This is a genomic window from Pseudomonas sp. SG20052, assembly GCF_031766055.1.
In the GTDB taxonomy this organism is placed as follows: Bacteria; Pseudomonadota; Gammaproteobacteria; order Pseudomonadales; family Pseudomonadaceae; genus Aquipseudomonas; species Aquipseudomonas mandelii.
Map to the genome: position 1 here is coordinate 5,439,599 of NZ_CP134498.1, position 57,671 is coordinate 5,497,269.

Here is a 57,671-nt window from a genome sequence, read left to right on the forward strand (position 1 = left end):
AACCGGATCAAGGCCATGGGGGTGCGGCTGGCCATCGACGACTTCGGCACCGGTTATTCCAGCCTGAGTTACCTGCGGCGTTTTCCCATCGACGTGCTGAAAATCGATCAGTCGTTCATTCGTGGCCTGAGCCGTGACATCAACGACGCAGCGCTGGTCAGCGCCATCATCAGCCTGGGCAAGAGCCTGAAACTGACCATCATCGCCGAAGGGGTGGAAACCCTCGAACAACTGGATTTCCTCAAGGCCCATCAGTGCGAGGAAGGCCAGGGCTACTACTTCAGCAAAGCCGTGGCGCCGGATGACTTCGTGCACTACCTGACGTCGGTGAAATCCCCTCCCCCTGCCGCCACATGACCGATAAGCAGCGACACACGGGCTATCCGCCAAGGAATTACAGGATGTCGCCATTTCTCTACCGCTTGCTCTTGATGCCTCTGCTCGGAGTCTGTCTGACGGCCAGCGGCGCGCCACTGGACGAACCACTCAAACCGCTGCCGGCCGTGCCGCAGCAAAACCCTCTGCGTGTCGAACTCGGTCGCCAGTTGTTCAACGAGCCACGTTTATCGGTCAACGGCAGCCTCTCGTGTGCCAGTTGCCATCGCCTGGAAAGCGGTGGCGCCGATAACAAGGCGTTTTCCATCGGTTTCAACGGCCAGCCAGTGGCGGTCAATACTCCGAGCGTGTTTAACGCCAGCCTGAACTTCCGGCAATTCTGGAACGGCCGCGCCGACACCCTGGAAACCCAGGTCCACGCCGTGGTGCAAAGCCCCAGTGAGATGGGCAGCAACTGGGAATACGTGGTGCAGACGCTGTCCGCCGACGCCGCTTATCGAACCGCGTTCGGCAACGCCTACCCGGACGGCGTGACCATGATCAATGTGCAAAACGCCCTGGCGACCTACGAGCGCACGTTGATCAGTGCCAACTCGCGTTTCGACCAATACCTGCTGGGCGACACCGACATTCTCACCCGCGAGGAGAAATACGGTTACCAACGCTTCAAGGATTACGGCTGTATCGCCTGCCATCAGGGAATCAATATCGGCGGCAACATGTTCCAGAAATTCGGGGTGATGGGCGATTACTTCAAGACACGAGGCAACCCGACCGACACCGACCTGGGCCGCTACCTGCTGACCAAGGACGAAGAGGACCGCTACGTGTTCAAGGTGCCGAGCCTGAGGAACGTCGCCGTGACCGCGCCGTACTTTCACGACGGCTCGGCCAAAACCCTCGAAGACGCCGTAGAGGTGATGTTCTCATTTCAACTGGGACGCATCCCCTCTGTCGAGGACAAGGTGCTGATCATCAAATTCCTCAAGACCCTGACCGGTGAATGGGAGGGCAAACCATTATGAAAATATCCCGCCGACGCAGTGTGGCACTCCTCGGTATCATGGCCCTGATACTGGCCTCGACACTGCTGTTTCTGTACCTCAAATCCAACTCCAATCAGACGTCGACCTACACCGAATCCCGGGATCTGATTTCCCGGATGAAACAGCTGAATGCGCAGTGGGAAACGGAAATCCTCAAGGCCAGGATTGCGATCAACCACAACTACGATCCGCTGGTCACACCGCTGACCGAGATGACGCTCCTGTGGGAACGGTTCGACACAATGTCGTCGAATCACAGCCGCAACACCTCGCCCGTCTGGTTGACCAGCCATGATGCGTACCTGAGCGCCTTCGAGGAAAAGATCCGGCTGGTTGAGCAGTTCAAGTCTCACAATGCTGTGTTGCGCAACTCACTGGCGTTTCTGCCGACCGCCGAAGACGACATTCAGGAACCCCTCGCCCAGTTGCAGGACGGCGACAAACTGCAACTGCAGAACATCGCCAACGACACCTATGACCTGGTACTCAGCACCATGGAGTTCGCCATGGTCACCTCTGACGACAAGGCCGCCGAAATCCTGGTGGGATTGAGCAAACTGAAAGTGAACAAACTGCGACTGCCGGAGGAGTTCCACAGTCCGCTGGATGTGCTCAGTAACCATATTGAGCTGATTCTGCGTGAGCAACCGGTGGTCAACCGCTTGCTGGAAAACATCGAGGCGATTCCCGTGGCCGAGCGGCTCGACGGCATCACCGATCTGCTGAACAACGATCAGCAGCGCACCGATGCGGTCGACCAGCGTTATCACTTTTACATGCTGGTGTTTTCGGTGCTGCTGGTGCTGTTGCTGGTGTACCTGGCGATTCACTTGATGCGCAGTTTCACCGTGATCAATCGCGTCAACAAGGCCCTGAAAACCGCCAATGATGACCTCGAAAAACGGGTCGAAGAACGCACCCGCGAACTCAAGGATACCCAGAGCGAACTGCTGGACACCGCGCGCCAGGCCGGCATGGCGGAAATCGCCACCAATGTGTTGCACAACGTCGGCAACGTACTCAACAGCGTGAACATCTCCGCCGACCTGGTCAGCCGCAAACTGCGCAGCAGCAAGGCCCAGGGGCTGGGCAAGGCGATGCAGCTGATTAACGAGCATCAAGGCGACCTCGGGGCCTTTCTGACCCAGGACGCGAAAGGCAAATTGCTGCCCGGCTATCTGAATCAACTGGTCGACGCCATCGCGCTCGAACAACAAAGCATGACCGACGAACTCGCCCAACTGACCAAAAGCGTCGACCACATCAAGGACATCGTCGCCACCCAGCAGTCCTACGCCGGCGCCAACAGCCTGATGGAACCGCTGCACATCAGTGAACTGCTGGAAGACGCCCTGCGCATGAACTCCGGTGCCCTGACCCGGCACCACGTCACCGTGGTCAAGGAGTACAACGAGGTGCCGCAGGTCATGGGCGACAAACACCGGTTGCTGCTGATCCTGATCAACCTCATCAGCAATGCCAAATACGCCATGTCCGACCTCAGCAATCGTCCGCGACAAATGACCCTGGGGGTGAAAATCGTCGAAGACTCCACCCTGCAAATCAGCGTCAAGGATGATGGCGAAGGCATCGCGCCGGAGAACATGACGCGCATCTTTGCCCACGGTTTTACCACCCGCAAGGAAGGCCACGGTTTTGGTCTGCACAGCTGCGCACTCGCGGCGATAGAGATGAACGGCCATCTCAGCGCCCACAGTGACGGGCCCGGCAAGGGCGCGCAGTTCACCTTGCAGATTCCGCTGAAAACCGTCCCGGAGGAGGCATGAGTGAGCATTCGAACCGACGCATTCTGTTGATCGACGACACACCGTCGATTCATGACGACTTTCGCAAGATCCTCACCCCGGTTCCGGTGGAGCACCTGGAACTGGACGAGATGGAAGCCACGCTGTTTGGCCGTGAAATCAAAACCACCACGGCCCTGTTCGAACTGGATTCGGCGTATGGCGGCCAGGAAGGCCTGGGCAAACTCACTCAGGCCTTGCAGGAAAGCCGGCCCTACGCCCTCGCGTTCGTCGACATGCGCATGCCTGAAGGCTGGGACGGCGCGCAAACCATCGAACATCTGTGGCAGGAAGATCCGCACCTGCAAGTGGTGGTGTGTACCGCGTATTCCGACTATTCCTGGGATGAGCTGTTGGACCGACTGCAAGCCCATGATCGGTTGCTGATCCTGAAAAAACCGTTCGACAACATCGAAGTCCAGCAGATGGCCAACACCCTGCTGACCAAATGGGAGATGACCGAACGCGCCTCCGTGCAGATGAGCCATCTGGAGCATCTGGTGGACCAGCGCACCACGCAGTTCAAACAGGCCAGCGAGGCGTTGCAGCGGGAAATCGACGAGCGCAAACAGCTTGAATCGCAACTGGTGCAATCGGAAAAACTCGCGTCCCTGGGGCAATTGGCGGCCGGCGTTGCCCATGAAATCAACAACCCCATCGGCTTCATTTCTTCCAACCTTGGCAGTCTTGATGGCTACTTCAAGCAACTGCAAGACATGCTCGATGCCTATCGCGAGGCCGAAGAGGCGATTGCTTCAAATGAGGTGATCGAACGGCTTGGGCAGTTACGGGAACGCATCGAGCTGGAATTTCTGCGCGAGGACATTCCATTGCTGATCAAGGAATCCAAGGAGGGCATCAACCGGGTGGGGCAGATCGTCAAGGACCTGAAGGACTTCTCCCGGGTGGATTCCAACCAGGAATGGCAGTGGACCAATCTGCAACAGGGCATCGAGTCGACCTTGAACATCGTCGCCAATGAACTCAAGTACAAGGCCGATGTGCTGAAGGAGTATCAGCCATTGCCCGACATCGAGTGCCTGCCATCGCAAATCAACCAGGTGATCATGAACCTGATCGTCAACGCGTCCCAGGCGATGGGCCCACAGCGGGGCACCATCACCCTGCGCACCGGGTTTGAGGGTGAACGGGTGTGGATTGAGGTGGCCGACACCGGCTCCGGTATTGCGCCGGACAGCCTGCAGAAAATCTTTGATCCGTTCTTCACCACCAAACCGGTGGGCCAGGGGACAGGGCTTGGGTTGTCCTTGTCCTATGGCATCGTCAAGAAGCACCGGGGGGATATTTCGGTGCGCAGTGAAGTGGGCGTGGGCAGCACGTTCCGAGTCGAACTGCCCGTGCACCAGACACACTCAGCCACCTGAACACCGTAATAAATGCAGGAGTGAGCCTGCTCGCGATGGCGGTATGTCAGTCGCCCTTGATGTTGACTGACATGGCCCTATCGCGAGCTGGCTCACTCCTACAGGGGATTTGCAGTGTCCGAGGTCAGGTGGCCTCCTGGAAATCCATCTCCGGTGGCTGACGGCGGAAGCCACCGGTCAGCACCGCCAGGTACACCACGCCAATCGCCAGCCAGCTCAGGCCCAGGTAGATTGCCAGGTGATCGAGGCTGACCATCAGCCACAAATCCGCCGCCAGGCCAATGAACGGGAATAACAGGAACAGCACGAACTCGCGCAGGCCTTTGTTTGCACCGCCGATCCAGTAATGAAAGATCACCGACAAATTCACCAGACTGAACGCCAGGAACGCGCCGAAGTTGATGAACGAGGTCGAGGTGGTGACGTCCAGTTTCAGCGCCAGCAACGCGACCACGGCGCACAGCAGGATGCTGTTGACCGGTGTGCCAAAGCGCTCATGCAAGCTACCGAAAAATGATTTAGGCAGCACGCCGTCGCGGCCCATGGCGAACAACAAACGCGAACCACTGGCCTGAGCCGACAGGCCCGAGGCGAACTGGCCGACGATCAGGCCGATCAGGAAGATCGTCACGAACAGGTCGCCACCGATGTTGCGGGCGATTTCATAAGCGGCCGAGTCGACGCTGTCGAACTGGAACGAGGGATGGGCGATCTGCACGAAGTACGAGACGCTGACGAAGATCAGCCCGCCGATCAGGGTAATCAACATGATCGCCCGCGGAATGGTACGACGTGGGTCGCGGGTTTCTTCGGTCAGGGTGCTGACCGCGTCGAACCCGAGGAACGAGTAACAGGCGATGGCCGCGCCACTCATGATCAGCGGCATCTGCATGTCGCCGTTGAAGAACGGCTTGATCGACCACAACGGCGTGCTCGCATCGCCCCCGACGTAGTGGATGCACAGCGCGACGAAGGCGATCAGCACCAGGAACTGCACCAGCATCAGCAAGGCATTGATGCCGTTGGCCAGTTTCAGGCCGACGATGTTGATCGCGCTGGTGATGCCGATGAACGCCAGCACCCAGATCCACTGCGGCACGGCCGGGAACGCGGAATTGAGGTAGGCCGCACCGATCAGCCAGATCGCCATCGGCAGGAACAGATAGTCGAGCAGCACCGCCCAACCGGCGATGAACCCCAGCTTCGGGCTGATGGCCTTGCGGACATAGCTGTAGGCGGAACCGGCGACGGGGAATGCCGAGGCCATTCGGCCGTAGCTCATCGCGGTGAAAAACATCGCCACCAACGCCGCCAGATACGCGGCCGGGACCATGCCGGCGGTGGATTGAGCGAGGATGCCAAAGGTGCCGAGCACAATGATCGGCGTCATGTAGGCGATGCCGAACAGCACCACCGAACCCAATGACAGGGTGCGTTGCAAACGAGCCATGAGCGACTACTCCGAATTTATTAGATTTATGGCAGAGCCGAGTTCGGCGCTAAATTTCGGGTGTTTCGTTGTTGTTTTGGGTGATCGGTCAAACAGGTGTGTTGTCTGTCAGGACCTCTTCGCGAGCAGGCTCGCTCCCACAGGGGATCTGCAGTGGACACAAACTCAATGTGGGAGCGAGCCCGCTCGCGACAGGGCCACTCGGAGCAATGCAACATCCGGATCAGCGCGAAGGAATCAGCAACTCCCGCACACCAGAAGCCTGCTCGACAATCTCACCCGGCAACTTCAGCCGCTGGTCATCCAGATACCGGTAATCCTTGCGTGCCGCCTCCAGCCGGCTGAAATCCAGCTCAACCGCAAACTGCCCTTCATCGCGCCCGGCCTCGAACAACAGGGTGCCGAGCGGATCCACAAGCGCACTGCCACCGGCAAACACCAATCCGTCATCACTCTCTTTGACCCGATTGACCATCAGCGCAAAGGCCTGGTTTTCCTGGGCCCGGGCCATGATCGCGGTGCGGTGAGTGGGGCCGTAAGGGTCCATGTTGCCGTTGGTGACGATCAGCAATTCGGCGCCCAGTTGCGCCAGGGCGCGGGCAGTTTCCGGGAATTCGATGTCGTAGCAGATCAGCAGACCGACGCGCACGCCGTTCCACTCGCAAGTGGCGTAACGGTCGCCCGCCTCGAACACGCCGCGATCCGACGCCCACAGATGGGTCTTGCGGTATTTCAGGGCGATGCCTTCGGGGGTAATCAGCAGCGTGGTGTTGTAGAAGCGGCCGTTGTCGTTCTCGGCCATGCCGATCACCACGGCGATATTGCGTTCGCGGGCAGCCGCCACGACGGCGCTGACCGTCGGCCCGTCCAGCGGTTCGGCGGTCTTGGCCACGGTGTCGGCAGTCGGAAAGCCCATCAGGTGGGTTTCCGGGAAGACGATCAGTTGCGTATCCGCGTGGCAGGCAGCGATGGCCGCCAGGGCGCGTTCGAGGTTGTACGCTGTGCCGTTGTCACGGCCCGCCAACTGGGCGAGTTCGACTTTCATGGGTATTCCTTGTTTTGGGCCGAGCGGCAGAAAGATTGCCCGGTCTGTGTCTGTGCGCCAGTATGCGCAGCAAGCCACCGGCCGGGGAATCACGCCGCTGGGGTAACCCGATAGGGGTAGAGGCATGACACTTTCGTTAGACGACATCGCGTGGCACCGCTCGGTCGGGCAACTGATCGACGCCCTCGACAAGCCCAACTTCTGGACGCAGCTGATGCGCCTGCTGGATCAGTACGTGACCTTCGATAGCTGGGTGGCACTGCTTTTCAGCGCGGACCAGCACCCGCAGGTGTTCGCCGAATGCCCGGGCGAGGACGGCAGCCCTGATCAGCTGTTTCAGGATTACCTGCGCGGGCTCTATCTGCTTGATCCGTTCTACATCGCCTGCCGCGAACAATCGCGCACCGGCCTCTATCGTCTGTCGGAAGTGGCGCCGGAGCACTTCGAGCTGACCGAGTATTACCAACGATACTTTCGTCTGAATGTGGTGGCCGACGAAATCCAGTTCAATTGCCAGCTCGAAGGGGACCGCACGCTGTGCCTGTCATTGGGCAGCAAGCAGCGTTTCAGCGGCCAGCAGATTGCCTTGCTGTCGCTGATCCAGCCTTGGGTGCTCGGCCTGTTGCGCCAGCGCCTGCCCTACGAAATCAACGAGGCCGTGGCCCTCGCGCCAGCACCGATCCAGGGCGATTGGCGCGTGCAGCTGGAAGCCTCGGTGCAACAACTCAAGGGCGCGCAACTGACCGCCCGGGAACTGGATGTCGGGCGCTTGATGCTCAGCGGTTGCTCCAGTAAAGAAATCGCCCGTAAGCTGGAAATCTCTGTTGAAACCGTGAAAGTCCACAAGAAACACATGTACAGCAAGCTGGGGATCAAATCCCAGTCCGAGCTGTTTTCGATATTTCTCCAGGCGCAAAATGCCTGATTGCAACGCGGAGTGCTTTTTACTGTGGGAGCGAGCCTGCTCGCGATTGCGGTCTTTCATTCAGCATTGATGTCGACTGAACCACCGCAATCGCGAGCAGGCTCACTCTCACAGGGATCTGTGTGTATCCATGCACCTGCTGCGTTGAAATTATTGAGTCCGAACCAAGGAACCCGTATGAGCCTGTCACTCCTGAGCCGCTACGCCTTCTTTGCTGCCTGTGTGATTTTCACCCTCGCCAGCTTGCCCTTCCTGGAACACGACTGGCTCTGGCCAATCACCGCCGTGACGGGCGTCCTGAGTCTGGTGGGCCTGTTCGATCTACTGCAAAGCCCTCACGCAGTGCGGCGCAACTACCCGATCCTGGGCAATATTCGCTATCTGGTGGAGGGCATTCGCCCGGAGATCCGCCAGTACCTGCTCGAATCCGACAGCGACGCCCTGCCCTTCTCCCGGGCCCAGCGCTCGCTGGTCTATTCCCGGGCCAAGAATGAAAGCGCTGACAAACCCTTCGGCACGCTGATCGATGTGTACCAATCGGGTTTCGAATTCATCGGCCACTCGATGCGTCCTGCGCCGTTGAGCGATCCGAGCAATTTCCGCGTCATCGTCGGTGGCCCACAGTGCACCCAGCCGTACTCGGCCTCGGTGTTCAACATCTCGGCCATGAGTTTCGGCTCGCTCAGTGCCAACGCCATTCGCGCGTTGAATCAGGGCGCCAAACTCGGCAACTTCGCCCATGACACCGGCGAAGGCAGCATCAGTGCGTATCACCGGGAAAACGGCGGCGACCTGACCTGGGAACTGGGCAGCGGCTACTTCGGCTGTCGCACTGCCGATGGCCGCTTCGACCCGGAACGCTTCGCCGCCCAGGCGCAAACGCCGCAAGTGCGGATGATCGAAATCAAGATGTCGCAAGGGGCTAAACCCGGGCATGGCGGCATCCTGCCCAAGCACAAAGTCACCAAGGAAATCGCCGAAACCCGCGGCATCCTGATGGGCGAAGACTGCATCTCGCCGTCTCGGCACAGCGCATTTTCCACGCCGATCGAACTGATGCAGTTCATCCAGCAGTTGCGTGAACTGTCCGGCGGCAAACCGGTGGGCTTCAAGTTCTGCCTCGGTCACCCTTGGGAATTCATGGGCATCGCCAAGGCCATGCTGGAAACCGGCATCCTTCCGGACTTCATCGTGGTCGACGGCAAGGAAGGCGGCACCGGCGCCGCGCCCGTGGAGTTCACAGACCACATCGGCGTGCCGATGCGCGAAGGCCTGCTGTTCGTGCACAACACGCTGGTGGGCCTGAACCTGCGGGACAAAATCAAACTCGGTGCCAGCGGCAAGATTGTCAGTGCCTTCGACATCGCCAGCGTCCTGGCCATCGGTGCCGACTGGGCCAACTCGGCGCGCGGCTTCATGTTTGCCATCGGCTGCATCCAGTCGCAAAGCTGCCACACCAACAAATGCCCGACCGGCGTCGCCACTCAAGACACCTTGCGCCAGCGTGCGCTGGTGGTTCCGGACAAAGCCCAGCGGGTCTACAACTTCCACCGCAACACACTCAAGGCCCTGGCGGAAATGCTCGCGGCGGCCGGCCTCGATCACCCATCGCAGTTGTCAGCCAAGCACTTGGTGCGACGTATGTCCGCGACCGAGATCAAGCTGTTCTCGCAGTTGCATGTGTTCTTGAAGCCGGGGGAATTGCTCACCGGTGAGGTGAATGGCGAGTTTTACTCGCGGATGTGGCAGATGGCGCGGGCGGACAGTTTTGAGCCTAAAGAGGTGGTTGCTGCGTAAAGATCGCTCTGCATGCCAGCCTTACGGACAGGCTGGCATCAGCGACACGTTCACGCTTCGCGCTCGCCATACAGGACAAATCTCGAGAAGAAAAACCCGCAAACCAGACTCAACAGCGAGAACGACCCTACGGTCATCAGCCCGTGGATTTTCCAGACATCAGCGTAATGTCCGACAACGAAACTCATGCCCCCCATGAAAAACACATACAGCAGATAACGAAGTACCGACCCCCCGGCCTCAAACGTGTAGAGCGCATGCACATAGAATGAGAACGTCGCGGCCACACAAAACGCCGAAAAATTACTGACGGCCTGACTAAGCTCGGCCGCAGTGGTCAGTACATAAAATAGCTGCCAATGGATAAGCGTATTGGCCACTCCAATGACTGCGTAGGTAGAAAATTCTTTCCATAAAGCTTTCATGTCCGATCCTTGACCCATTCCCGTTTCAGGCGCCGTTCAAACCTAAAGTCGAGGACAGGTGCGCGTCTACTGTAAGAACTAACAGGTAGCGCGGCATTCCAGACCAATGGTCACGGGGTTCACCACTGGAGAGAGCGGACCCGGGCGGGTTCTTTCATGACAATAAAGCCGTAGTCCCCCAGCAGATAAATCCGATAAAACAGACTGTCCACCAGCGGTGGATACCCCTGATAACCCACCAGCGTCGCGTTACGCCGTTCCTTTTCCCTGACCACATTAGTGATGCCTGTTTTCGGCAGATTTTCCGCGAGCATGTAGAAATCGATGTTTAACAAGTAATGCAAAACCGGCATCTGCTTGAACGACCCGGCGGCCCCCACCAGCCAGTGATCGGAGTACGTCACCGACATATAAATGCGCTTGGCTTCGCGCAACGCCGGGCGCGAAGCAATGTCGGCACTCAAGGCGTACAGCGCATTCGTCGCGAAGGTTTTTTGTAACGTCAGCACCCGTCCATACGCGAAGGAAAGTGAAAGCATCGCCAACAATGGGACCAGCAACAGCAGCGGCAGCTTTCCGTGGACCGACGCCAGCGCCAGATGGCTCAGGTAGAACAGCAATACGAGCACGACAGCAAAGCCCATCAAGGTACGGGCGCCTTCATTGAAGTCGCGGAAAAACAAAGAGACGCCCGGCACCAGCACCATCAGGACGGGCAAGATCAACAGGCACAGCAGGCCGATCATGGTTTTGTTCAGCCCAGTACCGGCACGCTCCAGCACGCGCTGTCCCACGCGCACGGCACCGAACAGGGCGCACAGCAACAGCGCGGCGAATACCCAGGCAAAGCCGCCATGGAACAGCAGCACGATTTTTTCCAGCACCCAGCCCGCGCTGGTTTCTATTTGCTGCAACGGCGCCGCTGCCCCGTTCAACAATGAGGTGCGCTTCTGAGTCATGAAGGAATAGGCGGTGGCGTAATAGATCAACCCTGCCAGACCCACCTGTACAACTTTGCAGCCGATCAATCGCCACCACGCAGGCCATGCCAATGGGTCGTCCGTGCGCCGCAGCAACTCCATACAACACAGACCGAGAAACACATTAAAGCTGACCTGATAAAGCCCGATGGCCAAGGCGATCAGCGCGGCCGGTATCAGCAGGTGCTGAACACGCGAAGGGCTTTGAAAGGTGATCGCGTAGATCACCGCCACCAGGCTGAGCGCCATGCTCGGTCCGTCGTATTGGTACGACAGGTTTTGCAGGAAGAACGGGTTGTACCAAAGCGGCAGCACCACCAGGCAATGGGCGAACGTCGGTTCAGGGAAATAGTGAAACGTCAGCCGGGTCAGGGCCCAGCTCATCGCCAGCGTGGCGATCAACAGCGGCAGCGGGAAGATGTTCGGCGCGGCGCCGCTGAAGGTCAGCAGGTTGTAGAACCACTGCGCGAACAGCCGGCCGTCCTCCGCCCAGCCGGTACCCGCGGCCAGGGCACGCCAGTTGTCATCGATGTAGGGATAATCCGCGAGGATCAGCGGCAGGATGTACACCAGCGTCGCGAAAAGAAACAACAACCAGACTTGGCGGCCGGTGAGTTCTTTGTCGAGCCATTCGCTGATCTGCATGCCGGCGCCTCAAGGGAATTCCGCCTTCAATCAATAAAGCTTTGAACCTCGACGGTCGTCAGAGATCGCCGACCTGCGTGTCTTTTAGACAGGCGGTTGTCGCCTCGGCAGTGCACAGAGACGCTCCGTAATATCCGCACTTTGCAATTGCCGCCGAATCCCTGCACCCTGCGCGCCGCCAATGTGCAGCGCGCAACCTTTTGTGTCGCCGGCGCTCCTACTTCAACCCCCGTTCCAGAGCCCGCAGCCATGACGACTGAACGCGATCACCGGATCGACTTTTTCCGAGGCCTGGCGCTGATCTTCATTTTCTGGGATCACGTGCCCCACAACCCGCTGGGTCAAATCACTCTGCGTAACGTCGGCTTCAGCGATGCCGCCGAAGTCTTTGTGTTTCTCGCCGGTTACGCGGCGGTCCTGGCCTACGGCAAGATCCTGGCCCGCGACGGTTACCTGATTGCCTGCGTGAAAATCCTGCGCCGCGCCTGGGTGCTGTATGTGGTGCATATTTTCCTGCTGGCGATGCTGATGGGCATCGTGTTCTTCGCCAACAGCCATGTGGAGACCCGAGATCTGGTGGAGGAGATGGGCATGCACCACTTCATCAGCAATCCGCAGCAAGCCTTGATCGATGAGTTGCTGTTGCGCTTCAAACCGAACCTGATGGACCCATTGCCGCTCTACATCGTGCTACTGGCCGGTTTGCCGCTGGTGCTGCCGATATTTGTGCGCAAACCATGGGTGGTGGTGGCGATGTCGTTTGCGGTGTACCTGACGGTGCCGTTGTTCGGCTGGAATCTGGCGGCCATCAAGGACGGCGTGTGGTATTTCAACCCCATCGCCTGGCAACTGTTGTTCGTACTCGGCGGTGCCGCTGCGATTCACACGCAGCGCCCACGCTTGCCCGACAGGCGCCCGTTGCTGCGCCAGCCATTGTTTGTGAGTGCGGCGTTATACGCAGGCGTCGCCGGTGTACTGACCGTATTGTGGCGGTGGCCGCAACTGCATGATGCGATGGTTCCGACCAGCCTGAGCAATCTGTTGTACCCGATCAGCAAGACCGACCTGTCGCCGGTGCGACTGCTGCACTTCCTGGCGCTGGCGTATGTCACGGCGAAACTGTTGCCGGACACTGGCTGGACGCAGAACTGGCTGGCCCGGCAATGCAGTCGCATGGGCCGTTATTCGCTGGAAGTGTTCTGCCTCGGGGTGTTGCTCGCGCCGCTGGCAGACATGATCAATGCCCTGACCGACGATGCGTTTGCCATGCAAATCTTCACCGCGCTGGTGGGTGCAGGATTGATGGGGTTGTTGGGGGTGTGGCTGGATTTCAACAAGCGCCTGACCGCACCGATTCAACCGGTCGCCGTCCATTAAGAAACTCCGCGCCTTTGTGGCGAGCCAGCTCGCTCGCCACCGGAGATTTCGTCAGCCAATAAAAAGGCCCCGGCCAATGGACCGGGGCTTTTGCGTTTCAGGCGTTACGACTTACGCAGCCGAACGCACCGCACCTTGCGACACATTGGTCGGTTGCAGCTTGAACACGTAGAACAACACCGTCAGCAGCACCAGGAACGCCGGGCCGACGTACAGCGCCACGCGGGTTTCCGGGAAGTAAGCCATCAGGCCGACCACCAACACCAGGAACGCCAGCGCCAGGTACGAGCTGACCGGGTACAGCCACATCTTGTATTTCAGACCGGCACGTTCGCTGGCACTCAGGCCTTTGCGGAATTTGAGCTGGGCCAGCAGGATCATCACCCAGGTCCAGATCGCGCCGAAAGTGGCAATCGCCGTCACCCAGACGAAGACTTTTTCCGGGACCATGTAGTTGAGCAGCACGCCCAGCAACAGCACGAAGATCGACAACAGCAACGCGCGACGGGGCACGCCGTTGCTCGATGTGGTGGCAAAACCGGCCGGGGCCTGGCCATTCTGCGCCAGGCTGTAAAGCATGCGCCCGGTGCTGAAGATGCCACCATTGCAGGACGACAGCGCCGCGGTGATTACCACGAAGTTGATGATGCCGGCCGCGGTCTTGATCCCCAGGCGCTCGAACGTCATCACGAACGGACTGCCCTGGGTGCCGATTTCGTTCCACGGGTAGATCGACAGGATCACGAACAACGCGCCGACGTAGAACAGCAGAATCCGCCAGAACACCGAGCCGATCGCGTTGGGAATGGTCTTCTGCGGGTTCTTCGCTTCACCGGCGGTCAGGCCGATCATCTCGACACCGAGGTAGGCGAACATCACCATCTGCAGCGACATCAATACGCCTTGCACGCCGTTGGGCATGAAGCCGCCGTGGGCCCAGAGATTGGAAATCCCCAGCGCCACGCCGTCATTGCCGAAACCGAACGCGATCACGCCGATACCGCCGATCACCATCGCAATGATGGTGACGATCTTGATCAGGGCGAACCAGAATTCGAATTCACCGAAGGCTTTCACCGCGATCAGGTTGATCGAGCCCATGCTGATCAACGCGGCGAGTGCCCAGATCCAGCGCGGCACATCGGGAAACCAGACGCCCATGTACACCGCCACGGCGGTGATTTCCGCGACACAGGTCACCAACCACAGGAACCAGTAATTCCAGCCTGTCAGGAAGCCCGCCAAGGGGCCGAGGTAGTCTTGAGCGTAACGGCTGAAGGAGCCGGCGACCGGGTTGTGCACGGCCATCTCACCGAGAGCGCGCATGATCACCAGGATCGCCAGACCGCCGATGATGTAGGACAGCATGATGGCGGGGCCGGCCATTTCGATGGCCTTGGCCGAACCGAGGAACAGACCGACGCCGATACACGCTCCGAGCGCCATCAAGCGGATATGCCGTTCGCCGAGTTCGCGTTTAAGCGGGCCGCCCTGAGCGGTCTCGCCATGGGGCAGATGATTGCCGACTGGCATAGGGGTACAACCTCGTCTTGTTATTGGATATGACCACCGAGTAACAAAGCGCTGACCGGTAAGCCATTGCTTCTGAGAAACCGGGCCTGCTTCGTGAGCAAACCCGTCTTGCAGGACAACACCGGCAAGATCAGCGGGGCGTGCAGTATAAAAAGCTTCGTACAGGGTTTTTCACTCTATAAACCACAACATTCAGCCAGAACTCTCGGGAAAAGCCCGGTTAGCGGAGGGGCATTACCTGACTTTTGTAGGATCTTTCACCAACTGAAACGCCGCCGAGTATTGCACAGCATTGGTGCATCGTCATGCCCCTGGCCGGGCCTTATTTGCTATTCGACGTGTCTAGGAAGGGCATTTCAGGCAGGCACTAGCCTGTGGCGAGGGAGCTTGCTCCCGCTCGGCTGCGCAGCAGTCGCAAAACCTTTGATCGCGGTTCTACTAAAGGACCGAGATGGCAAATTCGGGTCTGCTCCGCAGCCCAGCGGGAGCAAGCTCCCTCGCCACAGGGAATGGGGAATATTTGAGATCTGTGCGTCCACAATTTCTTCACCATCGCCAACCACCGACTAAGCTTCAGACAAGTCAGATCAATCTGCGTGAATGGATCAGTCGACTATGGGCGCGTTATGGCAAACCGATACGAGTAAAACTGTGGTCCCGACTGAACGTGTGGATGAAGCGCCTATTCCTGAAAAACCCCCTGGCAGTCGCACAAAGCATGGCTGGGGGGCGTTTTGGTTGTTGCTGATTATTATCCTGATTGTCTTGGGGCTTGCCGCTGCCAAGGAAATGCGTACCTCGAAGTTTCAATCCCGCGAGGTCAGCAAATTCGCCGCCTCCCTAAGTTACGAAATGAAACCCGGCCCCAGCGACGCGATTCGTTATCCAGGCGCAGGCCCTTTCGACTTGCGTCTGGGCTACAGCTCGCTGGGTGAGTTTCTGCCGCGATTGCTCAAGCGTGACTACGTTATTGCGTCGCAAACCCGCTTCTCTGAAAAGCTGATGAACTACACCGACAAGGGCTTTTTCGTGCCTTACGCGGAGAAAATACAGGCTGGACTGTCGATCACCGATTGCCGTGCGGCGCCGCTGTACCAGTACAAATACCCCCAACAGCTGTATTCAAGCTTTGAGTCGATTCCGCCCGTGGTGGTCAGCAGCCTGCTGTTTATTGAAAACCGCTTTTTGCTCGATCCTCGTCAGCCCCTGGCCAACCCCGCCGTGGACTGGCCACGGTTCGGCATGGCGATCTGGTCCCAGGTTGCCAAGCTGCTGCATATACCAGGGCAGTCGGCGGGCGGCAGTACGCTGGCGACGCAACTGGAGAAATACCGGCACTCGCCCGATGGCCTGACGGTGTCAGGCGCGGAAAAGATCCGACAGATGATTTCCGCCACCGTGCGTGCTTATCAAGCGGGTCCGGAAACCTTGCAGGTCCGGCAAAATGTGGTGCGCGATTACCTCAATAGCGTGCCGCTGTCGGCGGTACCGGGACACGGTGAAGTGCATGGCATGGCCGAAGGGTTGCGCGTCTGGTACGGCGCCGACTTCAACAAGGCCAACGAACGGCTGGCCAGCACCGACACGGACCCCAAGAGCATGGCCGAAAAAGGCCTCGCGCTGCGTGAAATGCTCTCGCTGATGATCGCCCAGCGCCGCCCTTCTCACTACCTGACCAAGGGTCATGATGAACTGGCCGACCTCACCGACAGCCACATCCGCCTGCTGGCGGCGAATGGCGTGATCGACGCACCTTTCGCCGCCGCCGCCCTGGCCAGCCAGGTGACCTACCGCGACTGGCAGACCCAGCCGACCATCCAGCCGATTGAAACCAACAAAGGCATCAGCGTGGCGCGCAGCCGTCTGGGCGGGTTGCTCAATCGTCCGCTGTACGATCTCGACCGCCTCGACCTTTCCGCCACCAGCACCCTGCAAGGTGAATTGCAAAGCCAGGCTACCGAGTATCTCAAGCGCCTGGCCGACCCGGCGTTCGCCACACAAGTCGGGCTGATGGGCGAACGCTTGCTCACCCCCACCAGCACCACTCAGGTGCGCTACAGCTTCACGTTGTTTGAGCTGACACCGGACGGCGCGCGCGTGCGGGTACAGACCGACAGCACCGACCAGCCGTTCGACATCAATGAAGGCAGCAAGCTGGAACTGGGCTCTACCGCGAAAATGCGCGTGCTCACCACCTACCTGCAAATCATGGCCGAGCTGCACGATAAATATGCCGAAATGACCGTCCCGGAACTGAAGAAAGTCGACATCCCGGATCAGGATCGCCTGAGTCGCTGGGCCATCGACTACCTGATTGAGAACAAGGACCGCAACCTGCCGGCCATGCTCGGTGCCGCGCTGGATCGTAAATATTCGGCCAGCCCCGGCGAAGCGTTTTTCACCGGCGGCGGGCTGCACACCTTCGTCAACTTCCGCAAGGAAGACAACGGTCGCATTCCGACCCTGCGTGATGCGTTGCGTGAGTCGATCAACCTGCCGTTCATTCGCCTGATGCGTGACCTGGTGCGCTACACCACGTACTCCGGCCCCAACAACAGCGCCGGATTGCTCAAGGACGATCGCGACCCGCGGCGTCAGGAATACCTGGCCAGTTTCGCTGACCGCGAAGGGACTTCGTTCCTGCTCAAGTTCTGGAAGAAATACAAAAACAAGGACACCCAGGCGCGGCTCGACACCTTCCTCGACAGCATGCGTCCGACGCCGATTCGCCTGGCGGCGGTGCACCGCTATTTGCTGCCGCAGGCCAGCCAGGAAAGCTTCAATGCCTTCGTGCGGGCACACCTCAAAGGCGCCAAGCTCACCGGAAAACTCACCGACGAACGCCTGCAACGGCTCTACGAGAATTACAGCCCCGGCGCCTACGACTTGCCGGATCAGGGTTTCATCGCCAAGGTTCACCCGCTGGACCTGTGGCTCATGGGCTACCTGCTGAACAACCCGGATGCCAAGTGGAGCCAGATCGTCAAAGCCAGCCAGTTCGAGCGTCAGGAAGTCTACAGCTGGCTGTTCAAGAGTCGTCACAAGGGCGCCCGCGACAGCCGTATTCGCACCATGCTGGAAATCGAAGCGTTCCTGGACATTCATCAGCGCTGGCAGAAAGTCGGTTACCCGTTCGATCACCTGGTACCGTCGCTGGCCACCGCCATCGGCAGTTCCGGCGATCGCCCGGCCGCCTTGGGCGAGTTGATCGGCACCATCCTCAACGACGGTGTGCGCATGCCGACACTGCGCATCGACACCCTGCATTTCGCGGCGAACACTCCGTACGAAACCAAACTGATCAATGACCCGGTCGCCGGCAAACGGGTAATGCCGTCCGAAGTGGCCACGGCCATGCGCGAGGCGTTGTTGCAGGTTGTGGATGCCGGTACAGCCAAACGGGTGTCCGGCAGTTTCATCACCCCCGATGGCAAACCCCTGGCGATGGGCGGCAAGACCGGGACCGGGGATAACCGCATCGAAGCCATTGGTTCCGGCGGGCGGATCCTGAGTTCGAAGTCGATCAACCGCACCGCCACTTTCGTGTTCTATATCGGTGATAGCCACTTCGGTACGTTGACCGCCTTCGTGCCCGGGCGCACCGCCGAGGCCTTCAAGTTCACCTCGGCGCTGCCCGTGCAAGTGCTCAAAGGCATGGCACCGATTCTCACGCCCTATCTGCAACCGGGTGCGCATACACAATGCCTGCCGGTGGAGGTCGCACGGCGCTGAAAAAAAGGTGGTAATTACCTATTTTCGGCATTGGTAATTCCAATGTTTATGGGCGGCTGGCACTGATTAAGCAGCGGTAATTCAGGCTTTTACTTTGAGCCTCGGGCGTTAGGCTGGTCATTCCACTTAACGCTCAAGGTTTATTAAAAGCATGACTGACTTACACGGACGTATATCAGCGCGACCGACACGGGGGGAGGATGACAATAAAGGTCGCCACTACGATTTCATCAAAAGCCGTATCCACCCCACGTTCAAGGACGCGTCACTGCGACGGATCCGGGAACTGAGCCTCACGCAAACGGCTTCAGGGTATTGGGTACAGAGCACCAAGGGTTTCGATCACACCCCGCTACAACACGCCAACCTCGACCTCTGGTCCGCTCAAAACACTGTCGACCGGGTCATGGACAAGGTCCAAGGTATTTACGAATTCGCCGAACCGTTGCTGACCAGGGCGTTGCTGGAACAGTTCGGTGTCGACGTCGATGTAAAGACCACTTACCTGCACCTTTATCTACCCAAACAGCTTCCCTGGTATGCCAGCAACCCCAACGGCGTGGTGACCCGCACCGTTTCACTGCTGGACGCGGCCCTGCATAACTTCGCGAGCCACGAAACCTGCGAGGCGGACTCGAACTTCATCAGCCAGCCCGATGCCCGCGGGCATTTCGACACCCTGGCGATCAAACGCAAAATGTCCATCGCCCAGTTCCAGACCCTGTGTCGCACGCTGGACATTGGCGCGCGCTACACGAAATACCTCGAAGAACAATTGCGGCCCAGGGATGGCCTCGCCCAAGTGGTTTTAAAACACAAGATCATCGAGAACGAGAAAGCCGCGTTTAAAGCCGCCGCCAGGCTGGCCGTCCTGAAGGGCGACATCGACGCCGATGCCCGTGACCTGATCCTGATGATGCTCGATGGCCAGCGCAACCTCACCCGCAAAGGCCGAATCATGCAGTTCGCCAAACTGTCCATGCTCGACAGCCTGCTGACCGGCATCGTCTTGATTACGCCGGATCTGAACCGGGTCCATAAGGTAGTGCCGATCTTCGCGTATGTCCCACAAGACCCCGAGCACCCGCTGAAAGAGTACCCCTCGACCCTCGCGCTGATGAAAGAACTGACGCGTCAGCTGCGCGACAACGCTGTCATCTCCTCCACCGGCATGACCTACCAGCAATTCTTCAGCCGGTTCGTCGATCAATCCGATCGGGGGCATTTTTTCGGCGGGCTGCAACAACGCCTGTTCCAAGTGAAATGGCATCGCAAAGAGCCGCTGGACCCGAGGCCGAGCTGGCGCGAAGAGGCTATCACTGCCCCTCGTCTGCAGTTCAACACCGCACCGATCAGCGGCGAACTCTGGCAGTACCTGTTCGAGCAAAAGCTCAACAAGGTCCTCAATGACGCCCGTCACATCGCCGTGTCCACCGCCGATGCCGATACCCATGCACGATGGGCCTGGTGGGAGAACTTCAAGAAAATCGTCTCGGACATCTTCAACATCGCCCTGATGGTCGTCACGCCGTTCGTGCCCGGACTGGGTCAGCTGATGATGGGCTACATGGCTTATCAGATGGCCAGCGACGCCATCGAAGGCCTCGTCGACATGACCCTGGGACTGTGGACTGAAGCCACCGAACACATTGTCGGCCTGGTCACCGATGTTCTTCAGCTGGAAGCGTTCGCCGCCGGTGCGCAGATCGGTGCGCTGGCACGCCTGAAACTGTCGCCGCTGATCGAAGGCATGAAACCGGTCACCCTGCCCAATGGCGAATCCCGGTTGTGGCACCCCGACCTCAAACCTTATGAATGGCCGGATGTGCAGTTATCGCCGGACTCCAGACCTGACGCGCTGGGGCTGCACGCTCACGAGGGCGAGGCTGTTCTGCCGCTGGATGACAAGCACTACGCCGTGCAAAAGGATCCGCAAACCGGCAACTACCGGGTCAAACACCCGCATCGCGACAATGCTTACCTGCCCGAGTTGAAACACAACGGCCTCGGCGCCTGGACCCATGAAGCCGAGAACCCGCGAGCCTGGGATCGTCCGACGTTGATGCGCCGTCTCGGCCACACCGTGGAGGGCTTCAGCGACGCGGAACTCGAAGCCGTTCGCATCGCCAGCGGTACCGACGACGGTGCGCTGCGCCGGATGTACGTCGACAACACGGCCCCGCCACCGTTACTCGATGACAGCCTCACCCGCTTGAACATCCAGCGCCAGACCCGCCAGGCCATCGAGCAGATTCGTTCAGGCCAGCCTCTGGATCCCTCCTCCTACTGGTTTGAACCGCTGGCGACTTACCTGGACGGCTGGCCCGCGGACAAAGCCCTGAAGGTCTACGAAAACGCCGACATGAGCGGCCGGTTCCGCCAGTACGGCAATGCCGATGCGACGGCCGAACAGACCCTGTCCACCAGTTTGTCCAACCTCATGAGCGAGCAATTTGCGCCAGACCTTGTCGAGTTTCTCAACGAAGAAGAACTGCACGCCGTGCTCGGTCGGTCCACCGCCCAACGTGAACGGGTGCAAGCCTTGCGCGATCGACTGGCGGACGAAGCCGATCGGCTGACCCCAGATATCATCAATCAGCTTTACCAAGGGGCCCAGGCGTTCGACGATCCGCCGCTGCGACTCATGCGCCACACCTTTCCCGAGTTACCGTCCCGTGCCGCCGCGACGCTGCTGAACAACACCGACGCTGCCGACCTCAAGCGCATGACCCAAACGCAACGACTGCCCTTGAGCCTCAAGAGCCGCGCCCGTGAGGCGGCCTTCGAAGCCCGGACCAACCACGCCTATGAAGGCTTCCAGGACGGCGCGCAGTGGGTGGCGCAAACCGAAAGCCTGGTGCTGAACGCCTTGAGGATTCATACCGACACGTTCGCGCAATTGCGCGTCGAGGTTCGTGAAGGCAACGATGCCGGTCCCTTGCGCAGCCGTGTAGGGGCCGAGGACGCGTCGATGGTCCGGGTGCTGGTCAAGGACGATGGCAACCGGTTCGAAGTCTGGGACGGTGACAACCGAAAACTGCACGACGCCACTGACTTTTACGAAGCCGTTCTCAACGCCCTGCCGAAAAACAAACTGGCGCAGTTGGGTTATCAGCCAGGCCAGGGGGGGTTCTTCAAGCAATGGGTGATGGCCAAGACCGAGACACCGGCGCAGCGCCGCACGGCGCTCGCCGCCCCGCCGATCCGTCCGCTGGCTGACCATGAAGACATGATCCTGTTGCGCGGTCCCGGCTTCTCCACCGTCGCCCCCACGCTCACCCAACGGGTGCAGGACATTTACCCTCACTTCAACGACCGCGAGGTCAATACCTTCGTTCGATCCCTCGGTTCGCAGGAGCAAGGGCACCAGACACTGACCCGACTGGACCGCGAACTGGACGACCTGCGAGTGCTGTTGAATCGCTGGCGCTACCAGCAGCCGGATAGCTGGGGTCCGGATCAGCGCGGGTTCGTCAACAGTGGCGGGTTGCACATTGCCGAACGCTTTATCGACTGTTTCAAACGCAAGCCCACGGTCTTTGGTGAACGCAGCATCACGGCCGACGGCGGGTATGCGCTGGACCTGTCCACAGAGTTCCAGGTGCTCGACCTCGAACGCTGGTGGAAGGAACTGCCGGATATCAAACACTACCTCGATCAGATCAGCACCTTGAATCTGGACCGCACGACCTTTTCCGAAACCACCTCCGGCCTCTTGGGCGCCTTCCCTCATCTGCGACAACTGAGCGCCCGTAGCTGCGGCCTGACGCGACTTCCCGACACCATCGGCAAGATGCACCACCTGCGCACGTTGCGACTGATGAACAACGACATCACGTTGACCCCCTCCGCTGTCGAGCAACTGCGAAATCTGACCCGCCTGGAAACCCTGAGACTCGATGACAACGCGAAGCTGGGCCTGCTTCCGGACGTCGGACGCATGCCCAGGCTGAGAATCCTGAGCTTGAGCAACACGGGCGCCACCACCTGGCCCGACGGCCTGTTCGGGCCCTCCAACAAACGTCGACCGCGCGGCTTCTTTCTGGATATGCAGGAGAACCCGATCAGGGTCATTCCGAAAGTCGTGCCCGGCTCGGAAGATGCCTTCCTCCTGGCCCGGACCCGCTTGTACGAAGAGCAGCTCTCGGACGCCAACCTGATCACCTTCAAGGCGTATCGACGGTCAGTCGGCCTCGCGCCCGAACAGGTCTACATCGATGCGGCGCATAACGCGATAGAACTGTGGCCGATGCAAGACGATTCGGTCTGGTGGAGTGCCGAGGTCTCAGGGCTGGGGACCTTCCGCGAGGAAGCCTGGCACGAATTGATGACCGAGCCCGGCGCCAAGGATTTCTTTGCATTGATCCAGAAGCAGACCCGTTCGGCCGATTACAAGGCCGGTGGTGAATTGCGCCAACAACTCAGCAGCCGGGTATGGCGCATGATTGAAGCCATCGACCTGGACACCGAGCTGCGCAAGGATCTGTTCGAAATGGCCAGGGCGCCTACCACCTGTGCCGATGCCGGGGCCCAGGTGTTCAACCACATGGGTATCAAGGTGCTCGCCTCCGAAGCCTATGCCTTGTCGACGTCCAACGCCGTGCTTGAAAGCAAACTGGTGAACCTGGCCAGAGGTGCCGCTCGCCTCGCGCGCGTGGATGACATTGCCCGTGCCGATTTCGGCAGCCGCCCGGGCAATCCGGATGAGGTCGAGGTGTACCTTGCCTACGAAACCGGCCTGGCTCAACGCCTCGGTTTACCGTGGCAATCGGAGACGATGCTGTTTCGCACCATCGCCGGTGTGAACGCCAAAACCCTCGACACCGCCTTCGAGACGGTGATGTCGATGGAGGCCGGCGATGGGTTGGTCAACGACATGATCGAACAGCCGTTCTGGCAGAAATACCTGCAGGACACTTATCCGAACGAGTTCCGGCGCAATACCTGGTTTTACGAAACCAAGAGCGACTTGCTCGATGAGTTACGCGAAGTCCAACACACCTGGGCCAGTTCCAAGGGCCAGCAAATTGCACAACGACGCGCCCTCAAACAGCGTCTGCAAGACCTCGCCCGGCGCCTGAATATCGATGACAGTGTGGTGTTGACGGACCAGGACATGACCGATGAGGTCTACGGCCAATTGCTGCACGACATGGGTTACGAAGAAAAAGAGCTGAGCAGAAAACTCACCCGCGCAGCGCTGCAAAAAGACGCACAGCCGTAATCGGCAACCCCTGATGCATCGGGTGATGTATCAGGGGTCACGCTTAACCCACTTCCGAATCCCAAACCACCGTGACAGTGCCCGAGTACGTTCTGGCGACACCGGGCTTGATCATTTCCTCGACCTCATCCTGCGCAATCTCGAAGTGCAACGTGCCCGGTTTGCGATCGACATAAAAGCGCGGCTGGAACAGCTCGGTACCACTGCCGTCGCGCCGTAACAGCCGACGGCTGACCGGTTGATCGGTGGCATCCACCAAGCCATTGGGCAGGGTCACGCTGACGTCGAGCGGCACGACATGGCCTGAAGCCGGGTCGCGCACCGAGCAGCGGTTGCCATCGGTGCTGTACTGGCAGTCCAGGCTCATCTTGAAGCGACTCGATGAAGACACATTGAACGTCTGATCACGAAACAGCCGTGTGGGCTTGCGCCCTTGGGTCAGCCAAGCTTGCCAGCCGCCCTGCGGCACCAGTTCAACGCGATTGCCACCGGGTGGAATCTCGACCTTGAGAGTGTGCCGAACATCCAGAGAGAAGTTGAGGGTCAGTTGGTTGTCACTGGGGATCATGACATCGCCCATGTCGAAGTCCTGACGCGGACCGACGGTGTACGGCATGGTGCCGGTGTATTTGCCCGTCTTCATGGTCAGGGGGTTAGGCGTGCGCAGCTCATAAGCGAACACGAAGTACAGGTAGCGAAAGGAAAGCGGAATATCGAACTTCGCCGTCTTGCTGCACACGCCCACTCCTCTGGCGACTCGCCAGAAACTGTTGTAGCCCGAGGGCCCTGCCGAGTGCCAACCCACACTTGAACAGGGTATAGGCGCATAGGCCCAACCGCCACCTACCCACAAGTCATCCCACCAACCTCCTCCGGTCAGTTCAGTGACAGGGCGGGGAGTTGCGGCTTCGTGCCCGATCCCGCCGATACGAATGGAAAGCACCTCGGTATCACCCGACTCGTGGGTGACCACCACCTCTCTCCAGTCCGAGGGAACGCGGGCCATTCCGCCTTGCCGCGGGTCCGCATGGTTGGCCAGGATTGGCGCATTCGCCGTGAAGGAAATAGGCGCAATAAGGCTGAACAGCTTATAGGGCGCACAGGCCTGTGGTATCTGCCGGCAAAAACCTTCGGACGGGGTCATGTTGACGAACACGTTATTATTCGGCTTCGAGGAATCCGGCTCGAATACCGCTTCGATGTCCATCACTGCGGCCTGTATGGGCAGGGCAAACACCCCACACAACAGGCTGGCCGATGCAGCCCCCTTCAACGTCCGGGCTGATCGCTTATTCAATAAATTCATCATTTGGGCAACACCGCGTTGAAGACCATGTTGACGCTTCCAAAATAGTTGCCGGGTTTGTAAACCCCATCGGCGGGTGGCACAGGCAGCACTTCCAGTAAAACCCGCTTGCCCTGCGCGGCGTCGACCAGCGAAACCACCTCGCGGCTTTCCCCCTCGCTCAACAACTTTTCGTTGAACAGCACGCGCAATCCAATGTCATGGGCCTGCGTCCCGTTAGACAAGTAAGGCCGGCCCTCAAGGCGGGCTTCGATGGAACCGGCTTCACTCTTCACATCGAAATACTTGCGCAAGCCGCCCAGGGTCGAGGTCGTCAGATTCCATGGCAATGACTGTTCGCGGTGAATCCAGCCGGGGTCTGCGGGAATGACGTAGAACGCCTGGCTCGGGATCGTCACGAATACTTCAAAGTGCTGCACTTCGCGGGCCGCGAACGCACCATGGCAGGCCATCGCCGACACCATCAGGACCGTCAGTTGTCTGAACATAGTCATCAGCCCTTCACATCGAGTTTCTTGCGGCTCTCGCCTTCAACCAGGGTGAAGCGGTACTCGCGGCCAGCCTGTTTCTCGAACTCGAAATGGCGGCCGGCCAGAACATGATGCTTGGTGGTCGGCTGGCAGTCCTGGTCGTTCTTGACCGAGCAATCCTTGAACTCATCGATCACCACCACGGTGTTGCCGGTATTGCGGATCCGGTACCTGGCCGCCTCGTTTTCGATCACGCTGACGTAACGCGGGTCCTTGGGGCGAACGAAAAACACCGCGCCATACCCGGCCAGCACCGTGACCCCGGCGGACAGGGCTTTCCTGTACTGCTCACGCTCCTCGCCGGAGACGGCGAATTCGTCTTCCTTCTCGGGCACCACCGGTATGAAACGCACACGAAAATAGCGCTCTTTGTCGCGCTCGCCCATGTACAGCAACCGCGTGCCCTGCATGCCACTGGCGGGCACGATCAGTCGCGCCGGGCTGGCCATCAAGCCATCCCGGGAATTGCCCTCGGCATTGGATTTGAGCGGCACCTCCCGCGACTTGCCATCGGCGTCGTAGAGGATTTCAAGGATGTTGACCTTGACGAAAGCGGTGCTGTCGCCGCCGTTATAGACGCGTTTCAAAAAGGTACTTTTGTCGCCGTCCAGGTAGTCGTAGACCGTGCCGATATTGATGTTCGGCCCGGCGTGTGCCGTCTGGGTGAACAAACAAAAACCAATCAGTGCCAACCGACGTTTCATCGTCATTTACCTCATAAAAAAATGCGGGGTGCCGGGCATCAGCCTGCCGTCGGCGTCTCAAGCGTCAGGTCCGCCAGCGTGTCCGGCGTACAACGCAAATCACCAATCATCAGCACGTTGTTTTCCGTGCGGCCACGGCTCGGGTCCAGGCGGAACTGGCACAGCAACTGGTTGCCGTGGCGCACTTCCAGGGTCGGTGAACCGGCGTTCATTTCCATGGAGAAGAAGCCGTCCACCTCACTGACCCCGCGACTGGCGTGGTTGATGATGTGATGGCCCTTGAGCGGGTTGCCCTGGGGGTCGATCAGGCGACCGAGGACAGTGAGGGTTCGCATCACGCGAATCTGGCGATAGTCCACGCCGCCCTTGTTCAGGTGATAACTGGAACGGGCCGGCAGGATGGTCGCGGCAGGCACGTGATTGCCTTCGAAATCGAAACTGACGGAGCTGCTTTTGTAAGCCGTGATCGGCACAAAATTGCGTCCTGGCTTGAGGACTGCGCTGCCACCGCTCAGATCGTCGGCGCGTAAAGAGATGTCGTCGATGTCTGACTCGACATCGATGATCATGCCCGCGCCATTGCGGTGGTATTGGCTGGTCACGATCATCTTTTGCCCGCCGACCGCCACGGTGCTGTCGAGGTTGAGACCGCCGGTGAGGTCGTTGTTGTAGGACGAGCGCTGGATAAATCCGTCGCCGTTGACCCGGTCCGATTGCATCGTCGCCAGCGCATTCAAACCGAGGCCATAGGTGTCGGTGATGGCCGTGGCGGAAACGCTTTGCAGCAGGTGGTGCTGCAAGTCTTTGCGGTAAGTGATCGAGGCATTGTTATCACGCCCGCCATCGCGATCGGTGCGGGTGCCGATGCTGCCGGAGAGCTGCTCTCCCGGGCCACCCAGCGCCACGCTCACGCTCAGGTCAAGGCCGCGATTTCGATCATTGCCCGAACTGAAGCTGCCCGGCCTGTCGAACAGCGACAGGCGCCAATTGGCGTCGCTGCCGAACAGTTGCGTGCGTTGAGTCCAGCCCAGATCCACGCCGACCCCTTCGGTGTTGCCTTCGCTGTGGGACACCCGGGCATTGACCGAACTTTTGCTGGTGAGGCGATGATTGAGTGACAAGGACGAGTTGCTGGTCTGGCCGATAAATACATTGCGCTGCCGCACGCGCGTGCCGTCGGGCAAGGTGTCGTAGAGCCGGGTGGTGTCGAGCCAGCTGCGGTTATGGCTGGCGACGAGGCTGCCGCTGCCGTAGGAATAAAGCCCCTGCACGTCGAAACCGGTGCCGTAGTCCTGAGTCTTGTAGACGTTGGCGAAGACGCTGGCGTTGTTGACGATGGCCCAATCGACCGACGTGCCATATTGCAGGGTGTCTTTCACTTGCCGACCCGACAGGCCGAGAATCACCCGCGGGTGCAGCAGGAAGTTGAAGGCGGCGCCAGCGGTCATGTCGCCGTCGGCCTGCTCATCCCAGTTGCTGAGCATTTTCGATTCACGCCCGGCAAACAGGTTGTAGCGCCAGCGCTCGTCATGATTGCGCCAGTTGTTGGGTTTGTAGACCAGCTCCTGCGTGCTGGAGGTGATCTGGCCGTCTTCGATCAGCCGCACTTCCACTTCATAGATGCCGCCGGGCAATGGCCGCGTATCGAGGGTCTGCAAACCAGCCGGTATCGCCTGAGTATTGATCAGCAAACCGTCGCGATAGATTTCCACCGAGCCCTGGCGATTGGCCGTGACGTAGATCGGGTAGACCGCCGGTTTCGGGTTGTTGATGGCCAGGCTGTCGGAGCTGCCGTACATGACGCCGAGCGCGGTGTCAGGGCTGGCGCCGAAGGAGCGCGGCTGGCGCGTCAGGCCTTCCGAGGTGGGCGTGAACAAGCCCAGGCGCAGGAAGTTGCCTTCCAGTTCGCGCTGGGTAAAGAGCTCATGCACGGCGTGATAGAGCTGATTGTCCACACCGCCCAGGCGGGACAACTGCAGGTTCACCGCCTGGGTCCAGTTGCCCAGGCTGCTGCTCGCTTCCAGACCGTATCGACCACCGAGGTCCTGGTTCTGGCCGCCATTGAGGTTCAGCTGGTTGCGCACGATCAACCCGGTGCTGCCGTCTTCGGGCTGGTTGTAATAGCGTTGCACCTGATCATCGTGCTCGGCGTTTTCCGTGAGGATCGACACCAGCGAGTTTTCCAGGCTGTAGTGCACGGCCAGCAGTTGTTCGGGGCAATTGGCCTGGCAGGCGCCCAGCACCACGCCATGTTTGAGGTAGTTGGCCCAGATGTCGCGCTCGCTGGCTTTGATCGTGCTATCGCTGACATCGGTGAATTCAACGAGGGTGATGCGATCGTCGCGGGTCAGCACAACCATCGCCTCACCGAGAAACTGCTGATCAAGTTCCACGCGCACCGCCAGCGGCACATCAAAGAAGTGCTCTTCGAACTCGCTCGGTAATCCCTTGGCTTGCGCAAGCAGACTTCGGGGTGTGTGGCCGTTGTCCGCTGGCGCAGCCAGGGCAGTCGCACAAAAACATAGGGCAAGCGCCGTCGCGATGGGAGTCATCGGGAACATGAACGAAATACTCTGAAGATAAATTCGTTGAAACCCGATCGACAGGCACAACCTCCCTGGCGATCGGTGAACGTTGCCAAGTAAGACAGAACTTACTTACAGCACGCGTTTGCTTCAGATGCGCGGAATGGCATCAAAGATGACGACCGGGTTGGCGGTATAGATCCCCACCTGACTGTTGCCCGGCTTCTCTGCGGTAATCACCAGGTCGGCGCGCATGCCGCCGTTGGACTCGGTGTCGCCGACCACTTCCTGAGAATCAGCGGTCAACTCCGTGCCATTGAAGGTATAGGTCAGAGGAATGTTCAAGGCTGGATTACCGTTGAACAGCGGAGTAGGACCGCCCACGACATAAGCGCCGACCGAGCCGTTGGTGTGTTGAATATCATAGGTGCCACGGACTTCCGTCAGGGTGCCGGAGCCGACGAGATACTGCATTTTCTCGTCTTTACCGAAGTCTTTGTCTACAGGCTGAGCGTGGAAGACCTTGCTCGGAATATCAGCGGTAATGTTGATGGAGGTGCGCGATTCTTCCGCCGCGAACGCCATCGAAGTGCTCAGGGCCAGGAGGGTCATGGGAACGGCGATTGCAAACGTCTTGAACATTATTGAGTACCTGTATTTTTTCAAAGGATTGGGCCGAGGAAAGTCTGGAAAGCCGACATCTCTCCATACGGTGATGGCGATTTCACTTAACTTTCGACGCCGAAGAATGATCGTTCAATCCCTTGAAAAAGTAAGTACGCAACTTCCCAAGAACATGTAGTAACAATGGCGTTCGAACAATAGGAAAAACATTGAAAAAACGCCAACTCGATTGTTTTACCCTCAGAGAAAGACTACACACAGTTCTAATTGAAAAAGCACACAGATACGAACTAGTTGAATTCCGTCAGACGAAGACTACTTATCTTGCGACAGTGGAATAATTATCAATCGATGAACTTTCATGATTAGTTCAATTGCTCTAAAAGAGCAACCGATACCGCATTCCTCATCGCTGATCGCTTCTGAACCTCCAGCGGTGGCCGAGAACGACCGTTGGTCAAGAACGCTTGCGTCTGTCTAAAGATATATCTTAAGTTGTATCTAAACCCGACGAGAGAAGACGCAGAAATGAGAGACCATCATTCCCATCGCGACCATAGCGACAGCCGCGACGGCTTCGAGAAACGCCCAGGCCCCGGCCGTGAACGCGGCGGCCGCGGCCCCCGGGTGTTCGCCCCCGGCGACCTGAAACTGCTGCTGTTGGCGTTGATCGCGGAGCAGCCCTGCCACGGCTATGACCTGATCCGCCAGATCGAAAGCATGTTTGACGGCGCCTACTGCCCCAGCCCCGGTGTGATCTACCCGACCCTGACCTTTCTCGAAGAAAGCGAAATGATCCTGGGCGATGCCGAGGGCGGCAAAAAACGCTACACCATCACCGACGCCGGACGTCTGTCATTGACCGAACAGGCTATTGCGCTGGACGGCGTGCGAATGCGCATCGAGGTCAGCAAGCGCTCGTTGCGCGGCCATGATCGCCCCGCCGAGATCCACGAGGCGGTGCACAACTTGCGTCACGCCCTGCAAATGCATCACGGCCGCTGGAGCCCGGAAGAAATCCTGCGGGTTCGCGACCTGCTCAACAACACCGCCAAAGCCATCGTCGATGGCCCTGCCGTTCAACCCGTCCAGGAGAAAGCCGAATGACGGAAGTTGTGCACACCATTCACCGTGTCATGCACGAGATCAAACGCCGTCGTCTGCAAGTGCTGCGGGTGGTTGACCTGACCCCGCGGATGCGTCGGATCACCCTGGGCGGCCCGGAGCTGGCCGGCTTCGTCAGCCTGGGCACGGACGACCACGTCAAACTGCTGTTCCCGCAAAACGCGGCCGAACACGCCGCACTGGAAACCCTGGTGCTCGGTGCCGGCAAAGACAACGGGCCGATGCCGGCAATGCGCGACTACACGCCGCGTCGCTACGACCTCGACACCCTGGAACTGGACATCGATTTTGTCCTGCATGGCGACGGCCCCGCCTCGACCTGGGCCGAACAGGCCCAACCCGGCCAGTTCCTGCACATCGGCGGGCCGCGTGGCTCGATGATCGTGCCGGACATGTTCGACAGCTATTTGCTGATCGGTGACGAAACCGCCCTGCCCGCCATCGCCCGCCGGCTCGAAGGTCTGGCGGCCAATCGTCGTGCGCTGGTAATTGTGGAAGTGGAGAACGGCGCCGAGCAGCAACGCCTGGAAAGCGCCGCGCAGGTCAGTGTGATCTGGGTCTTGCGCGAGGGTGGCAAAGACAACTTGCTGACCACCGTGAAGCAGCTGCAAGTGCCGAGCGGCAACCTGTATGCGTGGGTGGCGACCGAGACCAAGGTGTCACGGCAGATTCGTCGTGTGCTGCTTGATGAGCACGGTTTGAATGAACAATTCGTCAAGGCCGTGGGGTACTGGCGGGCGGAGGGCAGCGACGAGGAGTGATCGAAGGCTGGCAACCTTCCTGTGGCGAGGGAGCTTGCTCCCGCCGGGCTGCAACGCAGCCCAAAATCCGCTCATTCGGTGTACGGTTAAAACTCGGTTGCAGGTTTTAGCGACGCTTCGCGGCGCAGCGGGAGCAAGCTCCCTCGCCACAAAAGCCCTTCACATCACCCTCAGTATTCACCGACCGCGCCACCGGTCCAATGCGATCATTATCAGAGCAATCACCACAAACCCCGCCAACAATCCACCCGCATTCAAAAACACCTGTGGATAACCCAAGGTGCCGACGTCAATGAACGGATAGGGATAAACCGCCAACTCATGCCCCCTCAGCAATGAATAGGCGAAATACACCAGCGGATAGATCACCCACAACCCGAGATGCCGCAGGCGCAACGTGCCCTTGGGCACGCACCACCACCAATACGCCAGGAACAGCAGCGGCATGACGTCGTGCATCAACTCATCGGCCAGAAACTGCCAGCCTTCGGGATGCCACAAATGGCGCAACAACAGGCTGTACGCCAGACCGACGACTACGATGCTCACGGCAATGGCGCTACTGACCCACGGCTGCAAAAACCAGCGTCGCGCCGCCGACTCGCGAGAGGTCCACTCACACGTCAGCACCACCGCCACCAACGTATTGGTCAACACGGTGAAATAGCTGAAAAAGCTCAGCAGCCCACCGATCAAGCTCGCTTCCAGTGTCCAGCGCGAGTACAGAATCAGGTACAGCTGAATGGCCAGTCCGGCCCAGCCCAGCACAGCGGCCACCGCCACAAAACGACGCATCGCGGCAGAACCTGGCGTCGACAGAAAGCCCATGTTCAGAGCGGGCGCTTGGTGCGCATCAGCTTCACGTACAAGCGCTCGACCTTCTCCCGCGCCCATGGGGTTTTACGCAGGAAGGTCAGGCTCGACTTGATGCTCGGGTCACTCTTGAAACAGCGGATATCAATGCGCTCGGCCAGCCCCGACCATTCGTAATGCTCCACCAGGGCGTTGAGGATTTGCTCCAGCGTCACGCCGTGCAGCGGGTTATTGTTCTGTTCGGTCATGCCGGGCCTTTGAGCGATGAAGGGGATTGGAAGCCGCGCACCTTAGCCGAGGGTGTCGCCGGGTGGAAGCGCTCTGTGCGCTCTCTGGTAAATGTAGGTGAACTTGAACCGATCGCTGTCCGGCACTGTTACCGAATACGAAATAATTCATGTCACGAAAAGCGCTTTCTCTATTTGTAACAGAACATTATCCTTGCGCCCGTCAAGCTGAAACGCTTCATCCAGGCGCGACATAGTGCCGCTTTCAGTTCACCCCCCAGAAAAGATCAAGAATTCCTTCTCTATGCCTGATTTCCCAACTCCGCGAGACAGCGCTGTCTGCATCGCTATTGCCAGTCGAAAAGCCCTGAACCTGATCGGTGGTTTCACTGCTTTTGGCCTGGCTACCTGCACCCAGGCCGCGCCCGCCTTCGATAGCGAATCGCCCTGGATGTTCGGCGACTGGAATGGCACGCGCACCGAACTTTCGGAAAAAGGCTACGACTTCAAAGTCGATTACACCGGCGAAATGGGCAGTAATCTGCACGGCGGCTACGACCACGATCGCACCGCACGCTACAGCGACCAGTTCGGTTTCGGTACGCACCTGGACTTGCAGAAAATCCTCGGCTGGGACGACGCTGAATTTCAGCTGACCGTCACCGAGCGCAATGGCAACAACATCAGCAACGACCGGATCAACGATCCGCGTGTCGGCGGTTTCACTTCGGCGCAGGAAGTCTGGGGCCGTGGGCAAACCTGGCGCCTGACGCAGATGTGGTACCAGCAGAAAGTTTTCGACCAGAAACTCGACATCAAAGTCGGCCGTTTCGGCGAAGGCGAAGACTTCAACAGTTTCCCGTGCGACTTCCAGAACCTGGCGTTTTGTGGCTCGCAGGTCGGTAACTGGGTCGGCGGCATCTGGTACAACTGGCCCGTCAGCCAGTGGGCAATGCGGGTGAAATATCACCTGACGCCGGAGCTCTACGCGCAAATCGGCGCGTATGAGCAAAACCCGTCGAACCTTGATCGCGGCAACGGCTTCAAGCTCAGCGGCAGCGGCACCCAGGGCGCGATTCTGCCGGTCGAACTGGTGTGGTCACCGACACTCAACGGCCTGCCGGGCGAATACCGCGCCGGTTATTACTACAGCAACGCCAAGGCCACGGATGCCTACAAGGACAGCAATGGTCAGCCGGCAGCCCTGAGCGGCGAGGCTTACCGCAGCGCATCGAGCAAGCACGGCGTGTGGCTGGGTGTGCAGCAGCAGATCACCAGCCGAGCCAGCGACAATTCGCGCGGCCTGAGCGTGTTCGCCAACGGCACGATGCACGACAAGAAGACCAACGCCATCGACAACTATGTCCAGGCCGGCGTCGTCTACAAAGGCCTGTTCGATGCGCGCGCCAAGGACGACATCGGCTTTGCCCTCGCCCGGGTTCACGTCAACCCGGCCTATCGCAAGAACGCCGAAGCGACCAACCAGGCCCGCGTCGTCTATGACTACGACGATCCCTCGTTCCTTCCGCCCCAGGACACCGAATACAGCGCCGAACTCTATTACGGCGTGCACGTCACGAACTGGCTGACCGTGCGCCCCAACCTGCAATACATCCGCCACCCCGGTGGCGTGGACAAGGTCGATGACGCGCTGATCGGCGGGATAAAAATCACCTCGTCCTTTTAAGACACACACAAAACCTGTGGGAGCGAGCCTGCTCGCGAAGGGCCGTCAGCCTGAACATCAATGCCGACTGTCCCATCGCTTTCGCAAGCAGGCTCGCTCCTACAGGGAACGCACCAACCGAACCTTTTTTATCTGAACCATGCCCGCACAGGATCGTCATCTACAGTGAACTTGCGCGGGACTACTTGAAACGTCACGGAGAACCACACTATGAGCACTGATGGTGCTTTGAGTCGAAGCCGTCTACTGCCGACCCTGCTCGGCATTCTGCTTCTGCTAATGGGCCTGGCCATGCTGGCCGGCGGGATCAAGCTGAGCCTGCTCGGCGGCTCGTTGTATTACCTGCTGGCCGGTATCGGCCTGACACTGACCGGCGTGCTGCTGATCCTGGCCCGCCGCGCTGCACTGGGCCTCTACGCACTGGTGCTGTTCGCCAGTACCGTGTGGGCCTTGTGGGAAGTCGGCCTCGATTGGTGGCAACTGGTGCCGCGTCTGGCGATGCTGTTTGCGCTGGGCCTCGTCATGTTGCTGCCGTGGTTCCGCCGTCCGTTGCTGATTACCGGCCCTGCGCCGATGGGCACCGGCGCACTGAGCGTGGCCGTGGTACTCGCGGGCGTTGCCGCACTGGCCAGCCAGTTCACCAACCCGGGTGAAATCAAAGGCGAACTGGACCGCGACAGCGTGCCCGGCATGACCAACACCGCCCCGGCCATGCCCGACGGTGACTGGAATTCCTACGGTCGTAGCGCTCATGGTGATCGTTACTCTCCACTGGCGCAGATCACCCCGCAGAACGTGAACAAGCTCGTTCCCGCCTGGACCTATCGCACTGGCGACCTGCCAGGGCCGAACGATCCGGGTGAAACCACCGCCGAAAACACCCCGCTGAAAGTCAACGGCATGCTCTACGTGTGCACGCCGCACAGCCAGGTGATCGCGCTGGACCCGGACACCGGCAAGGAAATCTGGCGGTTCGATCCGAAGCTCTCCACGCAAAACGCGGCGAACTTCAAGGGTTGGGCGCACATGACATGCCGTGGCGTAACCTATCACGATGACGCCGTCTACGCGTCCGAGCAAAGCCCGACCGGCACCGCCAGCCCTGCGCCGGTCAGCACCGTCTGCCCACGCCGGATCTTCCTGCCGACCGCCGACACCCGCCTGATCGCCCTCGACGCCGACACCGGCAAGATGTGCGAAGACTTCGGCGACAAAGGCCAGGTCGACTTGACTGCCAACATCGGCGGCTTCAATGCCGGCGGTTACTACTCCACCTCGCCTCCAGCGGTCACTAAAGACCTGGTGGTGATCGGCGGCCACGTCACCGACAACGTTTCTACCGACGAACCCAGCGGCGTCATCCGCGCGTTCGACGTGCACACCGGCAAACTGGTGTGGAACTGGGACAGCGGCAACCCGGACGACACCACGCCGATTGCCGAAGGCCAGGTCTACACGCGCAACTCGCCGAACATGTGGTCCATGTTCGCCGTCGACGAAAAGCTCGGCATGCTTTACCTGCCGATGGGCAACCAGACCCCGGACCAGTTCGGTGGTGATCGCACCCCTGAGTCGGAACTGCACGCCGCCGGCCTGACCGCCCTCGACATCGCGACCGGCCAGGTGCGCTGGCACATGCAGTTCACCCACCATGACCTGTGGGACATGGACGTCGGTGGCCAGCCTACCCTGATGGACCTGAAAACCGCTGACGGCGTGAAGCCAGCGGTACTCGCTTCGACCAAGCAAGGCAGCATTTACGTGCTGGACCGCAGCACCGGCAAACCGATTGTGCCGATCAACGAAGTGCCGGTGCCCCAAGGCGCTGTCGCTGGTGATCACACCTCGCCGACCCAACCCAAATCCGACCTCAACCTGATGCCGCCGCCGCTGCAAGAGCGCGACATGTGGGGCGTGACACCGTTCGACCAACTGATCTGCCGGATCGACTTCAAATCCATGCGCTACGACGGCCCGTTCACACCGCCATCGCTGCAGGGTTCGATCGTTTATCCCGGCAACTTCGGCGTGTTCGACTGGGGCGGCATCGCGGTTGACCCGGTGCGTCAGATCGCTTTCGTGAACCCGAGCTACATGGCGTTCAAATCGAAAATGATCCCGGCCGCCGAAATCGCCGCCCAAGGCCCGCGTAAAAGCGAAACCGAAGGCGTGCAGCCGAACAAAGGCGCGCCTTACGGCGTCGTCCTCGAAGCCCTGCTCTCGCCAATGGGCCTGCCGTGCCAGGCGCCGGCCTGGGGTTATGTGGCCGCGGTCGACCTGACCACCCAAAAAACCATCTGGAAACATAAAAACGGCACCGTGCGCGACAGCTCACCGGTTCCTATCCCGCTGAGCATGGGCGTGCCTAGCCTGGGCGGCACCTTCACCACCGCTGGCGGCGTCGGCTTCCTGAGCGGCACCCTCGACCAGTACCTGCGCGCCTACGACGTGAAAAACGGCAAGCAGCTGTGGGAAGGCCGCCTGCCTGCCGGCGCTCAAACCACGCCAATGACCTACACCGGCAAGGACGGTAAGCAATACGTGCTTGTCGTTGCGGGCGGTCACGGGTCGCTGGGCACCAAGCAAGGTGACTATGTGATTGCGTACAAACTGTCCGAATAAGGTTTAGCGGCGGTTAAAGGAAAGGCGACTCCTGCGAGGGGGTCGCCTTTTTTTTGCATCGCTGCACATCAAAATGTAGGAGTGAGCCTGCTCGCGATAGCGGGCTGTCAGCCACCCAGGATGTTGAATGTTAAACAGCTATCGCGAGCAGGCTCGCTCCCACATTGGGTCGTGTCGGGCCTGAATATTTTTTCCAACGTCCTACAGCCGTTGCTGTTCTGGCGGAGAATTCCGACAAGTTCTGGAGGTTGTTGTGTCAGAAGCCCGTTCGATAGGCTTTCGGGGTCGCTGCAAATTGAGCGGCAGGGTTTGGTCGCCCGGGTTTAGAATGGCGCACTTTTCGTGCTTGCTTCATGGCGAGCTGTGCGTGGGAGGGCTCCGGCCCTGCCGGGTTCCATTCCCTGGTCGACCAACCTGCGTATGGTTCGCCACCCAACTGCTTGGTCGCAGTCGTGGCGAACTTCCAGTCCCCGAATGGAGCTTCACCATGCTCAAAGAAACCCCGAATCCCCCGCCAACCGACGACGTTTCCCCCTACGAATCCCTCGATTCCAAAAAACTCCACGATGCCGCCGATAACGTCGCCATCACAAAACCTGCGCCACACAGCTGATCCCCTGTAGGAGCGAGGCTTGCCCGCGAAGGCGGTGTGTCATTCAACATCAATGTCGTCTGACACTCCGCCTTCGCGAGCAGGCTCGCTCCCACATTGGGCCGTGTCGGGCCTGAATTTTTTTGCCAGCGTCCTACAGCCGTGACTTTTATGGAGGAGGATTCCGACAAGTTCTGGCGGTTGTCTTGTCGGAAGCCAGGGGGATAGGCTTTCGGAGTCGCTGCACATCAGCGACCAGGCGTCGCGGCCTGAATCAGCTTACTTGGTGCATAATCACCCGCCTCAACCGACCAGCCTTCTGTGCGTGTCGTTTGGTCTTATGGTGGCTGTGCGCGGGATACCCTCGGGTATGCCGGGTTTCCAAGTAGCTCGGTCCGCGAACCTGCGTACAGCTGCCACCTACCATCGCGTCGCGGCGATCAGTGGCGGCTCCATTACTTACTTGGAGCTTCACCATGTTCAAAGAAACCCCGAATCCCCCGCAAAACGACGACGTTTCCCCCTACGAATCCCTCGACTCCAAAAAACTCCACGATGCCGCCGAGCGCGCATTGGATCACTACCTCAACCCAGCAGCCCTCAAATCCCCTGCTACCCGCAAACCCAGCACGATGTTTTTGATCGCCCCGGATATCAAGGACGAAGACCTGCTGGCCCACACCTGCGAGTCATTGGCCCAGGCCAGCGTGATGGCGAGCGATTTCGCGGACTATCTGGAAGGCCCGCACCGACACAAGGCAATGGCGATTCAGCAGATCGTGATGCTGGCCGAACTGGCGGCGAACCGGATGCTCGATAACGTCGCCATCACAAAACCTGCGCCACACAGCTGATCCCCTGTAGGAGCGAGGCTTGCCCGCGAAGGCGGTGTGTCATTCAACATCAATGTCGTCTGACACTCCGCCATCGCGAGCAGGCTCACTCCTACAGTGGAATGTGTGTACCTGCAAGAGATTGGTCGGCTGTCAGGCCGCCTTCGCGAGCAAGCCTCGCTCCTACAGTGGAATGGGTGTACCTGCAAGAGATTGGTCGGCTGTCAGGCCGCCTTCGCGGGCAAGCCTCGCTCCTACAAGGGGTTCGGTGTAAACGCTTCGCTCTTCACCACTCATCAGGCCGAGCGTTAGCTCGCCTGCAGCTTTTGATCTTGATCCACCCGCCCCTTTCGGGAGGCTGAGTGGAGGTGTTCATCCGGGGAGTGGCGCGTAGCGCCGTTCGACGCAGTCGAACACGCTGCATGTAGGTCGTCGCGAAGCAGACCGGAGGGCAGTGTTCCCGGATGGATACCGGAGCGAAGGTACGCCGAGCCTTAGCGAGGGGCCGGACGCTTGGGGCGAGCGTTTTTTTGCTTACTTTTTTTAGGCGCTTGTAAAAAAAGTGAGTCGCCGTAAGGGCGAAACCGCCAGCCGCCGTTGCCGCAGAAACGGATATGTACCCAACCCCCAAGAACATGGTCGGCCCAAAGGCCGCCAAGTCAAAAGCACCTGTCTCAAACCTGAACACACACCCAGAAATATCCTGCCCCATTGAAACCACCCCCCACCTGCCCCATCTAAGACCCATACCCCATTGCGCAGGTGCCCCATGAGCGACCAGCAAGAATTCCCTGAAGACCCGAGCGAATACGCCGACCCAGAGAACGCCGAACACCATTCCACCGGCAAAGGCCTCGCCCTGCCCGGCCAGAACCTGCCGGACAAGGTCTACATCATCCCGATCCACAACCGCCCGTTCTTCCCGGCCCAAGTGCTGCCGGTCATCGTCAATGAAGAACCGTGGGCTGAAACGCTGGATCTTGTGAGTAAATCCGATCACCACTCCCTGGCCCTGTTCTACATGGACACGCCCCAGGAAGATCCGCGCCATTTCGACACCTCGGCCCTGCCGCTGTACGGCACCCTGGTCAAGGTGCACCACGCCAGTCGCGAAAACGGCAAACTGCAATTCGTCGCCCAAGGCCTGACCCGCGTGCGCATCCGCACCTGGCTCAAACACCATCGCCCGCCGTATCTGGTGGAAGTCGAATACCCGCACCAGCCCACCGAGCCGACCGACGAGGTCAAGGCCTACGGCATGGCGCTGATCAATGCGATCAAGGAACTGCTGCCGCTCAACCCGCTGTACAGCGAAGAGCTGAAAAACTACCTCAACCGCTTCAGCCCCAACGATCCGTCGCCGCTGACCGACTTCGCCGCCGCCCTGACCTCGGCCACCGGCAGCGAGCTACAAGAAGTGCTCGACTGCGTGCCTATGCTCAAGCGCATGGAAAAAGTCCTGCCGATGCTGCGCAAGGAAGTCGAAGTTGCACGGCTGCAGAAAGAGATTTCCGCCGAAGTTAACCGCAAGATCGGCGAGCATCAGCGCGAGTTCTTCCTCAAGGAACAACTCAAGGTCATCCAGCAAGAGCTGGGCCTGACCAAAGACGACCGCAGCGCCGACATAGAACAGTTCGAGCAGCGTCTGGAAGGCAAGGTGCTGTCGAGCCAGGCACAGAAACGCATCGAAGAGGAAATGAACAAGCTGTCGATCCTCGAGACCGGTTCGCCGGAATATGCCGTCACCCGCAACTACCTCGACTGGGCGACCTCGGTGCCGTGGGGCGTGTACGGCGAGGACAAACTCGACCTCAAGCACGCACGCAAGGTGCTGGACAAACACCACGCCGGCCTCGACGACATCAAGGACCGCATCCTCGAATTCCTTGCGGTCGGTGCTTATAAAGGCGAGATCAGCGGCTCCATCGTCTTGCTGGTCGGCCCGCCGGGCGTGGGTAAAACCAGTGTCGGCAAATCCATCGCCGAATCCCTCGGCCGGCCGTTCTACCGCTTCAGCCTCGGCGGCATGCGCGACGAAGCCGAGATCAAGGGCCACCGCCGCACCTACATCGGCGCGCAACCGGGCAAACTCGTGCAAGCGTTGAAAGACGTCGAAGTGATGAACCCGGTGATCATGCTCGACGAAATCGACAAGATGGGCCAAAGCTACCAGGGCGACCCGGCCTCGGCGCTGCTGGAAACGCTGGACCCGGAACAGAACGTCGAATTTCTCGACCACTATCTCGACCTGCGGATGGACCTGTCGAAAGTGCTGTTCATCTGCACCGCCAACACCCTGGATTCGATTCCCGGCCCATTGCTGGACCGGATGGAAGTGATTCGCCTGTCGGGTTACATCACCGAAGAAAAAATCGCCATCGCCAAGCGTCACCTGTGGCCCAAGCAGCTGGAAAAGGCCGGCGTGTCCAAAGGCAGCTTGAGCATCAGCGACAGCGCGCTCAAAGCCCTGATCGACGGTTATGCCCGTGAAGCCGGGGTGCGCCACTTGGAAAAACAACTGGGCAAGCTGGTGCGCAAAGCCGTGGTGAAGTTGATCGACGAGCCGAAAGCGGTGATCAAAATCGGGCCGAAAGACCTGGAAGCCTCGCTCGGCCATCCGGTGTTCCGCAACGAGCAAGTGCTGTCCGGCACCGGCGTGATCACCGGGCTGGCCTGGACCAGCATGGGCGGCGCAACATTGCCGATCGAAGCCACGCGCATCCACACGCTCAACCGTGGCTTCAAACTCACCGGGCAACTGGGCGACGTGATGAAAGAGTCGGCGGAAATCGCCTACAGCTACGTCAGCTCGAATCTGAAGTCGTTTGGCGGTGATCCGAAATTCTTCGACGAAGCCTTCGTCCACCTGCACGTCCCGGAAGGCGCCACCCCGAAAGACGGCCCGAGCGCCGGCGTGACCATGGCCAGCGCCCTGCTCTCGCTCGCCCGAAACCAGGCGCCGAAAAAAGGCATCGCCATGACCGGCGAACTCACGCTGACCGGGCATGTACTGCCGATTGGCGGGGTGCGTGAGAAGGTGATTGCGGCGCGGCGCCAGAAAATCTTCGAATTGATCCTGCCGGAGCCGAACCGTGGCAGTTTTGACGAACTGCCGGACTACCTGAAGGAAGGGATTACCGTGCACTTTGCCAAGCGCTTTGCGGATGTGGCGAAGATTTTGTTCTGAATGAATGTTCGCCATCATGCCTGCACTGCAGGTGTGCTGGCGAACCACTCTTATTCCTAATAAAGCTAAGTAACTGTCAGACATGACAGTTACCTCCTATTGAATTGATCGCCAAACTTCCCACTCGAGAATGGCTCATCATCAAAAGGAATTAGCACATGACCACAGATAAAATCAGCCCCTCTACCGAAGAACTGTTCGCCTTGGATGGCAACATGACGTTCATGGGGCCCGGTCGGCTTGAGTTCAGATCGAATGATCTGGAGATTCGACTTTTAATCCTGAACGAAACGACGATAGGTTTTTATCAGAACCGGAACCGTCCTGCCGAAAAGCACCTGTCGTTTACTTTCAGCAAAGACATTAAAAGTGGCACTCACGAACTTGCGCAAGCGGGCCCCTTCCTCGCGGCGAATTTCCATGAAGTGCTTAACAATCAACTGGGCATGCAATCCCCCGAGCATTACAAAGCAACCAAAGGCACGGTAAACCTGGTTCTTTTGGACAACTCACCTGATCAAACCAGTCATATTGTCACTGGTTTCAATCTGACTCTGGAGTCGTCGACTACCGGTAAAAGCATTGATCTTTCCGGAGAATTTCAAAGCCACATGACTTACACCACGGCGAAATAGGCCTGACTGCACCTCTACGGGCGCTAAACAGGTACCAGAAGATCGCGCCCGTAGTACCTTCCGTCACAATTTGTCTCATCTTCAGTTATGCTCGCCGTTCGTCGTGAATGCCGGAGCCACTGACCTTATGTCCCCCACTCGCCTGTTTGTCCCCCTCGCCCTCACCTTGCTGGCCGCTTGCGCCACGCAACCGAAACAGAACGTGACCGTGGAAAAACAAGGCGAATGCCCGGTGCAAATGCACAATGGACAGAACCTCATCCTAACCCTGCCAAGCAACCCGACCACGGGTTATCGCTGGTCGATCCAGGATTCGGCTGGTGGTGTGCTGCATGCGCTCAGCCCCGAGGTGTACAGCAACCCGGAAGACGCCGGGATCGTCGGCAGCGCCGGCATTTCGACCTGGCGCTTCCAGGCATTTGCCATCGGTACAGGCCGCTTGCGCCTGACCTATTCACAGCCATGGGCCCCGGAAGTGCCGGCCGTGAAAACCTTCGATTGCGCGATTGCGGTTAACTGATCGTGGGCTGGCTGATTCTGGCGCTGATGGGCGCAGTGACCTTTCTGTATGGCTTGAGCGTGCACGCTGCGCTGCTGTGCCTGCTGGTCAAACCGTTGCCGGTCTTGGCGCTGCTCGGTTGGCTGCACGACGCACCGCCCACTGAGTATCGGCGCTGGATCAGCCTCGGATTGATTTTCTCCCTGCTCGGCGATGTGTTGCTGGCGTGGCCGGGGGATTTGTTTGTGTTTGGCCTTGGGGCATTTCTGGTCGCCCACCTGGCGTATCTGAAAGCTTACTTGAGCGATTGCCGGCGGTTGGCGTTGTTGCCATTGGTGATTGCCTTGGGGGTTGGCGCGGTTCTGTTGGGGATTTTGATTTCCCACGGACTGGGCCCACTGTTGATTCCGGTGATCGTCTACGGTTTGGCCATCAGTGCGATGCTCTGGCGGGCGCTGGCCCGGCTCGGGACCGACGTGCCGAAACGCTCGGCGCTGCTGGCGGCGGCGGGTGCGGTGGCGTTTGTGTTTTCCGATAGCGTGATTGGCATCAGTCGCTTTGCGGTGCCATTCGATGCTGCGCCCTACGTGATCATTCTCAGTTACTGGCTGGGGCAATGGGGGATTGCGGCGTCTGCGTTTGGTAAGGAAAGTACCGTAGGTGGTTCGGAGTAAACTGTTTGTCGTAATGAAATAAAAAATAGACCCTATCGCCAAACGTTATAAACAGCTGTCAGATCTGACAGTAGTCCGATGTTCCTTGTGAATTTATTATTTGTTCGGCGTCACCCCATCACACATATAATACAAGGAAGAGTTTTATGAGTTTTTTTCAAAGCAAAAACACACTCGCGTCTGCAGATCCAATTATTACCGTCAGCGCAGAAACTCAAGCGACAGTTTCAAACCGGGTAAAGTTTGACAGTCAAATTGTCGAATTCGAGGCCGATCCCAACAGTAATCAAATCGCGCTGGTCACTCGCGCGAACACACAAGACTACTCACATAGAAGTAAAAAAGGTCTGGTGCTGGTATTTGATAAAAATATCAAATCCGGCACCTATTCGGTCGCCGATCAAAGCTTCCCCTTCGAAGATGTTTATTATTTTGAAACGGGAACCATCCCTGGCTTTACGACCTCTTTTGCTTATAAGCCTAATAGCGGTTCTTTCACGGTAGAAACGGTTGAGAGCAGTTCTGAGAAACTGCATTATCAAATCGGCTTTGATTTCAAAGGCGTAAATGAGCAAAATGAAGAGCTCAAAATCTCTGGCAAATCCACCTATATCGTGTTGCTTAAACAGCAGTAATCACCTGAATGGCCAAGTCTCAACTTCAGGATTTGGCCATTCGTTTTTATCTGTCGTGTTCCCCACCGACAGCTCCCTGCCCCAACGGCTCACAATCCCCCATCGGGCATCTCTCACGCTTTATCAGACAACCCGCGCATCCCCCCGTCAATTTGGCTAAAATGCCGGCCTTTTCCACCTACGCCGCTGGAACCGCCGTGAGCAAAGAACCCGATCGCCTTTTCGCCCAGCCTTTGGCCCAGGTGCCCGACTTCGCCTTTAACGAGGACGTGGTGCGGGTGTTCCCGGACATGATCAAGCGCTCGGTGCCGGGTTATCCGACCATCGTCGAGAACCTCGGCGTGCTCGCCGCGCAATTCGCCCAGCCCAACAGCGTGCTCTACGACCTCGGCTCATCCCTGGGCGCCGTGACTCAAGCATTGCGCCGCCACGTGCGCACCGACGGTTGCCGCGTGATCGCTGTGGATAACTCCGCCGCGATGGTCGAGCGCTGCCGTGAATACCTCAACGGTCAAGACTCGATGTTCCAGGAGTTGCTGCCCGTGGAAGTGATCGAAGGTGACATCCTCGCCCTCGAATTCCAGCCCGCCTCTGTGGTGGCACTGAACTTCACCCTGCAATTCATCGCCCCGGACCAGCGCACCGCATTGCTCTCGCGCATCCGCCAATCGCTGCTGCCTGGCGGTGCGTTGATCCTCTCGGAGAAGCTGCGCTTCAACGACCTCGAAGAACATGCGTTGCTCACTGATTTGCACGTCGCGTTCAAACGCGCCAACGGCTACAGCGAACTGGAAATCGCCCAGAAGCGCAGCGCCATCGAAAACGTCATGAAGCCCGACAGCCTCGAAGAACACCGCGAGCGCCTGTTGGCGGCCGGGTTCTCGAAAGTCGTGCCGTGGTTCCAGTGTCTTAACTTTGCCTCGTTGATTGCCTTGCCATGATTGATCTGTCCCCCCTCGCCCGCCGTCTGGCCGGCACGCCGCTGGCCGAATGGGCCAACACCCTGCAAGCGCAACTCGACAAGAAAATGGAAAAGGGCCACGGCGACCTGGAGCGCTGGCAAAGTGCGCTGGATGCGTTGCCGAAGATTCAGCCGAGTGAAGTCGACTTGTTGAACGGTCTGACACTGGACACCGATTGCGACCCTGAGACCCGCGCGCAAATGCGCACCGCGTTGATGGGGTTGTCGCCATGGCGCAAAGGACCGTTTGACCTGTTTGGTGTGCACGTCGACACGGAATGGCGTTCGGACTGGAAATGGTCTCGGGTCGCGCCGCACCTGGACCTCAAGGGCAAACGCATCCTGGATGTGGGGTGCGGCAATGGTTATTACATGTGGCGCATGCTTGGTGCTGGCGCCGACAGTGTGATCGGTGTCGACCCGAACTGGCTGTTCTTCTGCCAGTTCCAGGCGGTGCAGCGTTACTTGTCAGAACCCAATGCCTGGCACCTGCCGTTCCCTTTCGAAGACCTGCCACCGAATATGGAAGGCTTCGACACGGTATTTTCCATGGGCGTGTTCTACCACCGCCGTTCACCGATCGAGCATTTGCTGGCGCTGAAGGATTGCCTGGTCAAGGGCGGTGAACTGGTGCTGGAGACGTTGGTGATCGAAGGCGATCAACAGCAGGTGCTGGTGCCGGAAGACCGATATGCGCAGATGCGCAACGTGTGGTTCCTGCCGTCGGTGCCGGCGCTGGAGTTGTGGTTGCGACGTGCCGGGTTTACGGACGTTCGCTGTGTCGACGTGAGCGTGACCACGGTCGAGGAACAGCGCGGGACGGAGTGGATGAAGTATCAGTCGTTGAGTGACTTCCTGGATCCGGACGATCACAGCAAAACGATTGAAGGACTGCCGGCGCCGATGCGTGCCGTCATCGTGGCCCGTAAGTAAATCTATCAAACACCGCATAACCCTGTAGGAGTGAGCCTGCTCGCGATGGCGGTCTGACAGTCACATCAATATTGACTGTCAGACCGCCATCGCGAGCAGGCTCACTCCTACATTGGGCTTTGTGTTTATTCCGTGGGCTTTGCGCGTCTAGCCTTGAAAAACTCGCTGAGTACCGCCCCGCATTCCTCCGCCAACACCCCGCCTTCAAACAACACCCGGTGGTTCAAGAAGCCCTGGGTAAAAAACTGCCCCTGACTCTGCACAATCCCGGCCTTGGGCTCCAGCGCGCCATACACCACCCGCGCAATACGTGAATGCACGATCAGCCCTGCGCACATGCTGCACGGTTCAAGGGTTACGTACAGCGTGCTGCCTGGCAGACGATAGTTGCTGGCGGCCAAGGCTGCGGCGCGGATTGCGACCATTTCGGCGTGGGCACTCGGGTCGTTGCCGCTGATCGGGCAATTGAAGCCGCGACCGATGATCTCGCCGTTCTGCACCAACACGGCGCCCACGGGCACCTCACCCAGCGCCGCGCCTTGTGCGGCCAGGGCCAGGGCTTCGCGCATGAAGTCTCGGTCACGGCTGCGGTCGATGATCGCGGCGGGACGTATCTGACGCATCAGGCCACCTCGATAGCGGCCATCAGGCCGGTTTCCATGTGATCGATCACATGGCAATGGAACATCCACACGCCGGGGTTATCCGCCACCAGCGCCACTCGTGCGCGCTCGTTCTTGCCCAACAGGTAGGTGTCGGTGAAGTACGGGATCACCTTGTGCCGGTTCGAGGCGATGACCTTGAAGCTCATGCCGTGCAGGTGAATCGGGTGCTGATACTGAGTCATGTTCTTCAATTCGAAAATGTAGCTCTTGCCCTTTTCGAGCTTGGCAATCGGGCGGTCGGCGCAGGTCTTGTCCGTGATGTCCCAGGCCTTGCCGTTAATCTGCCACAGGCTCGGCGGCTTGCCGTTGTCGACGTTGACCGACACCGAGCCCACCCATTCGAAATTGAAGTTGAGTTTCTCGGCATTGGCCAGGTCTGGCTCGGCCACCGGGTTGGCCGGCAGGGCAGCGGGCCATTCGGTGGGTGCATCGGTGTTGGCCACCGAGCGCAACGTGCCCAGGCGAACCGGGCCGTTGCGCAGGGACAGTTCTTCACCCGCGGGCGGCGCCTTGATCGCCAGGCAGATACGCATGCCCGGGCCGAGCCAGTATTCCTTGCCCATGGGCCGCGGCTCCACCGGATTGCCATCCAGCGCGTAGATCTGCGCTTCGACGCCAGGAATATTGAGGCGATAGGTCAGGGTGTTATCGAGGTTGAGCAGGCGCACGCGGGTGATTTGCCCGGCGGGCAAGTCGATCACCGCTTGCGAGACACCGTTGATGGTCGACAGCCGTCCCGCCGTGCCACCACGGGCGGCTTCGCGAGGAATGCTGAAGGCCACGAAAGCCCCCTCTTCATCGACGTGCCAGCTCTTGAGGCTCAGGGTTTTTTCGTATTTGAAACCGGTGGGCTCGCGCTCTTCGACGATCAGCGGGCCGACAAGGCCGCGGCCGAGCTCTTCGCTGCTGTTCACGTGCGGGTGATACCAGTAACTGCCCGCGTCTGGCACACGGAATTTGTAGTCGAAGTATTCCCCAGGCAGCACCGGCAATTGCGAAACGTACGGGACACCGTCCATTTCCAGCGGCAGGCGGATGCCGTGCCAGTGAATGGTGGTCGCCACCGGCAGATGGTTGATGAAACGCACCCGCAACCATTCACCCTGACGAACCCGCAACTCGGTGCCCGGTGCCGAAGGGCCGAACGCCCAGGCTTCGGTCTTGTGCCCGGCGACCAGTTCGACGTCCAGCGGTGCGGCGATCAGCTCATAGTCATGACCGGCGTCAGCATCAGCCATCTTGCCCAGCCAGTACCGCGACGCGCCCCCCGCTCCGACACCAACGACAACAAGACCGGCCAGGCCACCGAGGATTTGGCGACGGGTAAAGGACATGAACTCAACTACCTCACGTATCAGCGACAGGCCCGAGGGCCTGTAAAAGGCGAATACGATACACCTGCGGATGAGAAACAGTAAGGGCGACCGAGGGCCGCACATCCCCCTGAAGGGAATCGGTTATGGCTGCAGGCCGGTAATCAGATGCACCACCCCGTCGTCCAGCATCATGACGCCCGGCACACCTGCCACACTCAATGCCTGCCGATCCATCCGCGCCACATCCCGCAACGCCACCCGGACCCGGGTCAACGCTACAGGCTGCTGAGACTTGAGGTTATCCACGCCACCCAGTGCGTCCACGACATTCGCTGGCAACCCGGATACCGGCTGAACAACTGCCTTCGGCTCCTCCGCCACCAGATCCGGCGTCAACGCTTTCCAGAACGCCCGCTGCATTTTCTCGAACATGTTCAGTTCTCCAGAACCAGTGAAGTATCGACCGTCGCCTCGTGATACAGGCGCAATGCCTCGCGTACCTGTCCGGCACTTTCCAGGCCCAGCACTTGCTGGGCGATGGCCTGACAGTCCATCAGGTCCAGCTCACGAACCGCTGCCTTGATCGACGGAATCAACGGCACACTCACCGACAGTTCATCCACCCCGAGCCCCAGCAACAGCGGAACGGCCAGCGTCTCGGAGGCCATGGCGCCGCACACACCGACCCATTTGCCGTGGGCGTGCGCGGCCTTTACGGTGCTGGCAATCAAGCGCAGCACCGCCGGATGAAAGCTGTCGGCCTGACTGGCCAGCCGCGGGTGATCGCGGTCCATGGCCAGGGTGTATTGCGTGAGGTCGTTGGTGCCAATGGAAAAGAAATCCACCTCGGGTGCAAACAGGTCCGCCATCAGTGCCGCCGCCGGCACTTCGATCATGATGCCCAGCTTGGGCAGTTCCGTTAGGCCCAAAACCAGCGCCTCTTCTTCGAGCAGTTGCCGAGCCAGGCGCAACTCCGACAGCTGGGTAACCATCGGCAGCATGATGTGCAGGCGAGCGAGCCCGGCACTGCCAAGGATGGCCTTGAACTGATCACGCAACAGCTGCGGGCGCTCCAGGCACAAACGAATCCCGCGCATGCCGAGGAAGGGGTTGGTTTCGCTGTCCATCGGCACGTAGGCCAGCGGTTTGTCACCGCCGACGTCCAGGGTGCGCACCACCAGATTGCGCGTCGGCCCGAGTACTTTGGCGATGGCGTTGTAGGTAGACGCCTGCTCGTCATGGCTCGGCGCATGGTTGCGATCCAGATAGAGAAACTCCGAACGGAGCAAACCGACGCCCTCGCCTCCCAGTGCCATGGCCTGCTCGGCTTCCGCCAGCGAAGCGATGTTGGCCGTCACTTCAAAATGGTGACCGTCGCGGGTGCAGGCGGCCAGTGTTGCGTGCGCCAACTCATGCTGCCGGCGTTGCTGTTGAAGCTGGCGCTTGGCTTGCAGCTGTTCGATGGCCTGCAGATCCGGATCCAGCTGCAATTCGCCCTTGTCGGCATCGAGCAACACCTGGGTTCCATTGACCAGCGCCAGCACTTGTACCGGCAGTCCGCAGATCGCCGGCAAACCGAACGCCCGGGCGAGGATCGCGACGTGGCTGGTGGCACCGCCACCCACCGTGGCGAAACCCAGTACCTTGCGGGTATCGAGCCCGGCGGTCTGCGACGGCGTCAGTTGTTCGGCGATCAGGATCGCGCCTTCAGGCAGCTCCATCGCCTGATCCCGCACGCCGAGGATCAGTTTGAGCACCCGCTGACCCACATCGGCGAGGTCCGCCGCCCGCTCCGCGAGCAGGGCGTTACCCAGGCTCTTGAACAAGGTGGCTGCTGACTCGGTGGCCGAGCGCCACGCAAACCCGGCGCTTTTGCCTTCATCGATCAGCACGTGAGCCACTTCCAGCAAACCAGGGTCTTCGAGCAGCTCCTGATGCGCCTTGAAAATGTCGGCCTGCGCGTCGCTCTTGGCGTTGTCACGCAGCTGTTGCAGGGCCACCAGTGCTTCGGCCAGGGCACGGGACAGATGATCGCGTTCCACCTGCGGTGTTGAGCCGAGTTCATTCACTTCCAGGTTTTGTTCGACGATCTGTACCACATGGCCAAACGCCGACCCGGGTGATGCACAAACCCCGCGCAGCACCGTCAGCGATGAAGCCTCGACCGCATTCACCTCAACCTGCATCGGACCCGCGACCACTTCACCGCATCCAGTCAGCAGCAGTTCGGCCAGCGTCTTGATCGCCGCTTCCGCATCCGGACCGGCCGCGCTGACTTGCATGACATCACCGTGCGCCGTCTGCAACGCCATGATCGCCACCAGGGATTTCGCGTTCGCAGTCTCCTGCTTTTTATGCAGGTAGATGCTCGCCGAAAAAGCTTTTGCCGCCTGGGCGAATACCGCGGCTGGACGGGCGTGCAAGCCGTTGAGGTTGGCCAGCGTCACCGGTTTTGAAAACAGCGCTTCTTCCGCTGCGGTTAGCGGCGTATCGCTTGTCTGCTCGACAAGGTTCAGGCTCAGCAGCGGCTGGCCACTGTCTACCAGACCCGTTTCCGGCGCCAGCCAGGTGAACGGTTCTCCACTGACCACCAGCATCAACGTCAGCAGGCTGCGGGCATTCAATGCAACAAAATCGGCATCGAACTCGATCAGCGCCTGCCCAACGTCAACCTGCTGGCCTTCCTCCACCAGCCGCGTAAACCCGTTTCCGGCCAGGTTCACCGTGTCGAGGCCGATGTGCATCAACACCTGCACACCCTTTTCGTCAGTGATGCTGACGGCATGCCCACTGGCCTGCACATTGCTGACAACCCCGGCCAGCGGCGCGCACAAGGTCGTTGAAGTCGGGTCGATGCACAGCCCGTCGCCGATGACCCGGCTGGAAAACACCGGGTCGGGCACGAGGTCCAGTGGCACCAATACGCCTGATAGGGGGGCGTGCAGTTGCAATTGTTGGGGTGTGGCCATGACGTCACCTGCTGTTTTGTTCTTTGAAGTGCCGATGGAGCGCGAGGCTCCGACAGCATCGCTTATTTCCACCAATACTCGACCTGCAATCCGACATTCGCACCGTGCCGCGCCGTGCCGAAGGCGCCGGTATCGGACAATGCCGAGCCCGCCGCCAGTTCATTGGCTGCCCGTTTGGCCGCCTCGTTCCAGCTGGCATAGGTGTAATACAGACGCACTTCGGGCCGCGCCCAGAATTCCGGACCTTTGGGCGACCATGTCGGGGCGAAGGTGAACTTGCTCAGCTTGCGCGTGCCGCCCGCAGCTTCGACCTGATCGTGGCCCAGTTCGGTCACCAGTTTGAACTGCTCGGTGATCGCGTACGCCGGACGAATTCCCAGGGAAATCCAGTTCTGATCGGCCCCGTCCGGGCGAATGTCCTTCTGGTAAACCGCCTCGACTTGTCCGCCAAACCGTGGCGTCACTTGCCAGTCGAAGAACTCCACCACCCGGTAGCTTTTGTTGCTGTCGTCCAGCTTTACGTTGCCGGTATAGCCCAGCCCGGTGCCGGGGCCTTCGCCGTACTGGAAGGCCAGTTTGTTCTTGCCGCCCAGAAAACCTTTTTGCACATGCTGTGCGGTGATTGCCCAGCCGCGGTGTGCGTCGCGGCTGTCGGGTTTGTCGATGTAGCTCAGTCCGAGTTCCAGTTCACCACCGGGGTTGGTGCGGAAACCGGCGACGTTGAAATCGTGACGGTTGATGTAGTCCTTCTGATACAGGTTGTCCTTGCGCGAGAAGGCATAGCTGTATTTCAGATCGCCGATCAGCACATCCTCGATACCACCGCCCGTGGCGCTCTGGTTCCAGTAGTAGAAGTCGGAGATGTGGATGTCGTTTCGCTTGTAGTAACGCCGACCGGCCCACAGCGAACCGCCGTTGAGGCTCGGCATGTTCGACCACTGCGCGTACAACTGCGGCATGCGCACCGAGCCATTGTCGCCATTGAACGTCAGGTCCTTGTCGTACTGGTTATACAGAGAAGCCATGCCGTCGACGCTCAGCACCGAACCATCGTCCAGGGTGTACAGGTCCTGGCGAAGTTCAAGCTCACCGTACTGCTCACACTCGTTGCCCAAGCGGTATTTGGTCTGCGCGCCGGGCAGTTGGAAACACTGTTGTTTTCCACTGTTGACCGATGTCCCGACGCCGCTGCGCACGTAGCCGCCGAACTCCAGGGCCTGCGCTGACAACGGCAACGCCAGGCATAAGCTCGCGGCAGCAAGGCTGCAATTTAGTGTTGTTTTCAAGAACCACCCCATTATTTTTATTGTGTTGTTCCGCAAATTCGGCGCGCAAAACTCCCCCGCGCAGCGCTCTGCGTGTTTTTTAAAGTCGGTGTTTTTAGTGGTCGATCAGTCGGTCAGGTGCAAAACGAACGACTCATAGGGCCTTAAAGAAATCTGCCGGTTTCGCGGCGGACAGTTCGGGTAATTGCTGATGACCAGGCGTTGAGTCATGGCTTCGCTGATCACGTCATCGGGCAGTTCGACGTCGCACGGCGTGCCATAGAAGTTGTTCAGTACCAGCAAACGCTCGCCTTGACCTTCACGCACATACGCCCAGATTTGCGGGTGCTCCGGCAACAATTGCCGATAGACGCCATCGGAAATCAGCGCTTCGCTACGGCGCAGGGCAATCAACTGACGGTAGTGATGCAGCACGGAGTCCGGGTCGTCGAGCTGGGTGGCGACGTTGATCTGCGTCGCGTTGGCCGGCACGCCAATCCAGGGTTCTGCGGCGCTGAATCCTGCGTTCGGCTCGGTGTTCCAGTGCATCGGCGTACGGCCGTTGTCCCGGGATTTCTGCATGATCGCCGCCATGTTGTCGGCATCACTTGCACCGGCCTCCCGCTTGAGGCGAAAGATGTTGAGCGTCTCGACATCGCGGTACTGATCGATGTGATCAAACCCCGGATTGGTCATGCCCAGTTCTTCGCCCTGATACACAAATGGTGTGCCCTGAAGGAAGTGCAGCGCGGTGCCGAGCATCTTCGCCGAGATCACCCGAAACTCGCCGTCATGGCCAAAACGCGACACCACCCGTGGCTGGTCGTGGTTACACCAGAACAACGCGTTCCAGCCACCGCCGGCCTGCATGCCGGTTTGCCAGTCCGAAAGAATGCGCTTGAGTTCGAGGAAGTCGAAGTCGGCGCGAATCCACTTCTGCAGGTTCGGGTAATCGACCTTCAGGTGATGAAAGTTGAAGGTCATCGACAGTTCTTTCGACTCTGGCTTCGAGTAGCGAATGCAGTGTTCCAGGCTGGTGGACGACATCTCGCCGACGTTGATCAGGTCGTGACCTTCGAAGACTTCGCGGTGCATTTGCTGCAAGTATTCATGTACGTTCGGGCCGTCGGTGTAGAAGCGTCGACCGTCGGTGTTGTCTTCTGGAAAGTCCGCTGGTTTGGAGATCAGGTTGATCACATCCAGACGGAAACCGCCCACGCCTTTATCGCGCCAGAAACGCATCATCTTGAAGACTTCGGCGCGTACGTTCGGGTTGTCCCAATTCAGGTCGGCCTGGGTGTGATCGAACAGGTGCAGGAAGTACTGACCGGTCTGCGCTTCGTATTCCCAGGCCGAACCACCGAACTTGGATTCCCAGTTGTTCGGCTGATCGCGCCAGATGTAAAAGTCGCGGTACGGGTTGTCGAGGCTGCTACGGGCCTGCTGGAACCAGGCGTGTTCGATCGAGGTGTGGTTGACCACGATATCGAGCATCAGCTTGATCCCGCGCTTGCCCGCCTCGGCAATCAGCAACTCACAATCGGCCATGGTCCCGTAACTCGGGTCGATGGCGTAGTAATCGCTGATGTCGTAACCGTTGTCGCGCTGGGGCGAACGCAGGAACGGCGTGATCCACAGGCAGTCGACACCCAGCCAGTGCAGGTAATCGAGCTTGGCCACGACGCCGAGCAAATCCCCCGTGGGGTTGCCGGCGTGGCTGTGAAAACTCTTCGGGTAGATCTGATAGATCACCGAACGTTGCCAGTCTTGCATGGCGCTATTCCTTCAATAATTTTGTCCAGGCCTTGCTCGGGAATCCGGTCTGTCAGGCAACCCGATACCCTGGCCGGATAATCTTCATGCTCAACCCACAGGTCAGAACAAACGGCACGACCATCGCAATCACCATTCCAATCACAAACATCGGAATGAACTGCGGAATGATCGAGATGAAACCGGGCAAGCCACCCACACCGATGGCCGAGGCCTGGACCTTGTTCAGCGACAGGAAGATGCAACCCAGGGCCGAGCCGCACAGGGCCGCATAGAACGGAAACTTGTAGCGCAGGTTGACCCCGAACATGGCCGGTTCGGTGATGCCGAAATAGGCGGAAATCGCCGAGGTCGAGGCCATGCTTTTGTCGCGGACACTGCGGGTCATGTAGAACACCGCCAGTGCCGCGCTGCCCTGGGCGAGGTTGGACATGACGATCATCGGCCAGATGAACGTGCCGCCCTGGGTGGAGATCAGTTGCAAGTCGACCGCGAGGAACATGTGGTGCATGCCGGTGATCACCAGCGGCGCGTAGAGCAGCCCGAAAATCGCCCCGCCGACCATCGGCGCGAGGTCAAACAGCATGACCACGCCTTCGGTGATGAGAATCCCCAGATGCCGGGTCACCGGGCCGATCACGGCCAGTGCCAACACGCCGGTGACCACAATGGTGGTAATCGGCACCACCAGCAATTGCACGGCGTTCGGCACCCGCGCCCGCAGCCATTTTTCGATGACGCTCATGACATAGGCCGCCAGCAGGATCGGCAGGATTTGGCCCTGGTAACCGACCTTCTCGATCTGGAACAGCCCGAGGATGTCGAAGTACGGCAGGCTCTGCCCGTCCAGCCCGGCCACCGCTTTGCCGTAGTTCCAGGCGTTGAGCAGGTCCGGGTGAACCAGCATCAGGCCGAGCACGATGCCGAGAATTTCGCTGCCACCAAACCGCTTGGCCGCCGACCAGCCCACCAGTGCCGGCAAGAACACAAACGAGGTGTTGGCCATCAGGTTGATCAGGCTCCAGAGCCCGTCGAGTTTCGGGTAGGCATCCAGCAGGGTCTGGCCTTCGATGAACATCCCCTTGGCGCCGATCAGGTTGTTGATGCCCATCAACAGCCCCGCAATGATCAACGCCGGCAGGATCGGCATGAACACGTCGGAAAACACCCGCACAAGACGCTGCATCGCGTTTATCTTGTCGGCGCTTTTTTGTTTAACGTCGGCGATGGTTGAGGCGGCTAGACCGGTTTGACGGCGCAGTTCGGCGTACACCTTTTCAACCTCGCCGGGGCCGATGACCACCTGGAACAGGCCGCCGGTGAAGAATGAGCCTTTCACCAGGTCAATCTGATTCAGCGTGGCGCTGTCGACCAGGCTGGGGTCCTTGAGGGCCAGGCGCAGACGTGTGACGCAGTGCGCGGCCTGCTCGAGGTTGTCGCTCCCACCGAGGCTTTGCAGCAGCTCGCTGGCGATGTTCGGATAGTCGTGGCTCATGCTTTTCTTCCGCTGTAGTTTTTTGTTTTTGGCAGCACGCCGAAGCGAAAAGTACTCGTCTGTACGAGTTAAAGCAACAACTCGTACAGACGAGTTTGATTTTGTTTACTATGACCCCGTCAATCGGCGACTTTTCCTACCTCCCGAAACGATGAAACCCAAAGCCGCATGGACAAACCCCTACCCTGCCCTTAAGGTTCGAAACCTTGAGTACATCGCGGCACAGAGCCATCCCCATGAGTAAATACAACCAGATCTACAGCGATCTGCTTGCCAGCATCACGACCGAACGTCTGGAACGCGGCGCCCGGTTGCCTTCCGAAACCGAATTGATGGACACCTATCAGGCCAGCCGCGGCACCGTGCGCAAAGCCATCGAGCAATTGCAGGAGCGCGGTTTCGCCCAGAAAGTCCACGGTAAAGGCACTTTCGTGTTGTCGACCAACCCGATCGAATTCCAGTTGGGCGGCATCGTCAGCTTCCAGGAGACCTATCCGCGACTGGGCAATGACGTCAGCACCGAGGTGGTCGAATTCACCCAAATCCCCCTCGAAGGCCCGCTGCTCGACCACATCAAGGCTGAAGAAGGCAGCCTGATCACGCGGATCAAGCGCGTTCGGCGGATTGACGGCAAACGCGTGATCCTCGACATCAACCATTTCGTCAGCGACGTGATTCCCGGCCTGAACCGCGACATCGCCGAGCAGTCGATCTACGCCTTCATCGAACAGACCCTGCAGCTGCAAATCGCCTACGCCCAGCGCACCATCGAAGCGGTCCCTCGAAGCAAGGACGACCAACACCACCTGGACCTCGACGGCCAGAGTCATGTGATCGTGGTCAGCAACCAGACGTTCCTGCAGGACGGTCGCCAATTCGAATACACCGAATCACGGCATACCCTCGACAAGTTCTACTTTTCAGATGTGGCACGGCGCTGACCCTACACGGTCACGAAAGGCATGTGGGCATAACTATGTAGTGCACTTGCCTTGAGCAAACGGGTCATCCTCACGGCCCATTTCTCAAGGAGCGAGATCATGCCTGCCGATCAAAGTACTGAAGCGTTACCCAATGCTGCCGACAGGGAGCAGCTGAAAACGATTGCCCCCGTCGTTGTCACAGCCTGTCCGGGGTTGAAGGAAGAAGCCCACGCGGTCGCCAGTGAAATCCTGAAAAAACACGGCATCACCGACAAGGACCCTGACCAGGTCTGGTGGCATCGGTTCGATAACGTCTCAGCCAGCAGCACCAAGGCCTTTCTGAGTTGGGAACACGCCCCCAAGCCCTGTGAATCACTGACCCTGACGCAACTGGTGATCCAGGGATATCGTGTGACCGATCAAGACGACGCCCTCGAACTGAACAGTAACGGCGGGTTTTACACTGAAGACGCAAACGCCAGCATTTTCAATGAAACCAACGAGGTGCGGATGTACCCCAGCAAGGTCCTCACAGACCTGTGGGAGATGAACCTCAGTGAACGCTACCTGAATAAGCTGAACGCTTTCTGGACCACGCATTTCGATGACTTCCGGACCCTGGCCAAATCCAGCTACCTCAGCAAAGCGGTCGAGGCGCGGCAAAACGGTCAGCTGGAAGAGGACGATTTCCAGACCGTCGTAAGGGCCGTTGTCGCTGACGCAGCCTGGCCGATTACCCTGGCGACGCTGCAATCCCAAACCACGGCGCCTGCGGATCTTCGTGTCTGCGCCCTGGATGTCGCAGGGCACGTCGCCACCGATATTCTGCGCATCGTTGACCGCAACGGCCGACAGATCACTTATGTTCCCGGCGCCGCACAGGCCTTCCACGTGCATCCCACACAAACGGACATGCACTGGTGGATGTTGCTGCAAATGAATGAGGCGCAGCCGCGCACCGAGTTCATGACCCATTTCCCGCTGTCGGTTCGCAAGGAAGTCCATGACAACATCACTCCGCTGATGAACCAGCTGGTCGGCACCTGGGGAAAATACGACCATCACCTGATCAATCAGAAAAACATCACCATCAGTGGCGATGCCTTCGCCTGGCAGAGCCGGGCAGTCCAGAGCACGATGCTGGAAGAGGCGGACCTGACGCTGGTGACCCACGGACAAATGCGCAAACAGCTCTGGCTGGGTTACCTGAGTGCCGGTCTGCATGTTTTTGGTCCCTTGGCGATGATGGGCTGGCCAATCGCGCTGCCGGTGATCGGTGCCAGCCTCGCCGCGATGGGTTTGAACATCGACAAGGCGGTGAATGGCAAAACGGCGGCGCAGCGCAAGGCCGGCGTCATTGGCGCGGTGCTCGATGGCATCAATGCGCTGTTCAACATTCCGCTGCTCAAGGAAGTCAACGTATTGGAAGACGTCGGGGCTGCGGCCGAGGCGGCTGAAGCGACCGAGATGGCGGATTTGAACAAGACCCTCAATCCGGAAGAAAGCGTCGTCACGCAAGACCCTCTGGCGCCCGGAGAGTCAGAGCAAGGGCCTCTGCAACCGGGTGTGTTGCCGACCCTGCCCGAGGAAACCGCCGAAGCTTTTGAAGTGCCGGAGCACTACCAAAGCAATGAAATCCTCGAAAACTACCCGATGGCCACGAGCGGAAAATTCCAGGGTATCTATA

General features: G+C 59.3%; 43 protein-coding genes (2 of these 43 running past the window's edge). 24 read left to right on the forward strand and 19 right to left on the reverse strand.

Annotated features, from left to right (window positions below; translation table 11 throughout):
* The 4 genes in view from RHP74_RS24965 to RHP74_RS24980 are tightly spaced (at most 44 nt apart) and all read left to right on the forward strand, a layout consistent with a single transcriptional unit that may run on beyond the window.
* Positions 1–357, forward strand: partial view of a bifunctional diguanylate cyclase/phosphodiesterase gene (locus RHP74_RS24965; protein WP_010457731.1) — the end only. The gene continues 1,518 nt to the left of window position 1, outside the view; the window shows 357 of its 1,875 coding nt (coding positions 1,519–1,875); the start codon falls outside the window, past its left edge; the stop codon is at positions 355–357.
* A gap of 44 nt (positions 358–401) precedes the next feature.
* On the forward strand, positions 402–1,361 hold the full coding sequence (locus RHP74_RS24970; protein WP_010457733.1) for a cytochrome-c peroxidase: 960 nt from the start codon (positions 402–404) through the stop codon (positions 1,359–1,361).
* Positions 1,358–3,169, forward strand: coding sequence for a DAHL domain-containing protein (locus RHP74_RS24975; protein ID WP_311096549.1), 1,812 nt, complete (start codon positions 1,358–1,360; stop codon positions 3,167–3,169). The genes RHP74_RS24970 and RHP74_RS24975 overlap by 4 nt, the downstream gene beginning before the upstream one ends.
* Complete coding sequence (locus RHP74_RS24980; protein ID WP_010457738.1) at positions 3,166–4,572, forward strand: ATP-binding protein; 1,407 nt, start codon at positions 3,166–3,168, stop codon at positions 4,570–4,572. The genes RHP74_RS24975 and RHP74_RS24980 overlap by 4 nt, the downstream gene beginning before the upstream one ends.
* Positions 4,573–4,696: 124 nt before the next feature.
* Here the strand turns inward: RHP74_RS24980 and RHP74_RS24985 are convergent, their stop codons facing one another.
* Together RHP74_RS24985 and RHP74_RS24990 are read right to left on the reverse strand one after the other, a co-directional pair.
* Positions 4,697–6,022 carry an APC family permease gene (locus RHP74_RS24985; RefSeq protein ID WP_010457740.1) on the reverse strand — a complete coding sequence of 442 codons (1,326 nt, stop codon included), beginning with the start codon at positions 6,020–6,022 and terminating at the stop codon, positions 4,697–4,699.
* A gap of 223 nt (positions 6,023–6,245) precedes the next feature.
* Positions 6,246–7,067 carry a carbon-nitrogen hydrolase family protein gene (locus RHP74_RS24990; protein WP_172791565.1) on the reverse strand — a complete coding sequence of 274 codons (822 nt, stop codon included), beginning with the start codon at positions 7,065–7,067 and terminating at the stop codon, positions 6,246–6,248.
* 124 nt (positions 7,068–7,191) lie between these two features.
* On the opposite strand from RHP74_RS24990, the gene RHP74_RS24995 reads away from it, so the two are divergent.
* Together RHP74_RS24995 and RHP74_RS25000 are read left to right on the forward strand one after the other, a co-directional pair.
* Complete coding sequence (locus RHP74_RS24995; protein ID WP_311096551.1) at positions 7,192–7,992, forward strand: LuxR C-terminal-related transcriptional regulator; 801 nt, start codon at positions 7,192–7,194, stop codon at positions 7,990–7,992.
* A gap of 177 nt (positions 7,993–8,169) precedes the next feature.
* A complete protein-coding gene (locus RHP74_RS25000) occupies positions 8,170–9,789 on the forward strand; it encodes an FMN-binding glutamate synthase family protein (protein ID WP_304817722.1) in 1,620 nt (539 codons plus the stop codon).
* 50 nt (positions 9,790–9,839) lie between these two features.
* Here the strand turns inward: RHP74_RS25000 and RHP74_RS25005 are convergent, their stop codons facing one another.
* Together RHP74_RS25005 and RHP74_RS25010 are read right to left on the reverse strand one after the other, a co-directional pair.
* Positions 9,840–10,214 carry a GtrA family protein gene (locus tag RHP74_RS25005; RefSeq protein ID WP_311096552.1) on the reverse strand — a complete coding sequence of 125 codons (375 nt, stop codon included), beginning with the start codon at positions 10,212–10,214 and terminating at the stop codon, positions 9,840–9,842.
* Between the two features lie 119 nt (positions 10,215–10,333).
* Positions 10,334–11,839, reverse strand: coding sequence for a glucosyltransferase domain-containing protein (locus RHP74_RS25010; protein ID WP_077749814.1), 1,506 nt, complete (start codon positions 11,837–11,839; stop codon positions 10,334–10,336).
* 249 nt (positions 11,840–12,088) lie between these two features.
* Between RHP74_RS25010 and RHP74_RS25015 the strand changes: the two genes are divergently transcribed.
* The gene (locus RHP74_RS25015) at positions 12,089–13,216 is read left to right on the forward strand and encodes an OpgC domain-containing protein (protein WP_311096553.1); all 1,128 of its coding nucleotides are present in this window, start codon (positions 12,089–12,091) and stop codon (positions 13,214–13,216) included.
* Between the two features lie 111 nt (positions 13,217–13,327).
* Here RHP74_RS25015 and RHP74_RS25020 read toward each other — a convergent pair whose 3' ends face one another.
* A complete protein-coding gene (locus RHP74_RS25020) occupies positions 13,328–14,749 on the reverse strand; it encodes an amino acid permease (protein WP_010457753.1) in 1,422 nt (473 codons plus the stop codon).
* A gap of 615 nt (positions 14,750–15,364) precedes the next feature.
* Between RHP74_RS25020 and RHP74_RS25025 the strand changes: the two genes are divergently transcribed.
* A complete protein-coding gene (locus tag RHP74_RS25025; protein ID WP_311096554.1) occupies positions 15,365–18,481 on the forward strand; it encodes a transglycosylase domain-containing protein in 3,117 nt (1,038 codons plus the stop codon).
* Between the two features lie 151 nt (positions 18,482–18,632).
* Positions 18,633–23,705 (forward strand): NEL-type E3 ubiquitin ligase domain-containing protein, encoded by a 5,073-nt coding sequence (locus tag RHP74_RS25030; RefSeq protein WP_311096555.1) that lies wholly within the window; start codon positions 18,633–18,635, stop codon positions 23,703–23,705.
* Between the two features lie 43 nt (positions 23,706–23,748).
* On the opposite strand, the gene RHP74_RS25035 is transcribed toward RHP74_RS25030, so the two are convergent.
* The 5 genes from RHP74_RS25035 to RHP74_RS25055 form a co-directional block, all read right to left on the reverse strand.
* On the reverse strand, positions 23,749–25,014 hold the full coding sequence (locus RHP74_RS25035; RefSeq protein ID WP_083375828.1) for a hypothetical protein: 1,266 nt from the start codon (positions 25,012–25,014) through the stop codon (positions 23,749–23,751).
* Positions 25,011–25,499, reverse strand: a complete 489-nt coding sequence (locus RHP74_RS25040) for a CS1 type fimbrial major subunit (protein ID WP_042933024.1) — start codon at positions 25,497–25,499, stop codon at positions 25,011–25,013. The genes RHP74_RS25035 and RHP74_RS25040 overlap by 4 nt, the downstream gene beginning before the upstream one ends.
* Before the next feature lie 5 nt (positions 25,500–25,504).
* A complete protein-coding gene (locus RHP74_RS25045; RefSeq protein WP_311096556.1) occupies positions 25,505–26,245 on the reverse strand; it encodes a molecular chaperone in 741 nt (246 codons plus the stop codon).
* Positions 26,246–26,283: 38 nt separating this feature from the next.
* Positions 26,284–28,806 (reverse strand): TcfC E-set like domain-containing protein, encoded by a 2,523-nt coding sequence (locus tag RHP74_RS25050; protein WP_311096557.1) that lies wholly within the window; start codon positions 28,804–28,806, stop codon positions 26,284–26,286.
* A gap of 114 nt (positions 28,807–28,920) precedes the next feature.
* Positions 28,921–29,412 carry a CS1 type fimbrial major subunit gene (locus RHP74_RS25055; RefSeq protein ID WP_010457768.1) on the reverse strand — a complete coding sequence of 164 codons (492 nt, stop codon included), beginning with the start codon at positions 29,410–29,412 and terminating at the stop codon, positions 28,921–28,923.
* A 510-nt stretch (positions 29,413–29,922) separates the two neighbouring features.
* Here RHP74_RS25055 and RHP74_RS25060 point away from each other — a divergent pair.
* Entirely contained in the window at positions 29,923–30,501 is a 579-nt protein-coding gene (locus RHP74_RS25060; RefSeq protein ID WP_010457769.1) for a PadR family transcriptional regulator, read from the forward strand.
* Complete coding sequence (locus RHP74_RS25065; RefSeq protein ID WP_311096558.1) at positions 30,498–31,280, forward strand: siderophore-interacting protein; 783 nt, start codon at positions 30,498–30,500, stop codon at positions 31,278–31,280. The genes RHP74_RS25060 and RHP74_RS25065 overlap by 4 nt, the downstream gene beginning before the upstream one ends.
* Positions 31,281–31,457: 177 nt before the next feature.
* Here the strand turns inward: RHP74_RS25065 and RHP74_RS25070 are convergent, their stop codons facing one another.
* Positions 31,458–32,075, reverse strand: a complete 618-nt coding sequence (locus RHP74_RS25070; RefSeq protein WP_409201920.1) for a Pr6Pr family membrane protein — start codon at positions 32,073–32,075, stop codon at positions 31,458–31,460.
* A 35-nt stretch (positions 32,076–32,110) separates the two neighbouring features.
* The gene (locus tag RHP74_RS25075) at positions 32,111–32,341 is read right to left on the reverse strand and encodes a VF530 family DNA-binding protein (protein ID WP_007903672.1); all 231 of its coding nucleotides are present in this window, start codon (positions 32,339–32,341) and stop codon (positions 32,111–32,113) included.
* A 283-nt stretch (positions 32,342–32,624) separates the two neighbouring features.
* On the opposite strand from RHP74_RS25075, the gene RHP74_RS25080 reads away from it, so the two are divergent.
* The 11 genes from RHP74_RS25080 (at position 32,625) to cmoB (ending at position 45,578) form a co-directional block, all read left to right on the forward strand.
* Positions 32,625–34,007: a carbohydrate porin gene (locus tag RHP74_RS25080; RefSeq protein WP_311096560.1), complete on the forward strand. Its 1,383-nt coding sequence runs from the start codon at positions 32,625–32,627 to the stop codon at positions 34,005–34,007.
* Between the two features lie 210 nt (positions 34,008–34,217).
* Positions 34,218–36,629: a glucose/quinate/shikimate family membrane-bound PQQ-dependent dehydrogenase gene (locus tag RHP74_RS25085; RefSeq protein WP_083375822.1), complete on the forward strand. Its 2,412-nt coding sequence runs from the start codon at positions 34,218–34,220 to the stop codon at positions 36,627–36,629.
* 487 nt (positions 36,630–37,116) lie between these two features.
* Positions 37,117–37,242: a hypothetical protein gene (locus RHP74_RS25090; RefSeq protein WP_311100615.1), complete on the forward strand. Its 126-nt coding sequence runs from the start codon at positions 37,117–37,119 to the stop codon at positions 37,240–37,242.
* A 455-nt stretch (positions 37,243–37,697) separates the two neighbouring features.
* Positions 37,698–38,075: a DUF6124 family protein gene (locus tag RHP74_RS25095; RefSeq protein ID WP_311096561.1), complete on the forward strand. Its 378-nt coding sequence runs from the start codon at positions 37,698–37,700 to the stop codon at positions 38,073–38,075.
* Between the two features lie 748 nt (positions 38,076–38,823).
* Positions 38,824–41,241, forward strand: coding sequence for an endopeptidase La (lon, locus tag RHP74_RS25100; protein WP_010457788.1), 2,418 nt, complete (start codon positions 38,824–38,826; stop codon positions 41,239–41,241).
* A 158-nt stretch (positions 41,242–41,399) separates the two neighbouring features.
* Positions 41,400–41,876 (forward strand): hypothetical protein, encoded by a 477-nt coding sequence (locus RHP74_RS25105; RefSeq protein WP_145308466.1) that lies wholly within the window; start codon positions 41,400–41,402, stop codon positions 41,874–41,876.
* A 127-nt stretch (positions 41,877–42,003) separates the two neighbouring features.
* On the forward strand, positions 42,004–42,396 hold the full coding sequence (locus RHP74_RS25110) for a protease inhibitor I42 family protein (protein ID WP_221107261.1): 393 nt from the start codon (positions 42,004–42,006) through the stop codon (positions 42,394–42,396).
* A 2-nt stretch (positions 42,397–42,398) separates the two neighbouring features.
* The gene (locus RHP74_RS25115; protein WP_311096562.1) at positions 42,399–43,049 is read left to right on the forward strand and encodes a lysoplasmalogenase; all 651 of its coding nucleotides are present in this window, start codon (positions 42,399–42,401) and stop codon (positions 43,047–43,049) included.
* A 146-nt stretch (positions 43,050–43,195) separates the two neighbouring features.
* Positions 43,196–43,684 carry a hypothetical protein gene (locus tag RHP74_RS25120; protein ID WP_221107264.1) on the forward strand — a complete coding sequence of 163 codons (489 nt, stop codon included), beginning with the start codon at positions 43,196–43,198 and terminating at the stop codon, positions 43,682–43,684.
* A gap of 161 nt (positions 43,685–43,845) precedes the next feature.
* Positions 43,846–44,625 carry a carboxy-S-adenosyl-L-methionine synthase CmoA gene (gene cmoA / locus RHP74_RS25125; protein WP_154501569.1) on the forward strand — a complete coding sequence of 260 codons (780 nt, stop codon included), beginning with the start codon at positions 43,846–43,848 and terminating at the stop codon, positions 44,623–44,625.
* Positions 44,622–45,578 carry a tRNA 5-methoxyuridine(34)/uridine 5-oxyacetic acid(34) synthase CmoB gene (cmoB, locus tag RHP74_RS25130; protein WP_010457799.1) on the forward strand — a complete coding sequence of 319 codons (957 nt, stop codon included), beginning with the start codon at positions 44,622–44,624 and terminating at the stop codon, positions 45,576–45,578. Before cmoA ends, cmoB begins: the two co-directional genes overlap by 4 nt.
* 125 nt (positions 45,579–45,703) lie before the next feature.
* Here the strand turns inward: cmoB and tadA are convergent, their stop codons facing one another.
* The 7 genes from tadA to treP form a co-directional block, all read right to left on the reverse strand.
* Positions 45,704–46,201: a tRNA adenosine(34) deaminase TadA gene (gene tadA / locus RHP74_RS25135; protein ID WP_077749326.1), complete on the reverse strand. Its 498-nt coding sequence runs from the start codon at positions 46,199–46,201 to the stop codon at positions 45,704–45,706.
* Positions 46,201–47,577, reverse strand: a complete 1,377-nt coding sequence (locus tag RHP74_RS25140) for a multicopper oxidase family protein (protein ID WP_172791575.1) — start codon at positions 47,575–47,577, stop codon at positions 46,201–46,203. Before RHP74_RS25140 ends, tadA begins: the two co-directional genes overlap by 1 nt.
* 123 nt (positions 47,578–47,700) lie before the next feature.
* A complete protein-coding gene (locus RHP74_RS25145; protein ID WP_010457805.1) occupies positions 47,701–47,991 on the reverse strand; it encodes a PTS transporter subunit EIIB in 291 nt (96 codons plus the stop codon).
* A 2-nt stretch (positions 47,992–47,993) separates the two neighbouring features.
* Positions 47,994–50,528, reverse strand: a complete 2,535-nt coding sequence (ptsP, locus tag RHP74_RS25150; protein ID WP_311096563.1) for a phosphoenolpyruvate--protein phosphotransferase — start codon at positions 50,526–50,528, stop codon at positions 47,994–47,996.
* Between the two features lie 62 nt (positions 50,529–50,590).
* A complete protein-coding gene (locus tag RHP74_RS25155; protein ID WP_042933022.1) occupies positions 50,591–51,814 on the reverse strand; it encodes a carbohydrate porin in 1,224 nt (407 codons plus the stop codon).
* Between the two features lie 105 nt (positions 51,815–51,919).
* Positions 51,920–53,566: an alpha,alpha-phosphotrehalase gene (gene treC / locus RHP74_RS25160; RefSeq protein ID WP_221107269.1), complete on the reverse strand. Its 1,647-nt coding sequence runs from the start codon at positions 53,564–53,566 to the stop codon at positions 51,920–51,922.
* Positions 53,567–53,618: 52 nt separating this feature from the next.
* A complete protein-coding gene (gene treP, locus RHP74_RS25165) occupies positions 53,619–55,061 on the reverse strand; it encodes a PTS system trehalose-specific EIIBC component (protein ID WP_102593576.1) in 1,443 nt (480 codons plus the stop codon).
* 236 nt (positions 55,062–55,297) lie between these two features.
* On the opposite strand from treP, the gene treR reads away from it, so the two are divergent.
* A complete protein-coding gene (gene treR / locus RHP74_RS25170; RefSeq protein ID WP_010457814.1) occupies positions 55,298–56,002 on the forward strand; it encodes a trehalose operon repressor in 705 nt (234 codons plus the stop codon).
* Between the two features lie 99 nt (positions 56,003–56,101).
* Positions 56,102–57,671 carry the 5' portion of a membrane-targeted effector domain-containing toxin gene (locus RHP74_RS25175; protein WP_311096564.1) on the forward strand. 1,490 nt of this gene lie beyond the right edge of the window, so 1,570 of the gene's 3,060 nt are visible here — the first part of the coding sequence; its start codon is at positions 56,102–56,104; its stop codon lies off the right edge, out of view.

Excerpts from the sequence above, each read along its gene's own strand:
- RHP74_RS24970 (WP_010457733.1), top strand. The coding sequence starts at position 402 with ATGTCGCCATTTCTCTACCGCTTGCTCTTGATGCCTCTGCTCGGAGTC.
- RHP74_RS24975 (WP_311096549.1), top strand. The coding sequence starts at position 1,358 with ATGAAAATATCCCGCCGACGCAGTGTGGCACTCCTCGGTATCATGGCC.
- RHP74_RS24980 (WP_010457738.1), top strand. The coding sequence starts at position 3,166 with ATGAGTGAGCATTCGAACCGACGCATTCTGTTGATCGACGACACACCG.
- RHP74_RS24985 (WP_010457740.1), bottom strand. The coding sequence starts at position 6,022 with ATGGCTCGTTTGCAACGCACCCTGTCATTGGGTTCGGTGGTGCTGTTC.
- RHP74_RS24990 (WP_172791565.1), bottom strand. The coding sequence starts at position 7,067 with ATGAAAGTCGAACTCGCCCAGTTGGCGGGCCGTGACAACGGCACAGCG.
- RHP74_RS24995 (WP_311096551.1), top strand. The coding sequence starts at position 7,192 with ATGACACTTTCGTTAGACGACATCGCGTGGCACCGCTCGGTCGGGCAA.
- RHP74_RS25000 (WP_304817722.1), top strand. The coding sequence starts at position 8,170 with ATGAGCCTGTCACTCCTGAGCCGCTACGCCTTCTTTGCTGCCTGTGTG.
- RHP74_RS25005 (WP_311096552.1), bottom strand. The coding sequence starts at position 10,214 with ATGAAAGCTTTATGGAAAGAATTTTCTACCTACGCAGTCATTGGAGTG.
- RHP74_RS25010 (WP_077749814.1), bottom strand. The coding sequence starts at position 11,839 with ATGCAGATCAGCGAATGGCTCGACAAAGAACTCACCGGCCGCCAAGTC.
- RHP74_RS25015 (WP_311096553.1), top strand. The coding sequence starts at position 12,089 with ATGACGACTGAACGCGATCACCGGATCGACTTTTTCCGAGGCCTGGCG.
- RHP74_RS25020 (WP_010457753.1), bottom strand. The coding sequence starts at position 14,749 with ATGCCAGTCGGCAATCATCTGCCCCATGGCGAGACCGCTCAGGGCGGC.
- RHP74_RS25025 (WP_311096554.1), top strand. The coding sequence starts at position 15,365 with ATGGGCGCGTTATGGCAAACCGATACGAGTAAAACTGTGGTCCCGACT.
- RHP74_RS25030 (WP_311096555.1), top strand. The coding sequence starts at position 18,633 with ATGACTGACTTACACGGACGTATATCAGCGCGACCGACACGGGGGGAG.
- RHP74_RS25035 (WP_083375828.1), bottom strand. The coding sequence starts at position 25,014 with ATGATGAATTTATTGAATAAGCGATCAGCCCGGACGTTGAAGGGGGCT.
- RHP74_RS25040 (WP_042933024.1), bottom strand. The coding sequence starts at position 25,499 with ATGTTCAGACAACTGACGGTCCTGATGGTGTCGGCGATGGCCTGCCAT.
- RHP74_RS25045 (WP_311096556.1), bottom strand. The coding sequence starts at position 26,245 with ATGAAACGTCGGTTGGCACTGATTGGTTTTTGTTTGTTCACCCAGACG.
- RHP74_RS25050 (WP_311096557.1), bottom strand. The coding sequence starts at position 28,806 with ATGTTCCCGATGACTCCCATCGCGACGGCGCTTGCCCTATGTTTTTGT.
- RHP74_RS25055 (WP_010457768.1), bottom strand. The coding sequence starts at position 29,412 with ATGTTCAAGACGTTTGCAATCGCCGTTCCCATGACCCTCCTGGCCCTG.
- RHP74_RS25060 (WP_010457769.1), top strand. The coding sequence starts at position 29,923 with ATGAGAGACCATCATTCCCATCGCGACCATAGCGACAGCCGCGACGGC.
- RHP74_RS25065 (WP_311096558.1), top strand. The coding sequence starts at position 30,498 with ATGACGGAAGTTGTGCACACCATTCACCGTGTCATGCACGAGATCAAA.
- RHP74_RS25070 (WP_409201920.1), bottom strand. The coding sequence starts at position 32,075 with ATGCGTCGTTTTGTGGCGGTGGCCGCTGTGCTGGGCTGGGCCGGACTG.
- RHP74_RS25075 (WP_007903672.1), bottom strand. The coding sequence starts at position 32,341 with ATGACCGAACAGAACAATAACCCGCTGCACGGCGTGACGCTGGAGCAA.
- RHP74_RS25080 (WP_311096560.1), top strand. The coding sequence starts at position 32,625 with ATGCCTGATTTCCCAACTCCGCGAGACAGCGCTGTCTGCATCGCTATT.
- RHP74_RS25085 (WP_083375822.1), top strand. The coding sequence starts at position 34,218 with ATGAGCACTGATGGTGCTTTGAGTCGAAGCCGTCTACTGCCGACCCTG.
- RHP74_RS25090 (WP_311100615.1), top strand. The coding sequence starts at position 37,117 with ATGCTCAAAGAAACCCCGAATCCCCCGCCAACCGACGACGTTTCCCCC.
- RHP74_RS25095 (WP_311096561.1), top strand. The coding sequence starts at position 37,698 with ATGTTCAAAGAAACCCCGAATCCCCCGCAAAACGACGACGTTTCCCCC.
- lon (WP_010457788.1), top strand. The coding sequence starts at position 38,824 with ATGAGCGACCAGCAAGAATTCCCTGAAGACCCGAGCGAATACGCCGAC.
- RHP74_RS25105 (WP_145308466.1), top strand. The coding sequence starts at position 41,400 with ATGACCACAGATAAAATCAGCCCCTCTACCGAAGAACTGTTCGCCTTG.
- RHP74_RS25110 (WP_221107261.1), top strand. The coding sequence starts at position 42,004 with ATGTCCCCCACTCGCCTGTTTGTCCCCCTCGCCCTCACCTTGCTGGCC.
- RHP74_RS25120 (WP_221107264.1), top strand. The coding sequence starts at position 43,196 with ATGAGTTTTTTTCAAAGCAAAAACACACTCGCGTCTGCAGATCCAATT.
- cmoA (WP_154501569.1), top strand. The coding sequence starts at position 43,846 with ATGCCGGCCTTTTCCACCTACGCCGCTGGAACCGCCGTGAGCAAAGAA.
- cmoB (WP_010457799.1), top strand. The coding sequence starts at position 44,622 with ATGATTGATCTGTCCCCCCTCGCCCGCCGTCTGGCCGGCACGCCGCTG.
- tadA (WP_077749326.1), bottom strand. The coding sequence starts at position 46,201 with ATGCGTCAGATACGTCCCGCCGCGATCATCGACCGCAGCCGTGACCGA.
- RHP74_RS25140 (WP_172791575.1), bottom strand. The coding sequence starts at position 47,577 with ATGTCCTTTACCCGTCGCCAAATCCTCGGTGGCCTGGCCGGTCTTGTT.
- RHP74_RS25145 (WP_010457805.1), bottom strand. The coding sequence starts at position 47,991 with ATGTTCGAGAAAATGCAGCGGGCGTTCTGGAAAGCGTTGACGCCGGAT.
- ptsP (WP_311096563.1), bottom strand. The coding sequence starts at position 50,528 with ATGGCCACACCCCAACAATTGCAACTGCACGCCCCCCTATCAGGCGTA.
- treC (WP_221107269.1), bottom strand. The coding sequence starts at position 53,566 with ATGCAAGACTGGCAACGTTCGGTGATCTATCAGATCTACCCGAAGAGT.
- treP (WP_102593576.1), bottom strand. The coding sequence starts at position 55,061 with ATGAGCCACGACTATCCGAACATCGCCAGCGAGCTGCTGCAAAGCCTC.
- treR (WP_010457814.1), top strand. The coding sequence starts at position 55,298 with ATGAGTAAATACAACCAGATCTACAGCGATCTGCTTGCCAGCATCACG.